The organism is Natronococcus sp. JC468, assembly GCF_012163165.1.
In the GTDB taxonomy this organism is placed as follows: Archaea; Halobacteriota; Halobacteria; order Halobacteriales; family Natrialbaceae; genus Natronococcus; species Natronococcus jeotgali.
The window spans coordinates 1-54,758 of the sequence record NZ_JAAVUO010000008.1 but is presented as its reverse complement, the minus strand read 5'-3'; the positions used below and the strand labels follow the sequence as shown (position 1 = coordinate 54,758).

At 68.3% G+C, this 54,758-nt stretch carries 53 protein-coding genes and 2 tRNA genes (1 of these 55 running past the window's edge); 37 read left to right on the top strand and 18 right to left on the bottom strand.

Annotated elements, in window-relative coordinates:
- Positions 1–997, bottom strand: partial view of a 50S ribosomal protein L3 gene (locus tag GWG54_RS06930; protein ID WP_167937088.1) — the 5' portion only. The gene continues 23 nt to the left of window position 1, outside the view; only the first 997 of its 1,020 coding nucleotides appear in the window; its start codon is at positions 995–997; its stop codon lies off the left edge, out of view.
- Positions 998–1,001: 4 nt separating this feature from the next.
- Positions 1,002–1,874, bottom strand: a complete 873-nt coding sequence (locus tag GWG54_RS06925; protein ID WP_167937087.1) for a putative RNA uridine N3 methyltransferase — start codon at positions 1,872–1,874, stop codon at positions 1,002–1,004.
- 290 nt (positions 1,875–2,164) lie between these two features.
- Between GWG54_RS06925 and GWG54_RS06920 the strand changes: the two genes are divergently transcribed.
- Positions 2,165–2,235, top strand: a tRNA-Gly gene (locus tag GWG54_RS06920).
- A gap of 324 nt (positions 2,236–2,559) precedes the next feature.
- Here GWG54_RS06920 and GWG54_RS06915 read toward each other — a convergent pair.
- Entirely contained in the window at positions 2,560–3,738 is a 1,179-nt protein-coding gene (locus tag GWG54_RS06915) for a M14 family zinc carboxypeptidase (protein WP_312854259.1), read from the bottom strand.
- Between the two features lie 303 nt (positions 3,739–4,041).
- Here GWG54_RS06915 and GWG54_RS06910 point away from each other — a divergent pair.
- The 7 genes from GWG54_RS06910 (at position 4,042) to GWG54_RS06880 (ending at position 7,922) form a co-directional block, all read left to right on the top strand.
- Positions 4,042–4,112, top strand: a tRNA-Gly gene (locus GWG54_RS06910).
- A 578-nt stretch (positions 4,113–4,690) separates the two neighbouring features.
- The gene (locus GWG54_RS06905; RefSeq protein ID WP_167937086.1) at positions 4,691–5,017 is read left to right on the top strand and encodes a hypothetical protein; all 327 of its coding nucleotides are present in this window, start codon (positions 4,691–4,693) and stop codon (positions 5,015–5,017) included.
- A gap of 148 nt (positions 5,018–5,165) precedes the next feature.
- Positions 5,166–5,519 carry a HalOD1 output domain-containing protein gene (locus GWG54_RS06900; protein WP_167937085.1) on the top strand — a complete coding sequence of 118 codons (354 nt, stop codon included), beginning with the start codon at positions 5,166–5,168 and terminating at the stop codon, positions 5,517–5,519.
- Positions 5,520–5,624: 105 nt separating this feature from the next.
- On the top strand, positions 5,625–5,939 hold the full coding sequence (locus tag GWG54_RS06895) for an MTH1187 family thiamine-binding protein (RefSeq protein WP_167937149.1): 315 nt from the start codon (positions 5,625–5,627) through the stop codon (positions 5,937–5,939).
- A 93-nt stretch (positions 5,940–6,032) separates the two neighbouring features.
- Positions 6,033–6,239, top strand: a complete 207-nt coding sequence (locus tag GWG54_RS06890) for a heavy-metal-associated domain-containing protein (RefSeq protein WP_167937084.1) — start codon at positions 6,033–6,035, stop codon at positions 6,237–6,239.
- 69 nt (positions 6,240–6,308) lie between these two features.
- Complete coding sequence (gene mch, locus GWG54_RS06885; RefSeq protein WP_167937083.1) at positions 6,309–7,241, top strand: methenyltetrahydromethanopterin cyclohydrolase; 933 nt, start codon at positions 6,309–6,311, stop codon at positions 7,239–7,241.
- Entirely contained in the window at positions 7,242–7,922 is a 681-nt protein-coding gene (locus tag GWG54_RS06880) for an HAD family hydrolase (RefSeq protein WP_167937082.1), read from the top strand. It abuts the gene before it with no gap.
- A gap of 58 nt (positions 7,923–7,980) precedes the next feature.
- Here GWG54_RS06880 and GWG54_RS06875 read toward each other — a convergent pair whose 3' ends face one another.
- Positions 7,981–9,600: a GTPBP1 family GTP-binding protein gene (locus GWG54_RS06875; protein WP_167937081.1), complete on the bottom strand. Its 1,620-nt coding sequence runs from the start codon at positions 9,598–9,600 to the stop codon at positions 7,981–7,983.
- Positions 9,601–9,862: 262 nt separating this feature from the next.
- On the opposite strand from GWG54_RS06875, the gene GWG54_RS06870 reads away from it, so the two are divergent.
- Positions 9,863–10,012 (top strand): hypothetical protein, encoded by a 150-nt coding sequence (locus GWG54_RS06870; RefSeq protein WP_167937080.1) that lies wholly within the window; start codon positions 9,863–9,865, stop codon positions 10,010–10,012.
- Between the two features lie 7 nt (positions 10,013–10,019).
- Here the strand turns inward: GWG54_RS06870 and GWG54_RS06865 are convergent, their stop codons facing one another.
- Together GWG54_RS06865 and GWG54_RS06860 are read right to left on the bottom strand one after the other, a co-directional pair.
- Positions 10,020–12,089: a hypothetical protein gene (locus GWG54_RS06865; RefSeq protein WP_167937079.1), complete on the bottom strand. Its 2,070-nt coding sequence runs from the start codon at positions 12,087–12,089 to the stop codon at positions 10,020–10,022.
- Entirely contained in the window at positions 12,086–13,303 is a 1,218-nt protein-coding gene (locus GWG54_RS06860) for a HalOD1 output domain-containing protein (RefSeq protein ID WP_209438310.1), read from the bottom strand. Before GWG54_RS06860 ends, GWG54_RS06865 begins: the two co-directional genes overlap by 4 nt.
- Before the next feature lie 187 nt (positions 13,304–13,490).
- Between GWG54_RS06860 and GWG54_RS06855 the strand changes: the two genes are divergently transcribed.
- Both GWG54_RS06855 and GWG54_RS06850 read left to right on the top strand, forming a co-directional pair.
- Entirely contained in the window at positions 13,491–13,904 is a 414-nt protein-coding gene (locus GWG54_RS06855; protein ID WP_167937078.1) for a hypothetical protein, read from the top strand.
- A gap of 82 nt (positions 13,905–13,986) precedes the next feature.
- Positions 13,987–14,166 carry a hypothetical protein gene (locus tag GWG54_RS06850; RefSeq protein ID WP_008419943.1) on the top strand — a complete coding sequence of 60 codons (180 nt, stop codon included), beginning with the start codon at positions 13,987–13,989 and terminating at the stop codon, positions 14,164–14,166.
- Positions 14,167–14,193: 27 nt separating this feature from the next.
- Here GWG54_RS06850 and pyrF read toward each other — a convergent pair whose 3' ends face one another.
- Entirely contained in the window at positions 14,194–14,997 is an 804-nt protein-coding gene (gene pyrF / locus GWG54_RS06845) for an orotidine-5'-phosphate decarboxylase (RefSeq protein ID WP_167937077.1), read from the bottom strand.
- Between the two features lie 256 nt (positions 14,998–15,253).
- Between pyrF and GWG54_RS06840 the strand changes: the two genes are divergently transcribed.
- Complete coding sequence (locus tag GWG54_RS06840) at positions 15,254–15,808, top strand: DoxX family protein (RefSeq protein WP_167937076.1); 555 nt, start codon at positions 15,254–15,256, stop codon at positions 15,806–15,808.
- An 11-nt stretch (positions 15,809–15,819) separates the two neighbouring features.
- Here GWG54_RS06840 and GWG54_RS06835 read toward each other — a convergent pair whose 3' ends face one another.
- Entirely contained in the window at positions 15,820–16,239 is a 420-nt protein-coding gene (locus GWG54_RS06835; protein ID WP_167937075.1) for a VOC family protein, read from the bottom strand.
- A gap of 86 nt (positions 16,240–16,325) precedes the next feature.
- On the opposite strand from GWG54_RS06835, the gene GWG54_RS06830 reads away from it, so the two are divergent.
- From GWG54_RS06830 to GWG54_RS06815, 4 genes are all read left to right on the top strand, one after another.
- Complete coding sequence (locus GWG54_RS06830) at positions 16,326–16,694, top strand: methylglyoxal synthase (RefSeq protein WP_167937074.1); 369 nt, start codon at positions 16,326–16,328, stop codon at positions 16,692–16,694.
- 87 nt (positions 16,695–16,781) lie between these two features.
- Complete coding sequence (locus GWG54_RS06825; RefSeq protein ID WP_167937073.1) at positions 16,782–17,273, top strand: cation:proton antiporter regulatory subunit; 492 nt, start codon at positions 16,782–16,784, stop codon at positions 17,271–17,273.
- Between the two features lie 36 nt (positions 17,274–17,309).
- A complete protein-coding gene (locus GWG54_RS06820) occupies positions 17,310–18,587 on the top strand; it encodes a cation:proton antiporter (RefSeq protein WP_167937072.1) in 1,278 nt (425 codons plus the stop codon).
- 75 nt (positions 18,588–18,662) lie between these two features.
- Entirely contained in the window at positions 18,663–19,337 is a 675-nt protein-coding gene (locus tag GWG54_RS06815) for an HAD family hydrolase (protein WP_167937071.1), read from the top strand.
- Between the two features lie 17 nt (positions 19,338–19,354).
- Here the strand turns inward: GWG54_RS06815 and GWG54_RS06810 are convergent, their stop codons facing one another.
- From GWG54_RS06810 to GWG54_RS06800, 3 genes are all read right to left on the bottom strand, one after another.
- The gene (locus GWG54_RS06810; protein WP_167937070.1) at positions 19,355–19,729 is read right to left on the bottom strand and encodes a hypothetical protein; all 375 of its coding nucleotides are present in this window, start codon (positions 19,727–19,729) and stop codon (positions 19,355–19,357) included.
- A gap of 23 nt (positions 19,730–19,752) precedes the next feature.
- Positions 19,753–20,205, bottom strand: coding sequence for a DUF2240 family protein (locus tag GWG54_RS06805; RefSeq protein ID WP_167937069.1), 453 nt, complete (start codon positions 20,203–20,205; stop codon positions 19,753–19,755).
- Positions 20,206–20,330: 125 nt separating this feature from the next.
- Positions 20,331–20,969, bottom strand: coding sequence for a hypothetical protein (locus GWG54_RS06800; protein ID WP_008419926.1), 639 nt, complete (start codon positions 20,967–20,969; stop codon positions 20,331–20,333).
- Positions 20,970–21,165: 196 nt separating this feature from the next.
- Between GWG54_RS06800 and GWG54_RS06795 the strand changes: the two genes are divergently transcribed.
- The 7 genes from GWG54_RS06795 (at position 21,166) to GWG54_RS06765 (ending at position 29,187) form a co-directional block, all read left to right on the top strand.
- Positions 21,166–22,734 (top strand): ABC transporter substrate-binding protein, encoded by a 1,569-nt coding sequence (locus GWG54_RS06795; protein ID WP_167937068.1) that lies wholly within the window; start codon positions 21,166–21,168, stop codon positions 22,732–22,734.
- 110 nt (positions 22,735–22,844) lie between these two features.
- On the top strand, positions 22,845–23,834 hold the full coding sequence (locus GWG54_RS06790) for an ABC transporter permease (protein WP_167937067.1): 990 nt from the start codon (positions 22,845–22,847) through the stop codon (positions 23,832–23,834).
- Positions 23,831–24,832 (top strand): ABC transporter permease, encoded by a 1,002-nt coding sequence (locus tag GWG54_RS06785; RefSeq protein ID WP_167937066.1) that lies wholly within the window; start codon positions 23,831–23,833, stop codon positions 24,830–24,832. Before GWG54_RS06790 ends, GWG54_RS06785 begins: the two co-directional genes overlap by 4 nt.
- Position 24,833: 1 nt before the next feature.
- Entirely contained in the window at positions 24,834–26,159 is a 1,326-nt protein-coding gene (locus tag GWG54_RS06780) for an ABC transporter ATP-binding protein (RefSeq protein WP_167937065.1), read from the top strand.
- Entirely contained in the window at positions 26,156–27,757 is a 1,602-nt protein-coding gene (locus GWG54_RS06775; RefSeq protein WP_167937064.1) for an ABC transporter ATP-binding protein, read from the top strand. Before GWG54_RS06780 ends, GWG54_RS06775 begins: the two co-directional genes overlap by 4 nt.
- 105 nt (positions 27,758–27,862) lie before the next feature.
- Positions 27,863–28,222 carry a hypothetical protein gene (locus GWG54_RS06770; protein ID WP_167937063.1) on the top strand — a complete coding sequence of 120 codons (360 nt, stop codon included), beginning with the start codon at positions 27,863–27,865 and terminating at the stop codon, positions 28,220–28,222.
- Positions 28,223–28,260: 38 nt separating this feature from the next.
- Positions 28,261–29,187: a DMT family transporter gene (locus GWG54_RS06765; protein WP_167937062.1), complete on the top strand. Its 927-nt coding sequence runs from the start codon at positions 28,261–28,263 to the stop codon at positions 29,185–29,187.
- 12 nt (positions 29,188–29,199) lie between these two features.
- Here the strand turns inward: GWG54_RS06765 and GWG54_RS06760 are convergent, their stop codons facing one another.
- Both GWG54_RS06760 and GWG54_RS06755 read right to left on the bottom strand, forming a co-directional pair.
- A complete protein-coding gene (locus GWG54_RS06760; protein WP_167937061.1) occupies positions 29,200–29,469 on the bottom strand; it encodes a hypothetical protein in 270 nt (89 codons plus the stop codon).
- Positions 29,470–29,790: 321 nt separating this feature from the next.
- Positions 29,791–32,019 (bottom strand): CDC48 family AAA ATPase, encoded by a 2,229-nt coding sequence (locus tag GWG54_RS06755; RefSeq protein WP_167937060.1) that lies wholly within the window; start codon positions 32,017–32,019, stop codon positions 29,791–29,793.
- 192 nt (positions 32,020–32,211) lie between these two features.
- On the opposite strand from GWG54_RS06755, the gene larC reads away from it, so the two are divergent.
- Positions 32,212–33,564, top strand: a complete 1,353-nt coding sequence (gene larC / locus GWG54_RS06750) for a nickel pincer cofactor biosynthesis protein LarC (RefSeq protein ID WP_167937059.1) — start codon at positions 32,212–32,214, stop codon at positions 33,562–33,564.
- Between the two features lie 248 nt (positions 33,565–33,812).
- Here larC and GWG54_RS06745 read toward each other — a convergent pair whose 3' ends face one another.
- Together GWG54_RS06745 and GWG54_RS06740 are read right to left on the bottom strand one after the other, a co-directional pair.
- Positions 33,813–34,457 carry a toxin transporter gene (locus tag GWG54_RS06745; protein WP_167937058.1) on the bottom strand — a complete coding sequence of 215 codons (645 nt, stop codon included), beginning with the start codon at positions 34,455–34,457 and terminating at the stop codon, positions 33,813–33,815.
- A gap of 473 nt (positions 34,458–34,930) precedes the next feature.
- The gene (locus GWG54_RS06740; protein ID WP_167937057.1) at positions 34,931–35,320 is read right to left on the bottom strand and encodes a toxin transporter; all 390 of its coding nucleotides are present in this window, start codon (positions 35,318–35,320) and stop codon (positions 34,931–34,933) included.
- Between the two features lie 1,067 nt (positions 35,321–36,387).
- Between GWG54_RS06740 and GWG54_RS06735 the strand changes: the two genes are divergently transcribed.
- From GWG54_RS06735 to GWG54_RS06705, 7 genes are all read left to right on the top strand, one after another.
- Positions 36,388–37,374: a Gfo/Idh/MocA family protein gene (locus GWG54_RS06735; RefSeq protein ID WP_167937056.1), complete on the top strand. Its 987-nt coding sequence runs from the start codon at positions 36,388–36,390 to the stop codon at positions 37,372–37,374.
- A gap of 42 nt (positions 37,375–37,416) precedes the next feature.
- Positions 37,417–38,430 (top strand): glycosyltransferase family 2 protein, encoded by a 1,014-nt coding sequence (locus GWG54_RS06730; protein WP_167937055.1) that lies wholly within the window; start codon positions 37,417–37,419, stop codon positions 38,428–38,430.
- Entirely contained in the window at positions 38,423–39,502 is a 1,080-nt protein-coding gene (locus GWG54_RS06725; protein WP_167937054.1) for a DUF354 domain-containing protein, read from the top strand. Before GWG54_RS06730 ends, GWG54_RS06725 begins: the two co-directional genes overlap by 8 nt.
- A complete protein-coding gene (locus tag GWG54_RS06720) occupies positions 39,499–40,383 on the top strand; it encodes a polysaccharide deacetylase family protein (RefSeq protein ID WP_167937053.1) in 885 nt (294 codons plus the stop codon). The genes GWG54_RS06725 and GWG54_RS06720 overlap by 4 nt, the downstream gene beginning before the upstream one ends.
- Positions 40,384–40,543: 160 nt before the next feature.
- Complete coding sequence (locus tag GWG54_RS06715) at positions 40,544–40,915, top strand: SHOCT domain-containing protein (protein ID WP_167937052.1); 372 nt, start codon at positions 40,544–40,546, stop codon at positions 40,913–40,915.
- Positions 40,916–40,923: 8 nt separating this feature from the next.
- Positions 40,924–42,312: a permease gene (locus GWG54_RS06710; RefSeq protein ID WP_167937051.1), complete on the top strand. Its 1,389-nt coding sequence runs from the start codon at positions 40,924–40,926 to the stop codon at positions 42,310–42,312.
- Between the two features lie 144 nt (positions 42,313–42,456).
- Positions 42,457–43,212, top strand: a complete 756-nt coding sequence (locus GWG54_RS06705; protein WP_167937050.1) for a sulfite exporter TauE/SafE family protein — start codon at positions 42,457–42,459, stop codon at positions 43,210–43,212.
- A gap of 3 nt (positions 43,213–43,215) precedes the next feature.
- On the opposite strand, the gene GWG54_RS06700 is transcribed toward GWG54_RS06705, so the two are convergent.
- Positions 43,216–44,130 (bottom strand): hypothetical protein, encoded by a 915-nt coding sequence (locus GWG54_RS06700; protein WP_167937049.1) that lies wholly within the window; start codon positions 44,128–44,130, stop codon positions 43,216–43,218.
- A 300-nt stretch (positions 44,131–44,430) separates the two neighbouring features.
- Between GWG54_RS06700 and GWG54_RS06695 the strand changes: the two genes are divergently transcribed.
- Positions 44,431–45,648: an ATP-dependent carboxylate-amine ligase gene (locus GWG54_RS06695; RefSeq protein WP_167937048.1), complete on the top strand. Its 1,218-nt coding sequence runs from the start codon at positions 44,431–44,433 to the stop codon at positions 45,646–45,648.
- Here the strand turns inward: GWG54_RS06695 and GWG54_RS06690 are convergent.
- A complete protein-coding gene (locus tag GWG54_RS06690; protein WP_167937047.1) occupies positions 45,635–46,948 on the bottom strand; it encodes a twin-arginine translocation signal domain-containing protein in 1,314 nt (437 codons plus the stop codon). The two genes, GWG54_RS06695 and GWG54_RS06690, sit on opposite strands and share 14 nt — an antisense overlap.
- A gap of 297 nt (positions 46,949–47,245) precedes the next feature.
- Here GWG54_RS06690 and GWG54_RS06685 point away from each other — a divergent pair, with 297 nt between their 5' ends.
- The 4 genes from GWG54_RS06685 (at position 47,246) to GWG54_RS06670 (ending at position 52,325) form a co-directional block, all read left to right on the top strand.
- Entirely contained in the window at positions 47,246–49,126 is a 1,881-nt protein-coding gene (locus GWG54_RS06685; protein WP_167937046.1) for a hypothetical protein, read from the top strand.
- A gap of 241 nt (positions 49,127–49,367) precedes the next feature.
- Positions 49,368–49,670, top strand: coding sequence for a hypothetical protein (locus GWG54_RS06680; protein ID WP_209438308.1), 303 nt, complete (start codon positions 49,368–49,370; stop codon positions 49,668–49,670).
- Entirely contained in the window at positions 49,671–50,696 is a 1,026-nt protein-coding gene (locus GWG54_RS06675) for a GNAT family N-acetyltransferase (RefSeq protein ID WP_167937044.1), read from the top strand.
- Positions 50,697–50,798: 102 nt separating this feature from the next.
- Positions 50,799–52,325 (top strand): lipopolysaccharide biosynthesis protein, encoded by a 1,527-nt coding sequence (locus GWG54_RS06670; protein WP_167937043.1) that lies wholly within the window; start codon positions 50,799–50,801, stop codon positions 52,323–52,325.
- Positions 52,326–52,431: 106 nt separating this feature from the next.
- On the opposite strand, the gene GWG54_RS06665 is transcribed toward GWG54_RS06670, so the two are convergent.
- Complete coding sequence (locus GWG54_RS06665) at positions 52,432–53,307, bottom strand: hypothetical protein (protein ID WP_167937042.1); 876 nt, start codon at positions 53,305–53,307, stop codon at positions 52,432–52,434.
- A 350-nt stretch (positions 53,308–53,657) separates the two neighbouring features.
- Here GWG54_RS06665 and GWG54_RS06660 point away from each other — a divergent pair, with 350 nt between their 5' ends.
- Positions 53,658–54,593, top strand: coding sequence for a DUF1616 domain-containing protein (locus GWG54_RS06660; protein ID WP_167937041.1), 936 nt, complete (start codon positions 53,658–53,660; stop codon positions 54,591–54,593).
- Positions 54,594–54,758: the final 165 nt, after the last annotated feature.

Genomic DNA, 54,758 nt, shown 5'->3' with positions numbered 1-54,758 from the left:
AGACGAACCGGACCTCGGGATCGAGGCGCGGCTGGTCTCCGGGTCGGATCGCCGGGCGGAAGCGCAGCAGGCGCTTGTCCGGCCCGGGGAGCGAGCCCTTGATCAGCGCGTGCGGTCCGTCGACTTCGCCGTAGTTGACGAAGCCGCCGTCGACCGTCGCGTCTGCGCCGTCGCCGATGTCGACGAGGCGCTTGTTCAGTTCCGTCCGCTGGTGGTAGCCGGTCTGGCCCTGCTGGGGGACCGTCGAGCGGACGCGGGAGGGGTTCCAGGGGCCGAGGTTACCGATGCGGCGCCGCCAGCCCTGTCGGGCGTGTTTGCCCTTGCGTTTCTGGACGCCCCAGCGCTTGACGGGGCCCTGGGTCCCTTTCCCTTTCGTGACGCCGCTGGCGTCGACGTACTCGCCGGCGCGGAACACGTCGTTGAGGACGTGTTCGCCGCCGTCGGCGAGCACCTCGAGGGCGAAGTCGAGACGCTCCTCGACGGAGCCGCCGCCGACGCGCGTCTCCATCACGTCCGGTTTCTTCTTCGGGATCGAAGGGATCTCCGAAGGGACCGTGTGCGTGATGACGCGAACGTCGGCGATGCGGCCGTCCTCGAGGTAGCCTCGAAGTTCGTCTTCGGCCGCGTCGGCGTCGTAGTCGTCGCCGGGAAGGTCCAGAACGCGATCAAGTTCGGGAACGAACTCGTCGGTCCAGACCTCGGTGAGCGGTTTCTTTCCATACGGCGTGTCTTCGTACGCACGCAGGGCGACCGCGCGCATCGGCGGCGTCTCCACGATCGTGACGGGGACGGTCTCCTCCATCCCCTCGGTCGGCGAGTTCGCTTCGTCGTCGACCATCACGACGTGGGTCATGCCGGCCTTGTAGCCCGCGAAACCCTGGAGCGTTGGCTGTCCGTCGTCGTCCGGCCACGAGTTAAAGCGCGGAACCTCCGAGGAGGCGCGCTGTCGTGGGCCGAACCCGAGTGAGCCTTTGCGTGGTGAATTTGGTTGTGGCATTCTATCACTCTCTGAGAGAGAGGGGAGCGAGCGTGGCAAACAGAGCCTCTTCCGTTCGCACCACGTCGCTTCCCTGGTCCGGAACCGTATTCAGCCAGAGGTCGAACCCCGGATCGGTGGGTTCGACTCCGTCACCGTCGACGCCGTCCCGGCGGGACAGCGCGTCGACGGCCTCCTCGTCCATTCCGAGGATTGCCGGCAGCCCTCTCTCGGGTGCCCCGAAGGCGACGGTCATCCCGTCGCGCTCGCGGCGTCCGGCCAGCGTCCCCAGCCGCCCGACGGTGAGTTCGGCACCGAATCGGGAGGCCGCAATGCGGACGCCGGCGTCCTCACGGCCGAGCGCTGCCTCGAGGTCCGTCCGCTCGATCGAGAGCCCCGGAAGGGGCCCGTCGACGAGTTTCGCCCGGACCGGTCGTCGCGAAGAGACCCTGACGGTTACGCGCTCCCCCTCCTCGACCTCCATCGAGGGAGGCACGTTGAGGGAGATCGGGTGTTGCAAGCCGCAATTGACCCGCACGCGTTGATCAGGTCCGACCTCGGTCACGATTCCTTGTCTTGACGACCCCGAATCGTCCGATTCGGAGCCGGTCTGTGACACGGCGCGGAGCGGGGGCAGGATGCCCACGTACTCGAGTTCGTCGCGCATCCCCCAGGCCTCGTTTCGGAGGTAGGGGGGCGTCGTCGCGTACCGCAAGACGGTGGCGACGAACTCGCCGTCGAATCGCCCGCGTTCGCCCTCCCGATCGGGGAAGACGACAAGCCGATCCGCCCGGAACACGGTCGCCGCGCGGGCGACGTATCCGAGCTTGCGAGTTGCCTCGCGTTTGTCCTCGGCTTCGCGGGTGAGCGACGACGGCACGAGCACGCTGACGGTCATGTCCACGCTTCGGCGCCGCGCCACTAGACTGTAGCGATGTTTTGCGGACAAGGTCTTAAAAGGGTAGCGGATTCGATTCCGGCTGTGAACGGCTCACGGGTGAGAATTCGACGCATACGGGTACTCGAGACACACTGTCGCGACCGCTAACGTGTTCCCCTGCGAGACGTCCCTCGAGAGGGGGGCGAAATGGACCGAAGGCGCCGGGACGTGGTACGGCGAAACGGCTCACACGGCCCCCGATTCGCAATCCTTATACAGCTACCAGAGATAGGTGGAACTGCAACAGGGCGCTGGTAGTGTAGTGGTATCACGTGACCTTGCCATGGTCACAACCTGGGTTCAAATCCCAGCCAGCGCACTTCTACGGCGAACAACGTTGACGAGCACCGCGTAGCGTGTGCTCGTCACCCGTGAGCCGTGCAGTCGCCCTGGATTTGAACGAGAGAAGTCGCAGCGCCGAGCGAAGCGAGGCGACCGTCTTCGTGTAGTTCAAATCCCAGCCAGCGCATTTCTCCGACTACAACGCCGCGAGCACTGTGTAGCAACTCGAGCATTCGAACTCGGAAACCCCGCTCGGGGAACGAGAAGGCGCCGTTAGCAGAATGATGACGAAGCCGATCTACACGGCGGAAATACGGTATGATGGGCCGCGTCAGGAGGGTATCCGACGGTCGATCCCTCGTTACTCTCGATACGCCTCGTGTTCTGGCCCCCACTCGCTTCGTGGGAGTTCCTTCCAGAAGTAATCGCCACGGGGTGGAATGGAATCGGCATCGGCCGGGTCGACATCGTAGAGGTCTCCGGATGCGAGCCCCTCCAGAACCTCGGTCATGACGTTGTTGATGACGGTGACGAGCCGTCCGTTCGAGGCATTTCCGAGCTGGGACGCCTGCCCGCGGAACTCGAAGAGGACGCTCCCCCGACCTCGGACGCCGTGAGCGTTCCGTGCGATGTTCGCAGTGGTGCCGCCGGAATATCTGTCCCAGGTCGTGTGACCGTAACCCTCGGTTTGCTGGTAGGCGTATGCGCTGATCTGTCGGGAGAGGGCTACTGCCTCATCAGGGGCTGCCTCGTTGAGCGGCCACAGCGTCGACGCATTGATCATCTCGCAGTCCTCGTTGCGGTACGTGAACTGGTGGTGCCAGTCGGTCATGATGTCGGCGCCGACCTCGTCGGCCTTGTCGAGCAGCGCCTGGGTCTCCGGTGAGGGATTCTCGTCCGGAATCGCGTCGGGATCAATGCCGTCTACGTCGGCAAGGGTAGCCGGGTCGATACCGAAGTAGTGCTGTCGGTTCGGGTCAACCGGCCCACACTGATCCGATCCGAAGTACGGTCCGTCGTGACAGATGTCCTCCGGCCGCGCGTTCGCTCGCGTGGGCGTCTCGTCGTCGTCTGCTGGCGCCCAGCCGTCGGGGTTGAGTCGTGGGACGACGTGGAGTGTTAGTTCGTCAAGGATCTCGTCGGACCGGCGCCCGCCGGAGGCCAGCCCCTGGAGAAGACGCAAGGCGGCCTCGGTCACGTGCTGCTCGTCGCCGTGTTGTTGGGTGACGTAGAAGACGTCCGGATCACCGTCTCCGGCACGTACGTAGGGGATATCGCGGCCTTGCCACGTCTCGCCGATCGACTCGTACTCGAGACCGCTTCGGGAGTCGAGTCTCTCGAGCGTCTCGTACAGATCCTCGTTGCTCGTGAACGCGTTGTAGTTGATGGTCGCGGTCTCCGGAACGAACGGCCCGCCCGGTTCGATGAAGTCGTCCGGGCAATCCTGTGCGGCGACTCGTCCGGATACGGCGAGTCCCATGGCTGTCGCTCCACCGACGCTTTTCAGTATTTGTCTTCGCCTCATGGTCCGAGGTAACACACATCGTCATTGAATATTAATCTTTCCAGCAGATAATAGAATTGCGTTCATGTAGTTCAATAACAGTATTTGAGACCGTAATACACAGTTACATCCCCACCTCGTCGGATACGTAGCCAGTGCGGAGGACTGCCGATAGAGGAACTGTCTGAGCGACTATCAACGCCCCCTCCTCGTCTCGAGTCTCACATCGCTGATCGCGACCGCCGACGGCTCGCGGCCCCGGCTGCGTCGGACCCGCACTCGAGCCGACCGATTCGTAACCCTTATGAATTCACTCGAGAGACGTAAGACTGCAACGGGGCACTGGTAGTGTAGTGGTATCACGTGACCTTGCCATGGTCACAACCTGGGTTCAAATCCCAGCCAGTGCACTTCTACGGCGAACAACGTCGACGAGCACCGCGTAGCGTGTGCTCGTCGTCCGTGAGCCGTGAAGTTGCTCTGGATTTGAATCAGGGAGTGGAGCGAAGCGGAACGACCGTGGTTCAAATCCCAGCATCGAGTCTGGGTTTGAACGAGAGAAGTCGCAGCGCCGAGCGAAGCGAGGCGACCGTCTTCACGTGGTTCAAATCCCAGCCAGCGCATTGCTGTCACGAACAAACTCGCGAGCGGCAGCAATCGGGTCCGGACTTGAAGGAGAGAACCGCGAGCGAAATCGAGCGGTTCGCGCGGTTCGCATTTTGGTCGGCGGAACCGCCCTTCGACGGTCTCGAGCCGAATCGCAACCCGTACTCCGTGCACCCTCGGGCGACCTTCGGCTCGACGGCCGACCTCGAGTTGTCTCGTTCCGAATCGCCGAGAACCATTCGTCCTCGAGCGACGGTGTCCGGCGTCGAGTTACCAACTCCGGATTGGAGCGAGTAACTCGAGATGAACCGCCTTCGCGCTCGGAACCGGCGTGAAACCACCGACGGGCTTTAAGTCGGACCGTGACGGCTTGAGAGTCGGAATGACCGGACCAGACGACGAGCGAACGAGAGAGCTGGGCGTCGAGTTCGGACCGCTCGCTCGCGACCTCGAGGACCACCAGTATCCGACGACGAGCGACGAGCTGGTCGAGCAGTACGGCGACGCGGTGTTGGACCTCCCGAACGGCGAACAGCGACTCCGTGAGCTGTTCGAGCTGGTTCCCGAGGAGCGCCTCGACTCCGCGGCGGACGCCCGGGCCGCGATCTTCAACACCGTCGGCGACCCCGCGATCGGCCGCAAGGGGTACAGCGACCGGACCCCGCCGGCGCTTGGCGAGCGCGAGGAGTGGCCCCACGAGTCGTTCTGACCCGATCCGACGCCGCGGGCTCCGAACCGCGGGCTCGTCGCGGGTGTCGGCCGAGGTGACCGTCCGTCTCGAGCAGTAGTGCCGCCTGCGAGGAGCTTATATATCCCGGAGCGATACCCACCAGCGAACAGTCGATCGAACACGTCCCATGCAACCCCAGTCTACATCCCGAGACGAGACGGACGAATTCCAGTACGACCAGGCCAACGACAGATACGTCTTTCACCACGAGGACGACGACACCGCGACGCTGACCGCGAGGATCGTCCACGCGCTCGCGGAGATCGCCGACACGGACGTTTCGCAGGGCGAGTTCTCCCTGTACGACAGCATCGACCCCGACGCCCTCGATCGGATATTCCGGCCGAAGGCCGACGGCACCGAGCGAACCGGCGGCCACATCGCCTTCGCGGCCCTCGAGCACGAGGTGTACGTCTACGCCGACGGCGACATCGTCATCTACCCGCCCGACGCCGCCCCCCGTCCGCGTCCCGTCCGGTGACGACCACGACCATCCTCTGCCGTCGAGTTCCGACGATCGATCGCGACCCCGGAGAGTCGAGTGCAGGGTCCGGATTTAGGTGCGACGATCCCGACAGTGTCGCTCATGACAGTCGTCGCGCTACTGAGCGTCGCACCGGTGATCGAGGGAAGCATGGCCGAGGAGGTCGCGAAGGCCGTCGACGCCCTCGAGGAGTACGACGTCGCCTACGAGACGAACCCGATGGGGACGGTGATCGAGGCCGACTCGACCGACGAGCTGTTCGCGGCCGCCCAGGCGGCCCACGAGGCCGTCGACGGCGACCGCGTGAGCACCGTCTTGAAGATCGACGACAAACGGGACCGCGAGACGGCCGCCGCGGAGAAGGTCGAGGCCGTCGAGGAGGCGCTGGGTCGACCGCCCTCGAGCGACCGCGAGTAGCGGGTCGACCTGGCGGCGTGCTCGCCCGCGACTCGAGCCGGCCCGGCGTCTCGAGGCGCAAGACCGAACACCCTCGAGTCGGTACGGGCGAGCATGGAACGGACGACACTCGACGTGACCGGCATGTCCTGTAGCGGCTGCGAGGAAACCGTTACCGACGCGCTCGAGGCGCTCGAGGGCGTCTCGTCGGCGACGGCGAACCACGAGGCCGACGAGGTGCGCATCGAACACGGCGAGGAGACGACCGTCGAGGGAATCCGCAGCACGATCGAGGACGCGGGCTACGAGGCCGACGCCTGATCTAGAAGGGGCGACGGCGAGGCGGCGCCGACTGACAAACTGTTTTACGGCCGACGCTAGAGAAGGGATATGGAGAGTCTCAACCGGATGGCGATTGAGCTGGTCGACGAAGCCCTCGACTACGCCGAGGAGCTCAACGTCGGCGGGTTCGACCTCGAGAACGAGGCGACCGTCCTCGACTTCGGCGTCGAGTTCGACGGCGGCGTCGAGGCCGGACTGCTGTTGACCGAGATCCAGACCGCGGGAATGGCTACGCCGAGTCACCAGCTCGGCGAGATCGACGGGACGCCGATCCCGTACGTCGAGCTGACGTCGGACCAGCCGGCGCTGTCGCTGCTTTGCTCCCAGAAGGCGGGCTGGGAGCTGGCGACGGAGGACTTCGAGGGGCTCGGCAGCGGGCCCGCGCGAGCGCTCGTCGCGCGCGAGGAGGAGTTCAGGCAGGTCGGCTACACCGACGCGTTCGACCTGACCGCCCTCGCCGTCGAGAGCGACGAGCTGCCGACGGCGTCGGCCGCCGAGCAGGTCGCCGAGCTCGCGGAGGTCGAGCCCAGCAGCGTCTTCCTGCTGGCCTACCGGACGGCGAGTCTCGCGGGGAGCATCACGTCCGCGGCGCGGGCGGCCGAGCTCGCGACCTACCGGCTGACGGAGCTGGGGTACGATCCCAACGACATTGTCTCGGCGACGGGCCGGGCCCCGGTCGCGCCGGTCGCGGCCGACGAGGACGATGCGATCGCCCGGACGAACGACGCGATCGCCTACGGTGGCCGCGCCCACCTGACGGTCCGGGAGGACGCGGACGTCTTCGACTCGATCCCCTCGACGGCGGCCGAGGCCCACGGCCGTCCCTTCGCGGCGATCTTCGACGATCTAGACTGGCAGTTCGAGGAGGTTCCCGCGGACCTGTTCGCGCCCGCGGCGGTCACCGTCGACGTCCTCGGGGGACCGACCGAGAGCTACGGGGAGACCGACGAGGAGCTACTCGCGGAGTCGTTCGGCCTCTAGATGGCGACGCCGATCGACACCGTGCTCTTCGATCTCGACGACACGCTCTGTCGGTACCGCCGCAGCGCGGCCGACGTCCTCGAGATCGCGTTCGAGCGCGCCGGCGTCGGCCCCGTCTTCGAGCCGGAGAGCTACTACGATCGCTACCGGGAGTACCTCGAGCGAAGCGCGAGACCCGTGGACCTCCACGAGCAGTGTTTCGGCGATCTGGCGGTCGAGTCGGGGTACGATCGCGCCGACGGCCTCGCGGTCGCGGGCGCGTTCCGCGAGGAGCGCGACCAGCGAAACGTCGAGCCGCTGCCGGAAGCGACGGCGACCCTGGAGGCGCTGGCCGACGAGTACGCGCTCGGGCTGGTCACGAACGGGCTCTCCGCGATGCAGCGCCAGAAGCTCGAGTCGACGGGACTCGAGGACGCGTTCGAAGCGATCGTCTACGCGGGCGAGGACGCCGCGCCCAAGCCCGATCCGGAGCCGTTCGCGATCGCCCTCGACGAGGTCGGCTCGACGCCCGAGCGGGCGGTGTACGTCGGGAACTCCCTCTCTGCCGACGTCGCGGGCGCCCGGGCCGCGGGGCTCGATTCGGCGTGGCTCCCCGCGGAAACGGCTCCGAGGGAGCCGGACCCGAGCCCGGACTACGTCCTCGAGTCGCTGGCCGACCTGCGGTCTCCGCCCTGGCGCTGACGCCGGCGGTATTACAGAGGTTCGAGGAGAAAGCCCACGACTTCAGTCGTGGGAGAAGTCACTCGGCTGGACGGACGTCCGTGACGGTACCGACCCCCTTGCTCCGTCCCTCCCGGAAGACGAACTTCTGGCCCTCCTCGACGAGGTACGGACGGAACTTGAACCGGACGGTGGTTCGTCCCGTATCGCCCGGCAGCAGCCGCCCGTTCTCCGGGGAGAAGGCCGCGGCCTCGCCGATCGTCTCGAGGTGGACGACGGGCTCGTAGCCGTCCCCGATCCGGGTGGGGTGGTTGAGCACCATCACCTCGGCCTCGAACTCCCGGACCGGTTCGGGGTCGGCGTCGCGGGGGATCAGGGCCATCCCGCGCTCGATGGCGCTCTCGGTGACGCCCTTGAGCGCGATGCCGACGATCCGGCCGGCTCGAGCCTTATCGACCCGGTGGTAGTGCATCTCGATCGACCGGACCTCGACCTCCTGGAACCGCCCGTCGGGCATCGGCCCGAGCAGGAGTTCGTCGCCGGCCTCGACCTCGCCGGCCATGATCGTCCCCGAGGCGACGGCCCCGACGCCGGTAACCGAGTAGCTGCGGTCGACGTACATCCGGAACTCGCCGGTGTCCCGGGAGGTCTTCGGGAGCCGATCGAACAGTTCGTCCAGCGTGTCGAGTCCCTCCATCGTGAGCGCGCTGGTGGTCACGATGGGAACGACGCGGTCGCCGATCTCCTCGAGGGCGGCGTCGACGCCGTGGCGGGCGACCCGAAGCGGGGACTTCTCGACGTCCCGGAGCAGCCGCTCGACCTCGCGTTCGACCTCCTCGACCCGCTCGTCGGAGACGGCGTCGACCTTCGTGATCGCGACGATCGTCGGCAGCTCCGTCGCCAGCAACACGCCGAGGTGCTCGCGGGTGGTCCGGGTCGGGCCGTCGTCGGCAGCGACGACGAGCAGCCCGTAGTCGAGCTTCTGTCCGACCAGCCCGCGGATCGTCGTCCGGAGCCACGGCTCGTGGCCGACAGTGTCGACGAAGGAGACGAGTCGATCGGCCTCCTCGACGACCTCGGCGCGGTCGGCCTTGCGGTCCGGGTTCCGGACCCGGACGGGGCCGTCGTCGTCGAAGCCGTAGACCGCGTAGGAGAGGTCGGCGGAGAGGCCGCGCTCGACCTCGTGGGGCTGGACGTCGAGGTACGCTCGCGTCGCGCCGTCGCCGTCGTCGGCGGTGCCGGTAACGAGCGACCCGACGAGGGTGCTCTTCCCGTGGTCGACGTGGCCCGCCGTCCCGACGACGAGGTGTTCGTCGTCGGTCTCGAGCATCGAGCCGTCGCGGACCTGCGCGACCCCGACCAGCCCCTTGGAGGAGCCGCTCTCGTCCCCGACGCCCCAGGTCTGGACGTCGTCGATGTGAGCGTCGGCCTCCTCGGCCAGCAGGGAGAGGACGTCCATCGACTCGGAGAAGGCGTCGTGATCGATGCCGGCGAGCCCGCCGTCGTCGGTGACGCCGACGACGTAGGTCGCTTCCCCGTCGCCCGACAGCAGTCGGTGACGGAGCTGTGCGGCCAGACTCTCCCGGCGTCCGCCCTCGAGGTGAACGTCCCGAAGCAGCCGTTCCTTGAACTCGACGCTTCCGCCGTCCTGTTCGCCACGTTCCAGGGCCCGGTCGAGGAGGGCCCGGTCACGGCTCATGGCAGGCAGTAACTCGCGAGCCGATAAAAGCTTCCCGGCGGAGACGTCTGTTAGCACGACACAGGACGGATTCGGCCGTCGCGAGAACGCCGTCGCTCGTCGTCCGTAACTGTTCGTTACCGACGCCCCTGGTCCGGTAACCCTCACTTACGACCGAATTCGTCTCGAGAGATTCTCTGTCGAGATCTGTAACAACTAGTTACTCGCATCTAGAATTCTTTGCAAAACTGATATTACCGACGATCACATCTCTCCGAGTGCCATGTCATCGAACGACAAGACGGTGCAAGCGGTTCTCAGAGAGCATCCGCGACTGACGGGCGCCCTGTTCGCCGGCTGTCTCCTGCTGTCCCAGATCGGAACGGCCGCGGCCGACCTCGGTATCGCCGGCAACGGCGGCGGCACCTGGTAATCTGACGTTACAACTCCGCGAACCGGTCGTCGGTCGACCAGCACCAGTCGCCGTCGTAGCGGACGGGGATCTCCGCCAGCCGGAGAAAGCGGGCGAGCGAGTCGCCGGAGAGTTCGATCGGCGGGGGCTCGGTTCCCGCCAGGAAGTGGCGGTCGACGCCGTCGATATAGGGAACGTACTGCGCGCCGACCCCGCTATCGACGTGGTACAGGCGGAGGTGGAGTCGGTAGCGGTCGTCGCCGAGCGACTCGATTCGACAGCTGTTTGGAACGCCGCTGCCGGCCTGTCCGACGGTGGCGCTCCCGTCCCCGACGACGATGTACTGGTTGCCAGCGAGCCGGTAGCTCCGCGCCAGCGAGGTCGCGTCCCGGACCGAGAACCCGTTGTTCAACAGCCGTGCGACGAGCCGACCGACGGCGACCGCGTCGCGGTTGCCGACGTCGCTGAGCGTGACGATACCGCCGACCCCGCCCCGCTCGATCACGCGGGCGCCGACCCCGTACGATCGGCAGCCGTTGATCAGGAACGTGTCGACGCCGACCGTCGGCAGCTCCCGGGCCTCGAGGAGGCCGTCGGCGCAGACGAACGCGCCGTCCCGGACGTGGCCGACGTAGTGGAGGAAGTCGACGTCGGCCGCGAACAGCTCCCGGAGCCGCCCGCTCGTGACGTCCCCGTGGACGGCGACCTCGAACGGGAGCCGCTCGCGCTCGCCGTAGAGGGTTCCGTCGTCGGCGTCGAACTCCGCCGCCATCTCCGGGTCGTTGCAGACGATCGCCACCTCGACGGCGTCGCCGGAGGCGGAGCGCTCGAGACCGTTCTCAAAGGCGGCTCGGGTGAGCTTGTTCGCCCCGACGGGAACGCCGTCCCCGAGCCACGCCTGGCCGAAGACGTCGGCCTCCGGCGGAGAGACGTAGGCGGGGCGCTCTTCGGAACCGGGCGAGTCGCTCGAGCGCGTGAACTCGCCGATCGCGAGCGCGGTAAGCGGCGACGCGTCGCGCTCGGGTCGGCGTTCGGGTGCCGGGCGAACGATCGCCAGCTCGTCGACGAGGTAGGGGAGGACGGTCGCGTTCTCCGGGTCGGGCGTCGCGTGCGCGACGAGGTTCCACCGCGGAAGGAGGTCGGCGACCCGTTCGTGCGGGATCGAAAGCGCCGTTTCGATCCGTGCGGGGAGGTCGGCCTCGTAGAACTCGTCGAGGGCGAGGTCGATGCGGTCCTCGAGTCGGTCCCGTTCGTGAAGCTCGACGGGGTAGAGCCCCTCCGTCCGGGCCACGCAGTCGAGGAAGAACGCGCGCTCGAGGACCCGTTCGATGCCGTGTGCGATCGACGCGTCGGCGTCGAACCGGTGGACGAACCCCGCGTCGGTCTCGAGGCGGGGCTCCGGCCCGACCTCGACGGACGCCGCGAGGTAGTGTGCGAGCGGGCTGGCCGCGTAGATCGTCGCTCTGTCCGGGGGGACGACGATCCGAACGCCCGAGTCGGGCGGCTCGACCGCCTCGGGGATGTTCAGCTCGGAACCGAGCTCGAGGCGGGGCGGGTGACCGCGGAGCGACGGGAGCGACCGGTCGCAGTCGAGGGTCTTCAGCGCCGAGCCGAACGTCGAGACGGCGCGTGCCAGATCGGTCGGCTCGGGCGTCGTCGTGACCGTCGCCGCGGGGCGTTCGTGTCGCGACCTGGCTCCGAGTCCGATCCTCGTCGGCTCGCCGAACTCGAACGCCAGGCGGTCGTCGGTCGACGCGATCGTCACCTCGCCGTCGACGCGCACGTAGAGTTTGATCGGCGCCATCAGCTCGAGTACGTACTCCCCCGCCGGGAGCCGCTCGGCGGCGCGGTGGTCGGCCTCGAGCACCACCTCGCCGCTTGGGTCGCGGGCGTACACCGGGACGACGTACGGGAAGACCAGCTCCGCGGCCGTCAGCTCGACGGCGCCGTCGACGGGGAAGAAGAATCCGGCGGGGGCGATCGGGCGCGGCGAGACCGGGCGATCGGTTCGGAACGGACACCGCCTGTTCTCGATCGGATCGACGACGGCGAGCCCGTCGCCGCCGTCGAACGGGCGGAACCTGGGGACGGCGGTCATCGCCGGCCGGGTCGGCCGAGCCCGATCCAGTCGGTCGCGTACCCGCTCTCGTGGAGGTGCCAGCGCTGCTGGGGGCCACAGTCGCCGACGCGGAGCTCGACCGTCGCGTCGAACAGCGACTCGAGGGCGCGAACGGCGTCGTTCTCGCGGTCGACCGGAAGCACGTAGTGACCCAGCCCCGAGACGTCCCGAACCGCCTCGCAGATCGGTTCCAGGAACTCGGCGGCGCCGTCGGTCCCGCGCTCGTCGAGCACCGGCCGCAGCGAGTCGACGCAGAGCCGGAGGTCGCCGGGCGCCGAGAGGCATCCTCCGGTTCCGAACGCGCGGATCCGCGCGTCGATCGCCGCCTCGAGCTCGTCGAGGTCGGTCGGCTCGTCGACGACGCGCCCGCCGTCCGCGGACGCGCCCGTCGGGGCGATCGAGCGCGCGCTCATCGCGTAGTCGACGATCTGGGTGGAGCCGGCGCGTGCCGGACCGAGACGGGCGCTGACGACGCTGCGGTCGCGATCGAGCAGGGCGACGAGGTGGCGTCGATCCCGCCCGGGGTCCCCGAGGAGGTTGCCGCTGGCGACGTCGACGAGGTCGTCCGGGACCCCGCCGGCGATCAGCACGTTCCCCCCGGTGCGTTTCAGTCGGCCGAGCGTGGAGCCGACGCTGATCGTTCCGCCGGCGTCGACGACGACGTCACAGCCAAGCACCGAAAACAGGACCGTCGCGCCGGGTCGCGAAATTCCGTTCTCGCGGCGGCGACTGAGCCGGGCCAGCGCGTCCGGGTCGACGACCTCCGCGACCGCCGTCCGAACCCGTGATCGATCCCGTCCCGAGCGGTCGGCGAGGGCCGACACGAGTCGCACCCCGAGCGATCTGTCGTCGGGTTCCGCGGCGACCGAGACGTGGGTCCACTCGTCGACGACCGAGATTTCGTCCTCGTCCGGGCGCGAGATCGTGATCTCCCCGTCGACGGTCGCCCGGATGCGACGGTCGACGTACCGAAAGACGACGGTCGGCCACGGTCGGTCCGCGCCGCCCTCGAGGAGCCGATCGAGGGCGTCGACGTCGACCGTCTCGTTCAGGGGAGGCAACTCGAGCGGCGAGCGGTCCGTCTCGGCTGCGACCCGTTCGACGATCGAGATGCTCGGGGATGACCGAATCCCGGCAGTCGCCTCGTCGCTCTCGTTGACTCCGGAGCCGTCCCGGGATCGGTCGTTCGTCATCCGTTACGGGGTACGACCGACGCTTAGGAAAAGTTCGCGGATACCGTACGCGTCGAAAGAATAAAATCAACCCTCGAAGTGGCAAAGCTATTTACTTTTCCTGCATGATCTTTATATTGGTTTCGTATGTTCCGCTGCGGTAGCGCTCTAGCAAGTTTATTTACGTGGGTCGAGTCCCTACGGACACATGGTCGACTATCGCTCGGAAGACACGGAAGATCACGCGGCGGCGACTGAACCGGGGCTCGAGCTACCCACTGTCGGCGGGGACCGGTCGTCGATCGACGAGTACCTCTCCCTGCTCAGCGACCGGCGGCGTCGCGACGTTCTCTACTGTCTTTCCGAGGCCGAGGTCACGAGCGTCGAATCACTGGCGGCGACGATCGTTGCCCGCGAGGCGTCGGTTCCGCCCGAACGACTCTCCTCCGACGACCGCGAGCGCGTCCAGGTCGACCTCTATCACGTCCACCTGCCGAAGCTCTCGGACCGGGGGCTGATCGAGTACGACGCCCGGAGCGGAACCGTCAGGCGGTCGTCGCCCGCCGACGCCCTCGAGACGCTGCTGGAGTGCTGTTACGGGCTCGAAACCGGAAACGCGTGATCGACGGCCGGCCCGTCGGCGCGTCGCCCGAGCGGGCGTTGCCGGGGCCCCTTTCAAGCCGCTCGAGCCCGTACGGTCGTCCATGAGCATCAGCGGCCTCTGCCAGATCTGCGAGTCCAGATCCGCACAGGAGCGGTGCGCCAACTGCGGGGCCCTCGTGTGCGAACAGCACTACGAGCCGGGTCCGGGGCTGTGTGCCGACTGCGTCGCCCAGGGCCAGCCCGACCGCCAGTCCGACGACGTCGACATCAACCGGTTCTGAGGCGGGACGCCGTTCGGAGCGACCGCCTCAGGCGTCGCGGTACCGGTTCAGTCGCTTTTTGAGCCGCTTGGCCGCCTGCCCGCTGGCGCTCGCGAACTCCTCGCCGCGATCCTCGCCGGCGAAGATGATCCCCCGGGAGGAGTTGACAAGGCCGACGCCATCGGCGAGCCCGTACTCGACGGCCGCCTCGGCGTCCCCGCCCTGAGCGCCGATCCCCGGCACGAGGAAGGGGAGGTCCGGCACCTGCTCGCGCAGCGCCTCAAGCTCCGCGGGCTTGGTCGCGCCCACGACCAGCCCGACGTTGTCGTTCTCGTTCCACAGGTCCGCGAGTGCGGCCACCCGCTCGTAGACGGCCTCGCCGCTGGCCAGTTCGAGGTCCTGGAGGTCCGCGCCGCCGGGGTTCGAGGTCCGACAGAGGACGAACACGCCCGCCTCCTCGTCGGCGAGAAACGGCTGCAGGGAGTCCCGACCCATGTACGGGTTGACCGTGATGGCGTCCGCACGCTCGAGCAGTTCGGCGTACTGACGGGTCGTGTTGCCGATGTCGGCCCGCTTGGCGTCGAGCAGGACGGGAACGCCCTTCCCGCGGGCGTAAGCGATCGTCTCCTCTAAGGCGCGCCAGCCGTCGGGGTCCTCGTAGAAGGCGGCGTTCGGTTTGAAGACCGCGGCGTGTTCGTGGGTGGCGTCGATGATCCGGCGGTTGAACGCCCACCGCGGGAGCTCGCGGTCCTGCAGGTGTTCGGGGATCCGGGCGGGGTCGGGGTCGAGGCCGACCGAGACGACGCTGTCGACCGTCCGGATGCGGTCGTGCAGGCGGTCGAAGAAGTTCACGGACGGCAGTGGCGGCCGGACGGTCGAAAAGATTGCTATCCCGTCGGAAGCCGTCCGTTCACGTTCGATCGCGTCGTCCGTACGTCTCGACGCCCGTCGTCGGCGATCCGAGCGCGATCGGCTTGCGAACCGCCCTCACCGTACCGGGTTGGAAAAACCGATTCGAACGCCCGTTACGTTTCCCGGTCCGCAGGAACCGTCTCGAGGGTATAGGGGAATCGACGCGCAACGAACGAACGTGAAGAGGTGACCGAAAATGTCCACCACGACGCGAAACCGGCTCGAGAGCCGCTACGGGGGGATCGATCTCGTCGGCGAGCCCCACGCGCTCAGCGCGTGGTTCGTCGTCGCGCTGCGGGCCGTGATTGGCGGCATGATCCTGTTCGCCGGGCTCGGCAAGGTGACCGGAGAGCCGTTCGACGCCAGCGGCTATCTCCTGCACGTCGACCCGGCCAGTCCCGTCAGCGGCCTCTACGCCGCCATGGCCGAGAGCGCAGTCCTGATCGAGATCGTCAACGTGGTCGTTCCGGCCACGCAGCTGCTGATCGGCGCGGCGCTGATCGCGGGCGCGTTCGTCCGCCTGGCCGCCCTCGGCGGAGCGATCCAGATGGTCGCCTTCTACCTCGGCGGCTGGGAGGGCGAGCTCCTGGCGCTGTTCGATTCGACGCTGATCTACGGCGTCGTCTTCCTGACCGTCGCGGCCCTCGGTGCCGGGCGCATCCTGGGCCTGGACCGCTCCCTCGAGCGGCTCGAGGTCGGCGGACAGCCGCTGGTCGAGCGGTACCCGAAGCTCCGGTACGTCCTGGGCTGAGGGCTCTTTTCTTACGTCTCGAGCACCTCGACGAGGTTCCCCTCCGGATCCCGCAGGAAGCAGATCGCGGTTCCGCTCTCGGTCGTCCGCGGTTCGCTGATCGTCGGGACGTCCGCGGGTAAGTCGGCGTAGAACGCCTCGAGGTCCGCGACCGAGAGCCCGACGTGGGTCGCGCCGGGTTCGTTGAGCTGCGGTCTCGAGCGGGGGTCGGCTTCGGGGTCGTACTCGACGAGCTCGAGGCGGACGCCGTTCGCGTCGAGGTGGGCGAAGCTGGCCCCCGCGCCCTCGACGCCGACGGCGTCGGCGAAGGCCTTGCCGCCGACCTCGAAGCGATCGAGAACCTCGAGGCCGAGCCGATCGCGGTAGAACGGCAGGACGCCCTCGAGGTCGTCGACGGTGACGCCGACGTGGTGTGCGCTGAGTTTCGTCACGGTGTCGTTCGTGCGACGGGTCCCAAAAGCGCTTCCGTTCGCCGCGGTTCGGCCAGGGTTATGGTCCCCTGCGACGATATCGACCTATGACCCGCGTCGCGCTCATCGCCCACGACGAGAAGAAAGCCGACCTCATCGAGTTCGCGCAGACTCACGAGACCCAGCTCCGGGAGTACGAGCTGATCGCGACCGGAACGACCGGGAAACGGCTGATGGAGGAGACCGACCTCGAGATCGAACGCAAGGAGTCGGGCCCGCTCGGCGGGGACCTGATGATCGGCTCGGAGGTCGCCCAGGACAGACTCGACGGGATCGTCTTCCTCCGGGACCCGCTTCGGGCCCAGCCCCACGAGCCCGACATCTCCGCGCTGCTTCGGATCTGTGACGTTCACGACACGGCGATCGCGACGAACCTCTCGTCGGCGGATTTCCTCATCGAGGGGCTCGCAGAGTAGGGCCGATTCGGTCGATCGATTCCGTCAGGGGCGGTCCCGAGGTCGGACGTCAGGTCCTTTAATAGTTACCGGTGCCCACGTTCCCGTATGACCATCTACGAGAGCGACCTTCCAGGCGTCGGAAAGAAGTTCGAGGTCGAACTCGAGGGCGGCGAGCGCCTCGTCATCGTAACTCACAACACCGGCAAGCGGGAGGTCTACCACAAGGAACACGAGGGCGCCGATAGCGACAAGCTGTTCGAGCTCTCGGATCGGCTCGCTCGCAAGGTCGGGACGATCCTCGAGGGTGCGTACTTCCAGCCCGTCAGGACCGATCGGGTCGAGACGATGTTCACCGACGGGACCTTCCTCGAGTGGTACGGCGTCGCCCGGAACGCCGAGATCGCCGGCCAGAGTATCGGCGACTCCCGGATCCGGGAGCGAACTGGTGTCTCCGTCGTCGCGATCCAGCGCGACGACGAGGTGATCACGCCTCCGACCCCCGAGACGGTCATCGAGGCCGGCGACACGCTCGTCGTCGTCGGCGAGCGCGAGGACTGTGCCGAGTTCGAGACGCTGCTGGGCGACGACGGGGCCTGATTCGACCGATGTCGGAGTCGTCGGAGGTGATCCCGAGTGGCTGCTGAATCGACCGCGCTGATCGACGTCGGGGTGCTGTTCGCGGCCGTCGCGCTGGCGGGCGTGGTCGCGAACCGGATCGGGCAGTCGGTCATCCCCTTCTACATCCTCGTCGGGATGGCCATCGGCGAGTACGTGCTCGGACGGATCGACTTCCCGGCGCTTCTGGGTACCGACCTCGTCCCCCACGGCTCCGCGCTCGCGCTCGCCGAGACCGACTTCGTCTACGTCGGCGCCGAACTCGGGATCGTCTTCCTGCTGTTTTTCCTGGGGCTCGAGTTCAACCTGAACCGCTTAATCGAGGCCAGGAGCCGCATCGGACGGGCCGGAACCTGGGACCTCGCCATCAACTTCGGGATCGGGCTGGCGCTCGGGTACGCGATCTTTGGGGCCTTCCTGCCGGCCTTCCTGACCGCCGGGATCGTCTACATCTCCTCGAGCGCGATCATCACCAAATCGTTGATCGATCTGGGCTGGATCGCCAACGACGAGGCCGACCCGATACTCGGCACCCTCGTCTACGAGGACCTCTTTATCGCCGTCTACCTGGCGGTCGCCTCCGCGCTCGTGCTCGGCGGCGGCGACGTCGGCGAGGCGCTGGGCCAGATCGGCGTCGCGATCGGGTTCATCCTCGCCCTGCTGGTCGCCGTCTACCTGGGCACCGCCTGGTTCCAGCGCAGCCTCGAGACCGACTCCAACGAGTTCGTCGTGTTGCGCGCGATCGGGATCACCGTCCTCGTCGCGGGCGCGGCGCTTGCCCTCGGGGTCAGCGAGGCCGTCGCCGCGTTCTTCGTCGGGATGGCCTTCTCCTCGACCGACCACGTCCACGACCTCGAGAACCTGCTCGAGCCGATCCGGGACACGTTCGCCGCCGTGTTCTTCTTCTGGATCGGACTGATCACCGATCCGACGCTGTTTCCCGACGTGCTCGGCCTGATCGCGCTGGCGGTCGCGCTGACAGCCCCCTCGAAGCTGGTCAGCGGCTACCTCGGTGGTCGAGCGTACGATCTCGACGAGCGACACTCGGTGCGGGTCGGGCTCGGCATGACGACCCGCGGCGAGTTCTCGCTGATCATCGCGAGCATCGCCCTCGCCGGCGCGGGGACGGGTCTCGCCGAGGGGACTGCCGAGACGATCTACGCCTTCTCGGTCGGCTACGTCCTCCTGATGAGCATCCTGGGAACGACGCTCATGCAGTACTCCGATCGGATCGAGGCCGTCGTCGTCCCGCGGCTTACGGCCTCGGGACCGACCGCGGGCGCGACCGACGACTAGTCCGATCCCGCGCTCCGGCCGGCGTATCAGCTCCGAAACAATAGGTTCAAACGCGTTCGTTCCCTTCCTGCGCTCATGCCACAGGCGGTCGTCTTCGACCTCGATTACACGCTCGCGGTCCCCCGGCGGGACCGAACGACGATCCTCGAGGCAGCGACGGACGCCGCCGGGGCGCCCGACCTCTCGCGGGCCGACTACCTCGAGGCCCACCGCCGAAACCTCACTGGCGAGACCCGGGAGCCGATCTTCGCGGAACTGCTCGAGAACCGGGACACCGAGGCCGAGCCGGCCGAGCTCGCCGAAGCCTACCGCGACGAGATCGCGGCCGACCTCCGGGCGCTTCCGGGCGTCGAGTCGATGCTTACGGAACTTGGCGAGCGCTACCGGATCGGACTGTTGACGAACGGCCCCGTCCTCGCCCAGCGGGACAAACTCCGGACGCTGGGCTGGGAGGAGGCCTTCGACGCGGCGCTGGTCACCGGCGAGCTCGAGGCCGGCAAGCCCGACGTCCGCGCCTTCGAGGCGATCGCCGACGAGCTCGGCGTCGACCCCGAACGGGCGGTCTACGTCGGCGACGAGGTCGAGGCCGACGTCGAGGGCGCGACCGACGCCGGGATGACCGCGATCCAGATCCTCCTCGAGGACGGTCCCGACCCCGATCCGCGGGCCGCGGCCCACGTCCGCCAGGAGACCGTCGCGACGGCCATCCCCGCGGCGATCACCGAACTCGAGTCGGCGGGCGACTCGTAGCTCCCCGGGCAGAGGACTCAGTTCTCGACGACGGCGGCGACGGCGTCGCTCGCCCGCTTGACCGCGGCACCGCTCTCGACGAACACTAGCGTCTTCGGCGGCGCGGTCGCCGTCGGCCGTACCCGAAGTCCGCGGTCGCCGGCGGCCTCGGCCGCGAGTTCGCGTCCGCGCTCGAACTCGAGGCGAACCCGATCGGGGTGGACGAACGCGCGCGCGAGCGGCTCGTCGGCGGCGACGATGTCGTACGCGCGCTCGCCGTCAGTGGACGGCTCGACGCCGCGGTCGGCGTCGACGACGGCGACGGTCTCGAGGGGGCCGTCCTCCCGGCCGTCGAGCTCCGAGGCGAGCAGTTCGGCGATCCGCCGACCGTCGGTGATCCGGTCTTCGACCATACGCGGAATCGGTCGGCGGCGACCTAACGCTCTTCGATCAGCGCCGAGCGGGCGACCGGGACGAGGTCGTCGACGTCGATTCCCTCCCGGCGGGCGTAGACGACCGCCGCGGCCTCGATGGTCAGACCCAGTTCGCCCTGGAGCCCGTTGATCGCCCCGACGGCTTCCTGTTTCTCGACGCCTTCGGCGACGAGCGCGTCGAGGACCCGTTCGAACGCCGAGCGCTCCCGCAGGAGGTCCTCGTCGGGGACGAACTCCTCGGGAATCGTCACCGCGGTCGGATCGAAGGCAGCGACGAGGTCGCCGTCCTCGCGGGTCACCAGCCCCTCGCGGGTCGCGACGTCGATCAGCCGCTTGGCCTGGTCGGGCGAGAACCAGTCGCGGTCCAGCGAGAGCGCGACGACGACGGCGTTTTCCTGCAACCGGTCGGTTCCGTGCTGGACGAAGGGGGCCGCGACGGCGACGCGAAGGCTCATCGCACACGACTCTCTGGAGCGACGGAAAAACGGTGACGGTTCGACGTCTCGCACGGACCGCTGTCCGTCAGCGCCGGCACAGCCACGCTCCGGACTGCGGCGGAGCCGGGAAATCGCGTTCCGTATCAGTCCGAGGCTCGGCCGCCACCGTTGCGATCGGCTCGTGATGGCGGCGGGAACTCGGCGGGCGCGGTCGGCTCCGGGGGGTCCGGCAGGACGCAGCGGTCGGCCTCCCGGTTGACGTGTTGGTACCGAGCCGGCGCGTTCGCGAGCGGGTGGGCGGGGTTCTGGTCGCTGTCGATCCGGGCGGCTCGGATCTCCTCGAATCCGTTGAGTCGAGCCTGGATCCCCCGCCAGTGGTACCGCGTCGCCGACGGCACCGAGATCGGCCGGGGCGGCTTCCGGTCCGGATGGCCGGTGGCGAGGACGGCGTTGTTGACGTTGCTGGCGAGCGCGTCGTGATCGACGAGAACACCCACGCGGGCGTCCGGCGGCGCCCGCGCCGCGAGAACGTCGAGCCCGAGGTGCAATGCCCGATACTCGGCGACGTTGTTGTCCGGCGGGGCGTCCGCGGTCGCGATCCGGGCGACCCGGGTGCCGTCGCGCGTTTCGATGACGGCGCCCAGCCCGCCACCGGAATCTCGGAACGACCCGTCGGTGGCGACGTAGAAGTCCCGGTGGTGGGTACGCGGAGGGTGGGCGATGTGAGGGGTGGGCGACTCGTCGAACAGGTCCCGCAGGGCAGACCGGCCGTGAGCGGCCATATCCGGAGTAGGTGATCTAGCTCACTTAAACTTGTGGGCGATTGCACCCTGAGAGAGCGTTCGATCGCCGCCGAATCCGGCGAGGTTGTAAGAAGTTGTACTGTGTTGTATACTACTGTCGAGACCGAAACGGATCTTCCTCGAAATCCCACGCCGAATAATCATATTTATAATGGATACTCCTATTCCATAGGGTATGGAGGGTGCTGACAACCTGAATGCCGGTCGGCGATCCGTGCTGAAAGCCGCCGGGATCATCGGTACGACGACTGGACTGGGTGCTATCGCCGGCTGTCTCGACGATCCGAACGAGGGCGAGGGGACCGAGGAGATCGTGATCACACAGGGGGAAATCATCGAGAACCCGGACCCCAACGACCACATCACGGGGCCGTACTTCAATGTCCTCGACTCCGTCTACGAGCCGCTGTTCAACGTCACGCCGGAGTTCGAGTTCGAACCCCGCGTCGTCGAGGACTGGGAGGACACCGACGACGGTGCCGAACTCACGCTCCGGGACGACGTCGTCTTCCACAACGGCGACGAGATGACCGCCGAGGATGTCGCCTACACGTTCAACCGGATGATCGACCCCGAGGTCGGCATCGAGAGCGACCAGGCCGCCGGACTGGGGTCGATCGACAACGCCGAGGCCGTCGACGACACGACCGTGCTCTTAGAGCACGAGGTCGCGCCGTCGCTGGCGGAGTACGAGTACGCCAACTACGGCCGCGTGGTCAACCAGGCCTGGATCGAGGAGCGAGAGCAACCCGTCGCCGGCGACAGCGCGGACGCGTTCAACGGGACGGGACCCTACGAGGTCGTCGAGTACGAGCCGGACGTCCGGGTCGTCCTCGAGCCGTTCGACGACTACTGGGGCGAGGAGACGACACTCGAGCGGGTCGTCTTCAACGCGGACGGCGAGTCCAGCGGTCGGGCCAACGCGCTGGAAACCGGCGAGAGCGACATCGTCGACAACATCATCCCCGAGGACGTTCCGGAAATCGACGACGCGGACGGCGTCGAGATCCGCGAGGAGACCAGCCTCCGGAACGTCTTCCTCGTGATGAAATCGGGCGTCGAGCCGTTCGACAGCGCCGAGTTCCGGCAGGCGATGAACTACGCCGTCGACAACGAGGGGATCATCTCGAACGCGCTGGGTGGGTACGGCGCGCCGATGAGCCAGCCGATTCCCGAAGGGGTCTTCGGCTACAACCCGGACCTCGATCCCTACCAGCAGGACGTCGAGCAGGCCGAACAGTTGGTCGAGGAAAGCGGCTACGCGGGGACCGAGATCACGCTGTACTCCCCGGAGGGGCGGTACTTGAACGACGCCGACGTCGCCCAGATGGCCGCCGACCAGATCGACCAGCTCGAGAACGTCAGCTGCGAGTTCAACACCGCGCCGTTCCCGGATATCTCCGACGCGAACAGCGCCGGCTACGACGACGAGGAGATGCCGTTTTTCCTCATCGGCTGGGGCGTCATCACCGGCGACTCCGACTACGGCCTGGCGCCGTTTTTCACCGAGGAGGCCTCCCTGGAGACGCTGCGCAACCAGGAAATCTCCGAGATGATCCTCGAGAGCCAGACGATCGAGGACGAAAACGAGCGCGAACAGCAACTCCAGGAGATCAACGCCCAACTCCGGGAGGAAGCGCCGTGGGTGTTCCTCCACTCCCAGGACAGCGTCTACGGGGTCCGTGAGGATCTCGAGTGGGAGCCCCGAACCGACGAGAGCATCTACCTCTGGGAGATCAACTGACCGCTCGGCCGCGGCGGAATCGATTTCGAATCATCGATCCGGAAGAATCACGTACTTCCGGCAAAAAATTCGGCTACCGATACGTCTGACAGCGTTCGATCGACACACCAATGGCTTTCGGAAAATTCTTGCTCAAGCGGTCGTTGCAGGGTATCCTTGTCGTCTGGGGGGTCGTGACGGTCCTGTTCGGGCTCCGGGCGATCACGCCCGGCGACCCGGTCAACCTGATCGTCGACCCGGCCGTCGACCTCGAGACCCGTGAACGGATCCGACAGGAGCTCGGACTCGACGAACCGATCTACGTACAGTACGGCGACTACCTCGGCGATCTCATCGTCGGGGACCTCGGCTACTCCTACCAGTCGAGTCGCCCGGTCGCGACGATGGTGATCGAACGGGTTCCCGCGACGCTGGAGCTGGCGATCGCGGCGACGATCGTCGCTCTCGTGATCGCGATCCCGCTGGGGGTCATCAGCGGTACCCGTCGCAACGAGCCCGCCGACTACGGCGCGACGTCGTTCTCGCTGGTGGGGATCAGCACGCCGAACTTCTGGCTGGGAATCATGCTGATCCTGCTGTTGGCCGTCGAGTTCGACCTCTTTCCAACAGGGCGACGCCCCATCGCGTTCCACGACGCGCTGTGGACGTTCCTGACGACGTTTTACGTCGGGGATCTGCTCACCTGGCTCCACCACATCGCCCTCCCGGCGGTTACCCTGGGAACGTACTTCACGGCGCTGATCACCCGGCTGACCAGAAGCGGGATGCTCGACGAGTACGGGAAGCCGTACGTGACCGCGACCGAAGCGAAGGGAATCCCGGAGACGTTGATCCGGTACAAACACGTCCTTCGGAACACGATAATTCCGATCATCACCGTGCTGGGGCTACAGCTCGGGACCCTGATCGGCGGGGCCGTCGTCACGGAGACGGTCTTCTCCTGGCCGGGCCTTGGACTGCGGTTGATCACCGCGATCAACAACCTCGACTGGCCGCTCATCCAGGGCATCATCGTCTTCGTCGGCATCAGCTACGTGATCATCAACATCGGCGTCGACGCAATCTACGCGACGCTCAATCCGCGGGTGCTAGACGAATGATCTCGGATCGAGTCGCGTCCAACCTGAAAGCGGAGTTCCGGCGGAACCTGCTGCCGAAGGTCGGGCTCGTCGTCCTCACGGCCATCCTGCTGATGGCGCTGTTCGCGCCCGTCCTCGCGACCCACAACCCCAACACGACGGGCTACTTCGACGACGGTACCTCCTACCCGCCGATGGGAACGATCGCTGAATCCTACGAGGTCGTCGACGGCGAGCGACAGTCGATCGAGGTCGAGCCCTCGAGAGAGCACCTCCTCGGGACGAACAACGTCGGGCAGGACGTCTTCTCGCGGCTCCTGTACGGCGCACGAACCTCGCTGCTGGTCGGGATGCTCGGAACCGGGATCGCAGTGGTCATGGGCGTCCCCTTCGGGCTGATCTCGGGGTACTTCGGCGGTCGAATCGACGACGCCATGATGCGGGTCGCCGACGTCATGCTCGCGTTTCCGTCGCTCGTACTGGCGCTCGCGCTGGTCGGCGTCTTCGGCTCGATGACGGTGTCGATCCCCGACCCGTTCGTCGCGGCCGGCCTCGCCGAGGGGATGCCGTCCTCGACGCCGCTTCCGGGGACGGTAACCCTCGTCGTCGGGCTCGTCACCTGGGTCTGGTTCGCCCGGGTCGCCCGCGGCGAGGCGATGGCGATCCGCAACGAGGAGTACGTCACGGCCGCGCGCAGCCTCGGCGCGAGCGACGCGACGATCCTGTTCAAACACGTGTTGCCGAACAGCCTGACCCCGGTGATCGTCCTCGCGACGATCCAGGTCGCCTCGGTCATCCTCCTCGAGAGCTCGCTGTCGTTTCTGGGCTTCTCGGGGACGACCCTCTCGTGGGGCTACGAGATCCAGCAGGGTCAAGAGTACCTCCGGCAGAACTGGTGGATTTCGACGATTCCCGGCGTCGGCATCGTGCTCGCGGTGATCAGTATCAACCTCCTCGGTGACTGGCTCCGGGACTCGCTGGACCCGAACATCGAGGGCGAAGGCGGAGGTGGTGCCTGATATGACAACGGACATCCTACGCGTCGACGGGCTATCGACTCGATTCTTCACGGAACAGGGACAGGTGAACGCGGTCTCGGATCTCGACTTGCGGATCGAACGGGGCGAGGTCTTCGGGATCGTCGGCGAGAGCGGCTCGGGCAAGAGCGTCACGGCGCGGTCGGTCATCGACCTGATCGAGTCGCCCGGGCGGATCACCGACGGCGAGATCTGGTTCAACGACGACGGCCTCGCCGAGGCCGTCGCCGACGACCACCCAGAGGCCGTCGACGGCTCGTTCGTCAACCTGCTCGAGGTCCCCGAGCGGGTCCGGCGGTCGCTGCGGGGGACCTCCTTCAGCATGATCTTTCAGGACCCCGAGAGCAGCTTCAACCCGAGTCTCACGGTCGGCGAGCAGATCGCCGAGGCCGTCGAGGTCCAGCGGCGAGCCAGCGCGAACCCGCGGTCGACGCGGGCGAAGACCCGGGAGTACTCGCTGGGATCGCTCGTGCTCTCGACGGTACTCCCCTCGAGGAAGTACGTCAGCGAGGCCAGCCGCGAGCGCGCGATCGAGCTGCTCGAGCTGGTCGGCATCCCTGATCCCGTCGAGCGGGCCGACGAGTACCCCCACGAGTACTCCGGCGGAATGCTCCAGCGGGCGATGATCGCCCAGGCGCTTGCGGGCGAACCCGACGTGCTGGTCGCCGACGAGCCGACGACCGCCCTGGACGTGACGATCCAGGCCCAGGTGCTCGACCTGCTCGACGACCTCCAGGAGGAAACGGGGATGACGATCCTGCTGATCACGCACAACCTCGGGGTCGTCGCCCGGATGTGCGACCGCGTCGGCGTGATGTACGCCGGCGAGATCGTCGAGCGGGGCACCCTCGAGGACGTCTTCGACGACCACGTCCACCCCTACACCGAGGGGTTGCTGGGATCGATCCCCGACCTCGAGGGTGGCACGGCGCGACGCGCCGCGGACGATCGAGCGGAGAAACCGCGAGGCGGTGGCGGTCGCCTCGATCCGATCCCGGGTAACGTCCCGAGCCTGCTCGACCACGAGATGGGCGATCGGTGTTACTTCGCGGATCGCTGTCCGAAGGCGATGGAGGACTGTCTCTCCCATCCCCCGGAGTACGACGGGGCCGGAAGCGAGGAACACGAGGTGCGCTGCGTGCTCGCGACCCGGGAGTATACGGAGGCGCGCGCGCTGCCGACCGACTACTTCGGGAAGGCCGACCGTGCGGCGGCCGACAAACACGCTGATCCCGACGGGACCGAAACGGACGTCCAGCCCGAACGGGCGGAGTCGACCGTCGAGAGAACCGGAGGTGAGCGCCGATGAGCGCCGACGACCCGCTGGTTCGTGTCGAGGACCTCCGGAAGTACTTCTGGGAGAACGACTCGCTACTCGATCGGCTGCTCGGAGGCGAACCCGTTCCCGTCCGGGCTGTCGACGGCGTGAGCTTCGACATCGACCCCGGCGCGACCCTCGGACTGGTCGGGGAGTCGGGCTGTGGGAAATCGACAACCAGCGAGACCCTCCTCCGGCTTCAAGAGCCGACCGACGGCGACGTCGTCTTCGACGGCGAGAGCGTCTACGACCTCGAGGGCGACGCGCTGACTGACTTCCGCAAGGAGGCCCAGGTCGTCTTTCAGGACCCGTTCTCGAGTCTCGACCCCCGGATGACGATCGGCGGGATCGTCACCCAGCCTCTCGAGATCCACGACTGGCCCTGGACCGATCCCGGGGTCGAGAGCCGCGCCGAGTTGCGGACCGACGGCATCTCCGCCGACATCGTCTCGGTGACCGTCGCCGACGACGTCGACAAGCTCGTCGCGCCTGTCGACGGCGTCGCGACGGTCCACGTCACCGTCCGCTCGAGCGACGTCGCCGGCGCCCCCGCCCCCCCGGGGCGGGGCGCCGCCGGGGCCGCCGGCGCCGTCGCCGAGGTCGCCGAGGACCCCTCGATCGACGTTGAGCGCGGCGACGGGACCGACGTGCACGTTTCGGTCGACCGTTCGACGAAACGGCTCCGGCTCGACCGCACGCGGAGCCTCCTCGAGCGGGTCGGGCTCTCGATCGACCAGCTGGATCGCTACCCCCACGAGTTCTCCGGCGGCCAGCGCCAGCGCATCGGGATCGCTCGCGCGCTCGCGCTCGAGCCCGAGTTCGTCGTCCTCGACGAACCGACCTCGGCGCTGGACGTCTCGGTTCAGGCGCAGGTGCTGAACCTGCTGGCCGACCTGCAGGCGGAGTTCGACCTCACCTACCTGCTGATCAGTCACGACCTCTCGGTGATCCGCCACGTCTGCGACCGCGTCGCCGTGATGTACCTCGGCGAGATCGTCGAGATCGGCCCCGTCGACGAACTGTTCGAGGATCCGAAACACCCCTACACGCAGGCGTTGCTCGACAGCGTCCCGCGGGCCTCGACCGACGAGCGCGAACGCGAGCGAGAGACCCTCTCGGGGGACGTCCCCTCGCCGCGGAACCCGCCCAGCGGCTGCCGGTTCCGAACCCGGTGTCCGAAGGTGATCCCGCCCGCGGACCTCGAGATCGACCAGGAGACCTACCGCGAGCTGATGACGCTTCGCGAGCGCGTCGAGAGCCGCGACGTCTCCCTGGAGACCGTCGGCGACGACGAGCGCTTCGCCCTCGAGAACGGGACCGTTCCCGAGGCCGACGTCGACGCGTTCGTGGCGGCGCTGAAAGAGCGGCTGCTCGGAACCGAACTGCCGGCCCGACACGACGCGGTCGTCACCGAGGCGCTGGCGTCGGTCGCCGCCGGCGACTGGGACGCGGCGGCCGAGCGGCTCCGCGAGGAGTATGAAAGCGTCTGCGAGCGGCGGAATCCTGCCCTCGAGGCTGACGAGCACCCCGTCGCCTGTCACCTCTACGACGCGGCCGAGCGACGAGATGCGCCCGCGCCGGAGCACTGACCCGGTTGCGGAAATTTTAACGTATTATAATCTAATATAAACTCCGATAGTAGCCCAAATCGTTTTGGCAGCAGGCGTAATTACAAACGGCGGCTTCTCTCGGGTATGACGCAGACCCGGTCTCGTATGGAAGCCGCTTGTTCGCTGTTAGCCGAATCCGAGCGCCGTTACCTCCTCTACCAGCTGGCCGAGACGCGACGCGGCAACCTCGAGGACGTCGTCGCGGAGATCGCCGCCTGGGAGCGCGGCGAGAGAGGGGCCGTCGACTCGGAGTACCGCCAGCGCGTCTACGTCTCGCTGGTCCACAACCACCTGCCGCGGCTCGCGGACTACGACATCATCGACTACGACCTGCGCAGCGGCGACATCGTCCTCGAGGAGGGGTTCGACGAGATCCGTCCGCTGCTCGAGCAGTTCAAGCAGACCGAGTCGGAGCCGGAGCTCCGCGAGACGCCCTTGCCCTGATCCGAAACGCATAGCACGTCGCCCGAGAAACGGCGACCGTGACCCGCTATCGAAACCTCGCGCTCTTTCTGTTGCTGGCGGCCGCCTGGGGTAGCTCGTTCGTCGCGATCAGCGCGGGACTCGAGTACCTTCCGCCCGTGCTGTTCGCGGCGCTTCGGTACGATATCGCGGGCGCGCTCATGCTCGCGTACACGGTCTACGCCGTCGATCGCTGGCGACCCGTCAGTCGCGGAGAGTGGGCGACGGTCGCCGTCGGTGCGGCGCTGCTAATCGGCGCCTACCACGTCTTCCTCTTCATTGGCCAACTGCACACGACCGCCGCGGCCGCGGCCGTGGTGGTGAGCCTCTCGCCGGTGTTGACCACCGGATTCGCGCGGGCGCTCGTCCCCTCGGACGCGCTGTCGGCCGTCGGCGTCGGCGGCGTCTGCCTCGGCCTCGTCGGTGTCGGCGTGATCGTCCAGCCCGACCCGTCGAACCTGTTCGCGACCGACGCCGTCGCGAAGCTGCTGGTCTTCTGTGCGGCTACGGCGTTCGCCCTCGGCGGCGTCCTCACCAGACGGATTGACGCCGATCTGCCGATCGAGACGATGGAAGCCTGGTCGATGCTCGGCGGCGCCGCGCTGATGCACGTCGTGAGCCTCGGGCTCGGCGAGCCGATCGAGCCCGCCGCCTGGATCCACCCCGAGGCGCTGGGCGCGCTCGCCTACCTCTCGCTGGTCGCGAGCGCGCTTGGATTCTTGCTGTACTTCGACCTGCTCGAGCGACTGGGCGCCGTCGAGATCAACATGGTCTCCTACGTCGCTCCGGTGTTTACGGCGCTGGTCGGCTGGCTGTATCTGGGCGAAGTGATCGATGCGGCGACCGCGGCCGGCTTCGGGCTGATCGCCTGCGGATTCGTCCTCGTCAAGCGGCGAGCGATCGGCCGGGAGGTCGCCGCGATCGGTCGGTGGCGCTCGAGTCGGTAGCCGCCGAGGTCGTCACTGCCGATAGGTGTGGCCGACGTAGAGTGCGACGAGGTTGGTCCCGAGCAGGGCGAGAAACGTGAGGGTCTCGGCCGCCGTCGACAGGCCGGTCGCCAGCAGGGGCACGTACAGAAAGGGAAGTACGATAGCCGTCCAGAATCCGGTTTTCCGGACGGCGTCGATCAGGTGCGGGACGAGTCGCTCGAGGGGGCGCCGGTCGTTCTGGCTCTCGGTGCTCTCGGTCGACGCCGCGGTGCGGGAATCGCGGGTTGTTGGACTGGACATCGAAACACCCGATCACGTGTCGGTCCCCCACTCGGGCCCACATATACCGGCGCGACCGTTTCGATCGGTTCGGTACGGTTCATCCGAATACGGACCGAACTGAACCGAACCGATCGGAACGGCGACCGCTCTCGCGGCCGTTCCCGACGGGATCGGTGTGCGTACAGTTCACACGATATCGTGCTCGGGACGACGCCGCGTAGGCGACGGTTGTCGCCGTTTGCTCGATCGAACGAACGGTTCGGCGCCGCGTTTCGATCGACCGACGGCGCGGTAGGGGAAGCGTAACTACGCCCTACCGACGAAAAACGAGAGACGGCGCTACTGGAAGCCGATCCGGCTGCCGCGACGACCGGTCGGGTCGGGTCCGCTCGAGCCGCCCTGGAACTCTTCCTCGATGCGCTCGTAGTAGTCGAGGATGTCGTCGGTGATCGTCGGCCGGACGTTCTCCATCGCCTGCCGGAAGTGACGCATCTCGACGGTGTTGGCCTCGTGGTCCTCACGTAGCGCCTCGATGGCGGCCTCGCGGGCGATCGACTCGAGATCGCTGCCGACGTAGCCGTCGGTGATCTCGGCGATCTCCTGGAGGTTGACGTCCGCGGCCAGGGGCGTCCCCTGGGTGTGGATGTCGAGGATCCGTTCGCGACCCTCCACGTCGGGTTCACCGATCATGACCAGGCGGTCGAACCGCCCCGAGCGCAACAGGGCGGGGTCGATCATGTCCGGACGGTTGGTCGCACCGATGACCATCACGTTCTCCATCTCCTCTAAGCCGTCCAGCTCGGTCAGCAGCTGGTTGACGACGCGCTCGGAGACGTTCGAGCCGGTCTCGCCGCCCCGGCCGGGTGCCAGCGCGTCGAGTTCGTCGAAGAAGATCACCGTCGGCGAGACCTGCCGGGCCTTGCGGAAGGTCTGCCGGATCGCCTTCTCGGACTCGCCGACCCACTTGCTGAGCAGCTGCGGGCCGCGCACCGAGATGAAGTTCGCGTTGGTCTCGTTGGCGACGGCTTTCGCCATCAGCGTCTTCCCGGTTCCAGGCGGCCCGTACAGCAGGACGCCCGCCGGCGGATCGATCCCCAGCCGCTCGAACCGTTCGGGGTTGTTCAGCGGCCACTCGACGGACTCCTGGACCTGTTCCTGGGCGTCTTGAAGGCCGCCGACGTCGTCCCAGGAGATCTTCGGCAGCTCGACGAGCACCTCCCGCATTGCCGAGGGTTCGACCTCGTTCAGGGCGCCCCGGAAGTCCTCCCGTTTGACGATCATCCGGTCGATCAGGCTCGGCGGGATGTCCTCCTCGTCTAAGTCGATCTCGGGGAGGTACCGGCGCAGCGCCTTCATCGCGGCCTCCTTCGTCAGGCTCTCGATGTCGGCGCCGACGAAGCCGTGGGTCTCGTCGGCCATGTGGGCCAGGTCGACGTCGTCGGACAGCGGCATCCCGCGGGTGTGGATCTGGAGGATCTCCTCGCGGCCGACCTCGTCGGGGACGCCGATCTCGATCTCGCGGTCGAACCGGCCCGGACGGCGAAGCGCGGGGTCGACGCTGTCGACCCGGTTGGTCGCGGCGATGACGATGACCTGGCCCCGGGCCTCGAGGCCGTCCATCATCGTCAGCAGCTGGGCGACGACCCGGCGCTCGACTTCACCGGTGACATCCTCGCGTTTGGGCGCGATGGAGTCGAGTTCGTCGATGAAGATGATCGCGGGCGACTCCTCGCTGGCGTCCTCGAAGATCTCCCGAAGCTGCTGTTCGGACTCCCCGTAGTACTTCGAGATGATCTCCGGTCCGGCAATGGAGAAGAAACTCGCCGAGGTCTCGTTTGCTACCGCCTTGGCGAGCAGGGTCTTCCCGGTACCGGGCGGGCCGTGCAACAGCACGCCCTGTGGCGGCTCGATCCCCAGCTTCTTGAAGATCTGGGGGTGTTTCATCGGCAACTCGACCATCTCGCGGACCCGCTGGATCTCGTCTTGCAGGCCGCCGATGTCCTCGTAGGTGATTCCGCCGCCGGTCTTCTCGAAGCCGCTGATTGGCTCCTCGCGGAGTTCGACGTCGGTATCCTCCGTGATCAGCACGACGCCCTCGGGCTCGGTCTCGACGGCGATCAACGGGATCGCCTGCCCCGGCGAGCGCATGAACGGGTGGTTCGTCGAGCTCATCACGGGAACGATGTCGTGGCCGACGACCGGTCGCTTGAGGATCTGGCGTTTGACCATCCCCGCAGCGTCGGAGCCGAACTGTACCGACGCCTCCTCGGGCGGTGCGAGGACGAGCTCGTCGGCCTTGGTTGCCTCGGCCTTCCGGATCGTCACTCGTTCGCCGATACCGACGTCGGCGTTCTGTCTGGTGAAGCCGTCGATCCGGACGGTGTCCGTGTTCCAATCCTGTCGGTCCGCCCGCCACACCTTCGCGGCGGTCGTATCCGCGCCTTCGATCTCGATGATGTCGCCCGGACTTAACTTCAGATGTAACAGCGTGTCCGGGTCGAGTCGGGCGATACCGCGACCCGAGTCGTTCGGGTACGCTTTCGCAACCTCCAGTTGGACTTCGTTCATGATTCGGGATGGACGGCGATGTCAGTGATTCCGATTCGGGACCGGATAGGCTTTTTGCTACCGTGAACCCACACCGTGCTAGTTAGCACCATATCTAACTGAGGTGCCAAGACACATAGAGGTACCGGCTTCGGAGGGTTTTGGCGGCGTCGAGAAGGTGGCTTTTTGGCTTCGCCGGCCGCCAGTCGACGTATGCGAACGCTCGCGTTCGACGGCCGAATGGGTGCAAGCGGCGATATGATCCTCGCCGCGTTGCTCGACGCCGGCGCCGACCGGGACGTCCTCGAGCCCGTCGAGACGGCGCTCGACCTCGAGTACCGGATCGACGAGACCGTCAAGTGCGGCATCGCGTCGGCGACCGTCGACGTGGTTCTGACCGACGGCGAGGACGCGACCCGGACGGAGGGGAGTCACGGACACGCCCACGATCACGGCGATCCGGACCAGCACGACCACGGCCACGTCCACGACCACGATCACGGGGACAATGATCACGATCACGGCCACGTCCACGACCACAGCCACGGGGACGACGCGGGCGTTCCCGCGGAGGGCCACGGCCCCCACCGCAGCTACCTCGAGGTCCGCGAGATCGTCGCGGAGATGGCCCTCGACGACGCGGTCGAACGCGACGCGCTCGCGATCTTCGAGCTGCTCGGCGAGGCCGAGGCGAGCGTCCACGGCGAGGAGCTCGAGGACATCCACTTCCACGAGGTCGGCGCCGACGACGCGATCGCGGACGTCGTGGGCGCCGTCGCGCTCGCTCGCGATCTCGACCCCGATCGGATCGTCACCACCCCGCTCTCGACCGGCGGCGGCACCGTCGGGATGAGCCACGGCGAGTACCCCGTCCCGTCGCCGGCGGTCGTCGAGATCGCCGAGCGGGCGGACTGGTCGCTGCGGGGCGGTCCCGTCGACGCCGAGCTGTTGACGCCGACGGGGGCGGCGATTCTGGGCCACCTCGCGGACGGCGTCGACGCGCTGCCGTCGCTCGAGCTCGCGGCCTCGGGCTACGGCGCCGGTGGCTACGACCTCGATCCGCACCCGAACGTGCTCCGGGCGCTCGTCGGTGACGGCGGCCGCGAGCTCGTCAGAGACGACATCGCCGTCCTCGAGACGAACCTCGACGACGCGACGCCGGAAGTCCTGGGTGGACTACAAGATTCACTCGCGAGCGTAGGCGCGCGCGACGTTACGATAGTGCCGGCGACGATGAAGAAGTCCCGCCCCGGACACCTCGTGAAGGTGATCTGCAAACCCGAAGACCGCGAGCGCGTCGCCCGGGCGCTCGCCGAGGAGACGGGCACCCTCGGGATCCGGGAGGCGGGCGCGACCCACCGCTGGATCGCCGACCGCGAGTTCGAGACCGTCGCGCTCGAGATCGACGGCGAGTCCTACGACGTCTCGGTCAAGGTCGCGAGCGACGCCGACGGCGAGGTCTACGACGTCAGCGCGGAGTACGACGACGCCGCGCGGGTGGCCCGCGAGAGCGCGCTTCCGGTTCGCGAGGTGTTGCGACGCGCCGAGGCGGCCGTCGATCGGTAACGCTCGTCCTCGAGTCCCCGTGGGGAGAGCGACGTCGCGTCCGACTCGAGCGAACGGTAACGCGGTCGCACTCGAGCGGAGGCGATAGTAGTCGCCGAAACGATCTACTCACCGCTCACACAGTGGCCAGCACGACCGATGCTGACCGCTGATTCGCGAGTGAGAACGTACTGACTTGCAACGACTACTACGGCGACCGTATGGATGCGGCGTCGCAAAAAAGCGAATCGGTCGTGAGTGTCAGGCCGTTACTTCTGGGCGGCGAAGGCGAAGTTGCCCGAGATGCTGGCGCCGGCCTGGGCGTTGGTGTTGTTCTGTTCGGCGAAGTTAGCGGCGGCAGCGTCACCCTTGTAGGACGCAGCAACGTTGTCGCCCTGCTTCAGGTTGTTCTCCTGATCGACGTTCTGGTACTGGTTGGTCTCGGCGTCGGAGATCTGGCCGATCGCGACGACGTCGTCGGCGTACGAGTCGCCGTCGTCACCGTGCTTGTGGTCGCGGTCGCGGTCGTCCTTCTTGTCGTCGCCGTGCTTGTGGTCGCGGTCGCGGTCGTCCTTCTTGTCGTCGCCGTGCTTGTGGTCGCGGTCGCGGTCGTCCTTCTTGTCGTCGCCGTGCTTGCGGTCGTCCTTCTTGTCGTCGCCGTGCTTGCGGTCGTCCTTCTTGTCGTCGCCGTGCTTGTGGTCGCGGTCGTCCTTCTTGTCGTCGCCGTGCTTGCGGTCGTCCTTCTTATCGTCGCCGTGCTTGCGGTCGTCCTTCTTATCGTCGCCGTGTTTGTGGTCGTCGTAGTCGTCGTGTTTATCGTCGTAACTTCCCGCTGCTGCAGTCCCTGCGAAACCGACGAACAGGAGGCTGCCGAGCAGCGCGATCGTCATCGTGATTGCGAGTGCGCGTTTCATTGTTGTGCGAGTGTGCGTTATCGGCTCAACGAGCAGGCGCGACCGAACGCGACCGTGATCGACACAGCCGCAGCTCTTCGAGACCCTACCGTTTCGTCGCCGCCTGACGCGTTGCCCGACTGGGACTCATCACGGGGTTGTATATGAACTGAGGGTACAGTTTCGTGATGTATCCGCGTCCTAGCGCCGTCAAGTCCCGCTCACAGCTAACGCTCGTGAACGTTACCGCGAGCCGAACCTCGTTTTGGTATCGCTACAGGTTCCCGACTCGAGCCGACGGAAACGGGTCGCGTCCGGATTCGTCGCCCCCCGTCGTCACCAGCGGATCGGTCCCGGAAAACGCCCATGTGCTGTCGCGGGAGCGCGGCGCTACTCCTGATTGGATTCCTGGGAGGAGAGCCGTCCGCCGTAGCCGTCGGTATCGATCGCGAGCCGAACCGAAAAAAGTCGCACGCGGTAGCGATCGAACGCGGTTACTTCTGGCTGATGCCGGCGAAGTTAGCGGAGGAGCTGATGCCGACCTGGGCGTTGGAGTTGCTCTGACTGGCGAAGTTAGCGGCAGCAGCGTCGCCCTTGTAGGACGCGGCAACGTTGTCGCCCTGCTTCAGGTTGTTCTCCTGGTCGACGTTCTGGTACTGGTTGGTTTCCGCGTGTGAGGACTGACCGATGAGAGCGGACCGATCTCCGTCGTCGTAGCGGTCGTTATCGTGGTGGTCGTTGTCGTGACCGTCATAGCGGTCGTGCTTGTCGTCGTCGTGCTTGTCGTCGTGATAGTCGTGTGCCGCTGCGGTGCCGGCAAAGCCCATGAACAGGAGGCTGCCGAGCAGTGCGACCGTCATCGTGATCGTGAGTGCGCGTTTCATTGGGTATCACGGGCACGCATCACGGTCGCTGCCCCCTCCTTCGCGAAACGCCGGCTCGAGACGAGCCGCCGGTTCTTTCGGGGTTCGTGACGCGGTGCCCGACAGGGAGTCAGGACGGAAGCCTACTTGAACCCGAACAACGATTACGTCCCGAATTATCGGACTGAGAGCCGCTAAAACGTCGCTATCGGTCGCGGTTCGTGAACGACCGACCGTTCGTCCGATTCCCGTCGGGAAACACCGCGTTGGCGCGTTCTGAATCGGAGTCCCCGCTTTCGCCACCGCACCCGCAACGTTCGCCTCGGAACCGTTCGATCCGCGTTTCGAACCGGTTACGCAGCGATTTCGCCCCGTTCCGTTCCCTCGTCGCTCGTCTCGCTCGAGAACGGTCCGCGTCGCTAGCTACCGAATGTCAACTCGTAATCAGGACCTACTCGCGCCGTCCTCGGCTCGAGCGCCGCGACGGGACTGGCCCCGGATCGTCACACTGCCGTCGTCGGGCTGCGGATCCGGGGTCGTCCGCGAGACCGGTGACGTCGAGGACCGTCGGGTGGAGGCGTCCGACGCGGTGACGCCCTCCGCGCTCCGCGACGGGTCACCGTTTCGGTCCGCGCTCTCGCGGTGCACCGGTGAGGCCGACTCCCGCCAGTCGGCTCCGAAACCGAATCGAGAACCGGACCGCGGACGTAACCAATCGTTAGTGGATCGCACCCGCGCGGTTTGGGGGGACGACCGCCCGCGCGCGATCGACGGGTTCGAATCGATCGGAAAAGTAGGTTTGCGGTGTTCTGACGGGTGTTAACGCTCGTAACGATCGGCCCGCCTTTTGCGAATCCTCCCCCCACGGAGAGGGGACATGAGCGAGGTACTCTCGGGCGATCCCCGGCGGACGGGCGAGTGCGGCGAGCGGTGCCGAACCGGCCGGTTCCCGCTCGAGCGCGGACGATCGGGGGCACGCGCTCGCCGCGGCCGACGAACCGCTTCCAAAACCCCGGAGCGGCGGAACCGTCCACCGACGATCCGGGCGGACGACGAACTCGGAGGTCCCCCGGGGGTGTTCGACGGCGATGGCGGATGAACGCCGGCTCGCGGTCGGCGTGATCGGCGTCGGGGCGATGGGGCGACACCACGCCAGGGTGTACGAGGAGCTCGAGGGAGCCGCCCTCGAGGGTGTTTTCGACGTCGACGCGGAACGGGCGAACGCCGTCGCCGCCCGTCACGGGACCGCGGCGGTGGGCCTCGAGGCGCTGCTCGATCGGGTCGATGCCGTCTCGGTCGCCGTGCCGACGGCCCACCACCTCGAGGTCGTCGGCGCCTGTCTGGAGGCCGGCGTCCCGACGCTCGTCGAGAAACCGGTTGTCGGCGACCTCGCGGACGGGCGGGCGCTGCGGCGGGCGGCCGAGACGGCGGGCATCCCCGTACAGGTCGGTCACGTCGAGCGGTTCAACCCCGCGGTCGAGGCGCTCGAGGGAGTCCTCGAAGGGCTGTCGATCGTCGACGTCACCGCACGCCGGCTCGGTCCGCCCCCCGGACGACCGATCGCGGACGGCGCCGTCGTCGACCTGATGATCCACGACATCGACGTCGTGCTCGCCCTGCTCGAGGACGACCCCGTCGACGTGACCGGTCACGGAGTCGCCGGGGACCGTCACGCCAGCGCCCTGCTCGAGTTCCCCGACGCGGTGGCGTCGTTGACCGCGAGCCGGCTGACCCAGCGCAAGGTTCGATCCCTCGAGGTCACCGCCGAGGAGTGTCTCGTCGCGGTCGACTACCTCGAGCAGTCGGTCGAGATTCACCGGCGCTCGGTCCCCGAGTACGTCGAACGCGACGAGGGCGTTCGGTTCAGACACGAGAGCCTGATCGAACGGGTCAGCGTTCCGGACGACGAACCCCTGCGACGGGAGCTCGCGTCGTTTCTCGAGACCGTTCGAACCGACTCGACCCCCGAGGTCACGGTCGAGGACGGGCTCGCCGCCCTCGAGGTCGCCCGGCGTATCGAGGGCGCGGGGCGAAACGATCGGCCGACGGCGGATCTGGAGGCCTCGCGTGAGTGATCCGCGTCGACCCGCCGGCTCGAGGCCGCGAGGTGCGGGCTGATGTACCGGGGGCGAACGGTCGGCGTCGTCGTCCCGGCCTACGACGAGGCGGGGTTCGTCGGCGGGGTCCTCGAGTCGGTGCCCGACTACGTCGATCGGGTCTACGCCGTCGACGATCGCTCGCGGGACCGAACCTGGGCGGAGATCGCCGAGCGAGCGAGCCGGCTCAACCGCGCGGCCGCGACCGATCGGGGACGGGAGACGGTCGCCGCGGGCGCGGGGTTCGACCGTCGGATCGTCCCGATCCGCCACGACCGCAACCGCGGGGTCGGCGCCGCCATCGCGACGGGGTACCGCAGGGCCCTCGCCGACGGGATCGACGTGACGACCGTGATGGCCGGCGACGGCCAGATGGACCCCGCCCGCCTGCCCGCGCTGCTCGACCCGATCGTCGAGGGCGACGCCGACTACGCGAAGGGAAACCGGCTGGCCGACGGCGCCCGCGACGAGATGCCCCGGTTCCGGCTAGTCGGGAACGCGGCGCTGACCGTCCTGACCAGGGTCGCCTCGGGGTACTGGCGAACCGGCGACCCTCAGAACGGTTACACGGCGATCTCGCGGCGGGGTCTCGAGCGACTCGACCTCGAGGCGGTCTACGACCGCTACGGCTACCCGAACGACCTGCTGGTTCGGTGCAACGCCGCCGGGCTGCGCGTCGCCGACGTCCCGATGCCCGCCCGGTACGGCGACGAGGAGTCCTCGATCGCGTACGCGACCTACGTGCCGACGGTGTCGGCGCTGCTCCTCAGAGCGTTCGTCCGGCGGCTCGCGAGGCGGTACCCGCTCCGGGAGCTCCACCCGGTCCCGCTGGGGTACGCCGCCGGCGCGCTCGCGCTCGCCGGCAGCGCCCTCGAGGGCGCTCGGGCCCTGTTCGGACGGCGTTCGAGCGACGGAGCGACGATCGGGATCGGACGGGCCGCCCTCCTCGCGGTCGCGGGCGCGGCCTCGGCCGGCGTCGCCGCGGGCCTCGAGCGCCGGCTGCACGCCCCCCTCGAGGTGAGGCGGGATGGGTGAGCGCGTCGTCGTCACGATCCAACACCCCGCGCACGTCCACTTCTTCAGGAACGCGATCGCCGAACTCGAGGGTCGCGGGTACGACGTCAGGGTGTTCGTCCGCGAGAAGGACGTCGCCTGCGAGTTGCTCGAGCACTACGGCATCGCGTACCGACGGCTGGCCGGCCCCGCGGGATCGACGCGGGGACTGCTCTCGGTCCAGCCCCGCTACGAGTACGAGATCGTCCGCCGAGTGCGCCGCCTCGAGCCCGCGGTGATCCTCGGTATCGGCGAGCCCGCGGTGGCCCACGCCGGCGCGGTCGCCGACGCCGAGAGCGTCCTCTTTACCGACACCGAACACGCGGCGGTGCAAAACGCCGTCTCGCTCCCGCTCGCCGATCGGGTCTACACGCCGACGGCGTTCTGGGACGAGTACGGCCCCCACCACCGCCGGTACCCCGGCTACCACGAGCTGGCGTACCTCCACCCCGACCGGTTCGAACCCGACCCCACGGTGCCGGCGGCGGTCGGCTCCGACGACGGGCCGCTGGTCGTGCTCCGGCTCGTCTCCTGGACGGCGGCCCACGACGTCGGCCGCGGCGGCGTGGGCGACCTCGAGCGGGTGATCGCCGGCCTCGAGCGCTTCGGTGCGACGGTTCGGATCTCCGCCGAGGGCCGGCTCCCGCCGGCGCTCGCGGCGCGGCGCTTCGAGCTCCCGACCCACCGGATCCACGACCTGCTCGCCCGCGCGGACCTGTTCCTCGGCGAGAGCGCGACGATGGCCGCCGAGAGCGCGCTGCTCGGGACCCCCGCGCTGTACGTCTCCGGGCTGCGGGCCGGCGTCCTCGAGGAGCTCGAGCGTCGCTACCGCCTGCTCCGGTGCCCCCGGGAGGGGTGCGGCCCCGACGAGTCCCTTCCCCCCGCGCGCGAGCTCCCCGAGATCCGGGAGCCGACCCTGGCGAGTCGACGCCGTCGGCCCCTCGCCGAGCGCGTCGACGCGACCGACCTCGTCGTCGCGGTCGTCGAGGACGCCGCCGGCGCCGCGGGTACGACGCCCCCGGAGCCGTCCGTCCCGGAGGTCGTCCGGCGGTGACCGACGCCCTCGAGGACCGCGAGTTCGCCCTCTGTCTCACCCACGACGTCGACCGCGTCTTCAAGACCTACCAGGCGCCGTACTACGCCGTCCGCGAGCGCGATCCCTCCCACCTCCGGTCGCTGGTCGCCGACGAGCGCCCCTACTGGCAGTTCGAGGAGGTGATGGCCCTCGAGGACGACCTCGGCGTTCGCTCGTCGTGGTACGTGCTCAACGAGCGGTCGCTGCTGGAGCGCCCGCCCCGCGAGTGGCTCCGCCCCGAGAGCTGGACGCTGTACGCGGGGCGGTACGACCCCACGGATCCGGAGCTGGTCGACGCGATTCGCGCCCTCGAGCGGGGCGGCTGGGAGGTCGGCCTCCACGGTTCCTACGACTCCGCCGACGACCGGGCGCGGCTCCGGTACGAGAAGCGCGTCCTCGAGGGCGTCCTCGGCGACCCGATCGTCGGCGGCCGCCAGCACTACCTGAACCTCGTCGGGCGACGCACCTGGGAGCACCACCGCGCGATCGGGCTGCGCTACGACGCCAGCTACGGCTCGAGCACGAACTACGGGTTCGACGGCCGCTACGACGTGCTCCGGCCGTTCGACGACGCCTTCGTCGTCTTCCCGCTGACGCTGATGGAGCGCGCGCTGGTCCCCTCGTCGCCCTCGCTCGAGTGGGCCTGGCGGGAGTGTCGGCGGCTGCTCGAGGAGGCCCACGAACACGACGCGGTGATGACCGTGCTCTGGCACCCCCGGTACTTCAACGAGGAGGAGTTCCCGGGCTACCGCACGCTCTACGAGCGCCTGATCCGCGAGGCGAAGGCGATGGGCGCCTGGATCGGCCCCTGCGGGGAGTACTACGACCTGCTCGAGCGACGGCGGGAGGCGACGTCGTGACGGTAGAGCAATGTTCGAAATCACTCATGCAATGCCAAAGTAGATTGCATTTCAATGGTCGAGGTGGAATTAGCTTTGTTATCATAAGGGTAACGGCATTGAACGATGCTCCCGTAGCTATACCTGGGATCGCGTTTCGACGCAACTCGTAGGCAAAATCATGACTACCGATACAACCGATCGGCAACTCGTCTGGGTTGTCCTCGCAATCGCTGCTGCCCTCGTGGCCTTTCCTATGTTCGCTATGGGGTTCGGCATGATGGGGGCTGGACCGATGATGGGCGGGACGTGGGGCACTGGCATGTGGGGTGTGGCTGGAGCGCCCGAATGGATGCTCATCGTCGGCGTTGGGATGCAGCTCCTCTTCCTCGCCGTCATCGTCGGGGCCGTCTACCTCGGCTATCGAGCGGTGACCGCGCAGGATGAAGCGTCTGACCCTGCACTCGAGGAGCTTCGGGCTGCCTATGCACGCGGCGACCTGAGCGACGAGGAATACGAACGACGGCGGGATCGACTCGAAACTGAACCGTAGTACCGATCATGTTGGCGACACCGGGAACAGAGGTGTTCGAGGCCCTCCGGATTGGGATCGGCTTTCTCTGGACGGCGGCGTGGGCGACCATCACGGGGCTGGTGATCACCAGTCTCGTCCAGATCTACGTCTCAAAAGAGCGAATGGCCGCCGTGCTCGGTGACGGCGACGTAGCCGGTATCACGAAGGCCACGCTGTTCGGCGCTGCCAGCAGCGGCTGTAGCTTCGGGGCCGTCGCCATCGGGAAAGGGCTGTTCAAGAAAGGTGCCCACGTCGTGAACTTCCTGGCGTTCATGTTTGCCTCGACGAACCTCATCGTCGAGCTCGGTTTGATGATCCTGATCCTGCTCGGCTGGGAGTTCCTCGTCGCCGAGTTACTCGGTGGCCTCGTCCTTATCGCCGTAATGGCGGTCATCGTCCATCTGACGCTTCCGGAGCCCCTCTTCGAGCAGGTTCGCGGCGAATTGAATCAGCGAGATCACGACCACGGCGTGACCGAGGATCCGACGTGCGGGATGGAAGGGAAAGACGAGTATTCGCTCGTCACAGACGGCGGAGAAGCGGTGAAGTTCTGTTCGAAGGGGTGTATGGAGACCTATCGTCAGGAGGCGGCCAGTAGCGGTGGCTGGCGGGACGAACTACTGTCGTGGGGCGGCTGGTACAAGGTCGGCAACCAGTACCGCAAGGAGTGGTCGATGCTCTACAAGGATGTGATTGCGGGCTTCCTGATCTCAGGGTTCGTCATCGTGTTCGTCCCACAGTGGGTGTGGAACGCGCTCTTTCTCCAGGGTGACGGTTTGCTGGTCAGCGCCGAGAACGCGATCATGGGCGTTGCCATCGCCATCATCAGTTTCGTCGGTAGCATGGGGAATGTCCCGTTCGCCGTCGCGCTCTGGGGTGGCGGTGTGAGTTTCGCTGGTGTCATCGCCTTCGTCTACGCCGACCTCATCACGATCCCGGTGCTCAACGTGTACCGGAAGTACTACGGCTGGAAGGTGATGCTGTACATTCTCGGCGTGTTCTTCGTGACGATGGCGTTCACGGGATTTCTCATGGAACAGCTGTTCGACGTATTGGGGATCGTTCCCGATCTCGCCGGTGGCATGACTGCGAGCGAGCAGACCTATTTCGAACTGAACTACACGTTCTACCTCAACCTGATCGCGTTCTCGCTCTCGGGATTCCTCCTCTACGTGTACCGAAGCGGTCTGGGAGCTCCCGGCGAGTACCGGGATCCGGTCTGTGGGATGCGGACCGACGAGGGTGACCCAAGTGTCACTTACGATGACGATACGTACCACTTCTGTTCAGAGACCTGCAAGAGAACGTTCGAGAAAACGCCCGACGAGTTCGCTAGGATCGATCCGAACACCTCCGGTGCTCACAACAATCACTGACAGGTCGATGGCGCGAATCGTTTCGGAACCCGCCACCGCAGTGTTATCGAGTCGATCTGCAGACGCACTCGAGCAGATCGATCGACCGTTGACAGGCAAGGCCAACCCCTACCCGTCCCTGCAGAGTACGCCCGCTCGAGACACGTGGTCGTCGCTACCGAAGTGCTAGTCGCGCTGGTCGTCCTGGCTTTCCTCGGCGGGATCGTCGTCGCCACGATCGGCCCCGGGGGCATCCTCATCGTCACCGGGCTCTACCTGCTGACCTCGCTGTCGGGCGCCGAGGTCGCGGGCACCTCGAGCGCCGTCTTCACGGTCGGCGCAGTACTGGGAAGCCTCGTCTACGCGCGCTCTGGCGAGATTGACTGGTGGATCGCGGGCGTGGTCAGCGCCGCCGCCGCGGCGGGCACCTGGATCGGCGTCCAGGCCAACGCCTACCTCTCGCGGGCGCTGTACGGGCTCGTGCTGGCGGCGCTGCTGGCCGTCGTCGGCGTCACGATCGTCTACCGCGAGCACCGCGACCTCGAGCCCCGCGTCGAGCTCGGCCGCGGCGGGTGGGACACCGCGGGGTTCGTCGCGGTCGGGCTCGTGATCGGCGTCGCGGGCGGCCTGCTGGGGATCGGCGGCGCGGCGCTGTCGGCCCCGGCGCTGGTGCTGGTCGGCGTGCCGATGCTCGCGACGATCGCGGTCACGCAGGTCGTCGTCGTGGCCACGGCGCTGTTTACGGCCGTCAACTACCTGCTGCTGGACGCGATCGTGACCTCGCTGTTCGTCCCGATCACGCTCGCCTACCTGGCCGGCGTCGGAATCGGCTGGTGGCTCGCCCACCGGGCCGAGCCGGGTCGGCTCAAGCTCGCGCTCGGCGTCGCGCTGATCGGACTGGCGGGCTCGCTGGTCGTCTGAGTCCTACTCGAGCGCGCGCCGGGCTCGCTCGCGGCCCATCCCGAGGCCGATCTGGTGGTCGCCGTAGTAGAGCGCGCCGCCGCCGCTGCCGATCATGTAGCCGAGCGGACCGACGGCCTCGATGCGGTTGTCGTCGCTGGTGGTAAACCGCATCGACGTATCCTCGAAGGCGAGTTCGCCGTTGACCCAGTAGCGCATCTCGCCGTCGGCCGCGGCCGTGCCGCCGTCGTAGGAGTTGGTCCGGACGTGGCACTCGATCTCGTTCCACTCGTCCATCCGAACGACGGCGTCGGTCATCTGGAAGTCGCTCGAGCCGTCCATGTGGTAGGCGTACGAGAAGAACTTGTACCCCTCCGGCGCGGGCGAGTCGTTCCGGTTGGCGAACCCGATGGCGTTCGACCAGCCGTTCTCGCCGGTGGCCGTGCCCCCGCCGGAGGAGCCCCCGCCGTTGGTCAGCGGCGCCCAGAACATCCGAACCGTGTCGTCGGCGCCCAGATCGAACCCCTCGGGGTAGACGGTAAACCTGGTGTAGATCTCGTCCTGTTGCTCGCCGACGTGCTCGGGGAAGCGGTACTCGCAGTTGGCGATCTTCGAGTCGCCCGTGAACTCCGTCCGCAGCGATTGGTCGTGGCGCGTCGTCCGCTCGGGGACGAATTCGGGGACGTACGACCCCCGAACGTCGTTGACGTCGTAGACCGCGCTCGGCTCGGCGTACTCGTCGTAGTCGACCCCGATCACCGACGAATCGGTCTCGGCCGCCGCGGTCGCGCTCGTTCCCGCGCCGACGCCCAGGGCGGCCAGCGCTCCCCCGGCCAGCCCCAGGTACGATCGACGGCCGAGCGCGCGGTCGCTCCCCCCGCGAGCGCTCTCGGTGCGCGTCTCCTCTGATCGTCCTCGAGCCGGGTGCTGTCGTTCCATGCGCTCGGGAAACGGGCGACTACGTCTATAAATTTTCTCTTTCGATAGAATGTAAGAAAATCCGAAACTGATTCTGCCTGGCCGGATCCTGTGTAACGTTTGACCGGTGTGTCGGCCCAAATAGCTCGAGCGGAAACCTCGGATTACGGTGGACCGGCGCGGCGTTCACCGCTCCAATCCGTCGTTACGAGCGCCGAGGGCTCGAGGACGAGTCCGAGCGCGGCGGACAATGCGCCGTTTCACTCGGACGAGCGGCGAGAGGATCGCGACCGCTTTCCGCGGGGCCGTCGCCCTCGCGGTATGCGCTCGGAGCCGCGGGTACTGGTGCTCGACGGCGACTACCCCACCTCGCTGGCGATCGCCCGGGAGCTCTCGGCGGACCTCGACGCGACGATCGTCGGCGCGGGGACCTCCCCCCACAGCCGACTCGCTCGCTCGCGGTACTGTGACGTCCCCGCCGCGATCCCGTCGCCGGACGATCCCCGCTACCTCGAGGGCGTCCGCGCCGTCCTCGAGGTCCACCGTCCCGACTTCGTGCTCCCCGTCGGCTACGGGTCCGCCGCCGCGATCGAGGCGGCCCGCGGGGACCTCCCGGCGTTCGTCTCGACCTGCCTCCCCGATCCGGACGCCTTCGAGACCGCGGCCGACAAGCGGGCGACGGCGGAGCTGGCGACGGCGCTCGGGATCGACGTTCCCCGCGACCACTCGGCGCTCGTCGCGACCCTCGATTCGGAGGGCCGGGAACCGGGCGCGCTCGAGGCCCTCGCGTTCCCGGTCTTCTGCAAGGCCCGCCGGGAGGCCGGCGGCGGGGGCGAGACGACCGCGCGGGTCGCGGACCCGGACCGGTTCTGGACGGTCTACGACCGCCTCGCGGCCGCCTCGCCGACGGGGGAGGTGCTCGTTCAGGAGTCGATCGACGGCTCGGCCTCGACGTACGGCTGCGGGCTGTTCCGTCTGGACGGCGCGGTCGAGCTCCGGATGGCCCACGAGGAGCTGCGGTCGGTCCCCCGCCGGGGCGGCAGCGGCACGCACCTCCGGCTGCGTCGGGATCTCCCCCTCGAGTCGGCGGCGACCGCGCTGCTCGGGGAACTCGAGTGGCGTGGGGTCGCCCTCGTCGAGTGCAAGCGCCGCGAGGACGGCGAGCTCGTCCTGATGGAGATCAACCCGAAGTTCTGGGCCTCCTACGCGCTGGCCAGCGCCCACGGCTACCGGTTCGCCTCACGGCTGGTCGCGCGGACGCTCGGGTTCGAGGACTGCCTCCCCGACCGACCGCCCGAGACGACGGGGGAGATGACGTTCCCGCTGCGGGAGCTGTACCACTACGCGCGACACCGTGAGGAGGAGCGACTGCTCGAGTGTCTGCGCGCGGTCGCGAGGCCGGGCGTCCCCTGGAACGTCGACCGATCGGATCTGGGGGCGTGGCTGACGCCGCCGGCCGCCGTCCTCGAGGGGCTGCCGGGCGCGACCGCCGAGCCGAGCGACGCCGACCGCGAGGCGGTCGCGTTCACCCGTCGGTAGGCGACTCCGGGTAGTCGTCGGGGTCGACCTCGTCGCCGCCGACCCACAGCTCGTCGGGGGCGGGGTCGGCCTCGAGGGCGACGACCGTGCCGTCGAAGAGGTAGCCGTCGACGCTCTTCGGCGACGCGGTCGCCTCGGCGATCGCGTACCCGCTCTCGGACTCGTCGGCCGGGACGATCTCGACGGTGTCGTTGTACGTCGCCTGGTGGTCGTCGGCGTTGCTCCAGTCGGTGTGGACGACCGCGCCGTCGACGAAGAGGCGGTAGGTCGCGGGCTCCTCGCCGTTGACGTAGGTCACCCGCCCGTCGTAGTCGTCCATGTTCGCCGGGTCCTCGAAGTGGGGGTGGCGCTCGTAGGGCGGGATCTCCGGGACCTCCTCCGCGAGCAGCTCGTGCTCGTCGTAGTAGATCGCCAGGTCCGCCGGCGCGGTCTCGCTCCCGCCGTAGCGCACGAGCGCCCCGGCGTACTCGACGGCCTGTTCCTCGACCGTCGTCCACCGGAAGTCCGTTCGCTCGTAGGCTAACTCGCCGTCGATCCAGCACCGGGCCTCGCCGTCGGGCACCGCCTCGCCGCCCTCGATCGAGTTCATCGCGACCGCGGTCTCGAGGGCGAACCACTCGTCGGCGGGCACCCGCGTCTCGGTCAGCTCGAACTCCCCGCTCGTGGACGGCTGATCGAGGTGGTAGGTGTAGGCCGCGAGCGCGTACCCGTCGGCCGACGGCTCCCCCCGGTTCGCGACCGCCAGCATGCTCGACCAGCCGTCGGTGCCCGAGGGCCGTCCGCGACCGCCCGAGCCCTGCACGCCGGCCTCCGTGTTCAGCCCGAGCGTCCAGAACCGGCAGACGTCGTCCGGCCGCATCTCCCAGTCATCGCCGAGTCGAACCACCGCCCGCTGGCGGACCGCACCGGGCTGGCCGTACCCGTTCTCGGGGAACCAGTAGGCGGCGTTGCTCCCGTTGTTCTCGCCGCGGGGGATCTCGCAGCGCAGCGCCTGTCCCCCGTCGAACGTGTGGTTGTCGACGAACGAGAATGACGCGGGGTCGCCCGTCCAGACGCGGTAGGCGTCACTCGGCGTCTCGAGCCCGTCGTACTCGACATCGACGAACGCGACGTCCTCGGCGTCCTCGTCGGCCCGATCCGCGAGCGAGTCGTCGAACCCGGTCGATCCGTCGTCCGCAGGCGGTTCCGACTCGTCGTCTCCCGGCTCCTCGGGATCCTCGGAGTCGCCCCTCGGACACCCCGCGAGCGCGATCGCCGCGGCGACGGCGCCGCCGGATTTCAGGACGGTTCGACGATCCACCCTCGAAGGCAGGGGACGACGGTGCATAGCGTTCGCCACCGTCGCCGCGGGAAGTCGGAGATTGTCGTCGGTCGAGCGCGACGACGACGCGATAACACCGGGTTACCGCCGTCCCGATCCGAGAGCCGGACTCCGCGGACGGCGCCGTCCGTCGCGACGCAGCGACCGATTACCCGAGTCGGCGCCGTCGAACGTGCTGTACCATTTTTCGTCCCGGTTCGCGTAGCGGCGCCCCGGTATGCGTCACCGTTCGGCGGCGTCGGCCGCGACGGCCCGCGGTCGGCCCCGGAGGGAACCGTGATCCGCCTCCCGCTCGAGCCGGTGCGCTCGCTCTCGATCGCGCTCGCGGGAACGGCCGCGCTGGGGGTCGGGCTCCCCCTCCTCTTCGGGCTCCCGAACCTGTCGATCCTCGGGCTGTACGTCGCCGTTCCGATGATCGCCGCGCCCCTCGCGGTCCGTCGGTTCGGCGCCGATCGGCGGAATCCCGGAGGGGCGACGCCGACTGTTCGGGTCGACTGGCGACTCTGGTCGACGGCGTTTCACCTCCTGGCGGGCGCGCTCGTGGTCGTGCTGGTCGCGACCGACGTCCGCCCCTACGGGTTCTACGCGGGCGTCGCCGCCCTCTACGGGCTCTGTTTCCTGCTGATCGTAACCGGGGACGGGCGGTCGCGCCGCGCGGTCGCACTCTATCACCTGGTCGCCGTCCTCCTGCTGGTCGTCTACAGCGTCACGCTGAACTATGACTTCTTCGTCGGTCACACCGACCTCTCGGCCCACACCGCCATCGCGCGCTCGATCCTCGAGACCGGGCGGACGGCGACGGTGGTGCCGATCTACGAGTCGTTCCAGCTCTGGCACGTCTACACCGCGTTCGGCTCGCTCCTGCTTGGCGACGCCGTCGCCGCCCACACGACGGCGTACGCGCTCTCCGGCGGGCTGTTCGCGGCGGGTCTCGGGCTAATTGCCGGGCTCGCCCGCCGGCTCCACCCGGACGAGACGTTCGGGCTCCTCTCGGCGCTGGTCGCGGTCGCCTTTCCGCTGTACCTCTTCTACGGGATGTACTCGATCCCCCGCAGCGCGACGTCGATCTTCCTGCTGGCGCTGCTGGTCGCGCTCGCGAGCCACCCGACGGCGGGCGTGCGGCTGCTGACGGTCGGGCTCGTCGTTGCCATCGTGATCGCCCACCCCGCGACGATTCCGTTCGTGCTGGCGGTCTTCGCCCTCGTCGCGCTGGCCGAGCGCGCGACCGCCCGTCCCGAACCGCTGGTCGACGCCTACGTCCTCGCCGTCTCCGTCCTCGCGACGGGACTGTACTGGCTGTACGCCGCCGAGGGCGTCGTCACCCGGCTCGCGGGAACGATCGAGGCGACGCTGTCCGGGGCCTCGGAGTCGGCCGTCCCCGAGGGCGTGGTCGCCAGCCCCTGGGTCGAGGCCGCGAACTACGTCCCCTACGGCTTCGCGCTCTTTTTCCTCCTGGTCGGGGTCCTCTTCCTGCTCGAGCGCCGCGGCCGAGGGGCGGATGCGACCGAGGACGCCCCGGACGCGGCCGTCGCCGGCGACGGCGGTCGACTCCGGAGCCCGCACCTGCTGACCGTCGGGCTCGTCGCGGTCGCGCTCGCGCCGCTGGTCTTTCCCGGCCCGCTGCTGTTGCTGGACGCGCTGGCCGGGGTCAACGTCGACCGCTTCGGCCACTACGCGTTCGCGTTCGTCGCGCTGACGGGCGGGTACGGCCTGTACGAACTCGTCAGTCGGGGCGGCCTCGCCGCGTTGCTCGCCGCGCTCGCGGTGCTCTCGCTGTTCGGGTTCGCCGCGGTCTCGAACGACTTCACCGCCTCCGACAACCCCGTCGTCGAGCGCCCGTTCTACACCTTCTACCTCGAGGACGAGGAGCGCGACTCCTTCGAGGCGATCGACGACCGCTACCGCGGCGCCTTCGGCGCGGATCGGATCAGCTGTCGGTACCTGGGCGAGCTCCACGGCGCGCGGTGCTCGGTGATCGACGCCGCCGCGGGCGAGGCCATGTTCGAGTCCCACGACGCCGTCCTCGTCCGCGAGGGCGAACTCGAGGATCGCCCGCTGCAGTTCTCGGCCTACGTCGAGGAGGCCGATCTGCCCCGGGAGGAACTCGAGGAACGGGATCGGGTCTACGACTCGGGGACGGTGTCGTTCCACGCCTGATACGGATCCCTGTACCGGTGTCCCGGCGCAGCCGTCAGACGGTTCGCGGCTGCGCCGGAACTGACGTACCCGTCTGAGAGCGCCGTCGGGTCGCGGCCGCGAGGCCTACGCCTCGAGAGCGACAGTCCGGACGTCCCACCCGTTTCGCCTGCCGTCTCCGGGCGCACAACGCCGTATTACCGCATCCTCGAGCCCGAAATCGTCGGTCGGATTTACGTCCCCGGTCGTGGACGGCCAGGTGATGACGACCCCGCGCCGACGCCGATACCTCCGAGCGCAGCTGGCCTGGCTGCTCGCGGCCGCGCTCGGGCTCGCCGCCCTCGGGGCGTTCTCCCTCGGGGCGTACGTCCTGCTCGCGGTCCTCGGAAGCGTCGTCCTCGACGAGGTGTTGACCCCGGTGGCGGCCGAGCCGCGCTGGCGCCCCCGGTGGCTCCTCCCGGCCGGGCTCCTCGCGGCCGCGCTCGTCGTCGTCCTCCGCACCCTCGAGTTGCTGTCGCTCGGGCTCTCGCCGGGGGCGCTCGCCGCTCCGGGGGTGGTGCCGTAGATGTTCCTCGAAGTCGAACGCGTGGACGGGATCCGGGAGGCGAACCGGAACCAATGGAACCACGTCGTCGAGCACGCCGACCTGGGCTGTGTCTTCCATCGCTACGAGTGGCTCAGGGCGGTCGAGGACGGCATGGACCGCGAGCCCCGACACCTGCTGGTTTCGAAGAAGGGCAACCCGATCGCCGTCTTCCCGAACGTCGTCGACGACCTCGGTCCCGTCGGCAGGCTGAAGTCGATCCACCCCGGTTTCGGCGGCCCGATCGCGGCGACCGACGAGGAGCGCGCGATCGAACTCCTCCTCGACGCCGTCGCCGAGCGTTGCGACGGGCGGATCCTGTTCAACCAGATCCGTCCCTACGACCAGGGGTTCGTCCGCTACCACGACCTCCTCCGGGAGCGGGGCTACGGAGTCGCCGTCCGCTCGAGCCGGTTCGTCCTCGATCTCACCCGGGGGTGGGAGCCGATCCTCGAGGGGATGGACGGCAAGCGCCGCCGCGGTATCCGGCGGGGCCACGAGGCCGACGTCGAGGTCGTCGAGGAGCCCGCGAGCGCGTCGGTGCTCGCCGACTTCCACGACGACTACGCGCGGGTGATGGACCGCGTCGGCCTGTCCGCGTTCCCGCGCTCGTTTCTCGCCGAACTCGGGCGACTCGACGAGCGGATCGCGATTTTCTCGCTCCGGGTCGACGGCGAGCGACGGGGGATGTACCTGTACGTCGTCGACGAGGAGCAGTCGGGGCTCCAGCACCTCTACTCGGCGGTGACCGAGGAGCACTTCGAGCACCACGCGCCGGAGCTGCTCCACGAGCACGCGATCAACTGGGCGATCGATCGGGGGTACGACACCTACGAGCTCCGGGGCTCGGCGCCCGACTTCCGAAACGGCGTGTTCCGGTTCAAGGAGTACTTCGGCGCCCGGCCGATCCCGCTGTTGCTCTGGGAGCGCGGTCGGCCGGCGCCCGCGCTGTCGGCGCTGAACCTCGCCCGAACGCTCCACCGGCAGTTCGATCCGCCGTGGCCGTGAGCCGCCGCGGACAGGGGCGCACGCGGGACGGAGCGAGCGCTCGCGACGGATCGTTCGGGCGCGGCGAACGTGCGCAGTCGACGCAACGGTCGGCGGATCCGCGTGGCTGACTCGCTGTCGTCGGCGGTGCGGTCGGTCGTCGGCGCGAAGCTGTTCGTCGTCCTCGCGGGCGTGGTGTTCACGCCGGCGCTGGTCCGGCTGATCGGGCCGGCGGAGTACGGGCGGTACGCGCTCGTGCTCTCGATCTACGGGCTCGTCAACGTCGTCGTCATCGGCGGCGCCGGCGACGCGGTCCGCAAGTACATCTCCGAGCGGTCGGACCCGGCCTGGCGGGCCGCGGTCTACGGCTACGCGTTCCGCCCGGCGCTTACCCTCGGCGTCCTCGTCGGCGCTGCCTTCTGGCTGGCCGCGCGATCCGGCCTCGCGGCCCGCCTGTTCGGCGCACCCTTCCCGTCGCTGTTTTACCTCCTCGGGGCGTACGCCGTCGCCAGCCAGCTCGCCTCGCACAACCTGCGGACGCTGATGGGCCTCGAGCGGGAGTCGCGCTCGGAGCCGTTGAAGGTCCTCGAGAAGGCGCTGTTCGTTGTCACCGCCCTGGGGCTGGCCGTTCTGGGCTTCGGCGTCGAGGGGGTTCTGGTCGGCCACATCCTCGCCAGCGCGGCGGCGTTCGTCCTCGCGCTTCCGATCGTCGCGCGGTCGATCCCGCTGCGGGCGCTCGTCTCGCCCCCGGACGTCGACCTGCCGAAACGCGGGATCGTCCGCTACCTCGCGAGCACGGCCGTCTTTTTCCTGTTTCTGAACTCGCTGTACCACGTCGACGTCGTCCTCCTGCAGGCCTGGACGACCGACGAGACCGTCGGCTACTACCGCGGGGCGCTCTCGATCGCCGAGTTCCTCTGGCTGGTCCCGATCGCGGTCCAGCTCGTGCTCCTCCAGCGCACCTCGAACCTCTGGGCGACGAACGACCTCGCGGCGATCCAGCGTCGGGCCGAGCGGGCCACCCGGTACGTCCTCCTGCTGACCGTCCTGCTCGCGGTCGGCGTCGCCGCGCTGGCCGGGGTGTTCGTCCCGCTGTACCTCGGTCCGGCGTTCGAGCCGTCGGTCCGCCCGCTGTTGTTGTTGCTCCCCGGTGTCGTCGGGTTCGCGGTCGCGCGACCGACGCTGGCGATCAACCAGAGCCGGCGATCCCTGCGACCGCTGCTGGTCGCGACGGGCGCCTGCTCGCTGCTCAACCTCGCGCTGAATCTGGCGCTGATCCCGGCCTACGGGATGGCCGGCGCGGCGGTCGCGACCTCGATCGGTTACGGCAGCCTGGTCGGGTTCCAGGCGCTGGCCGCCCGCCGGCTGGGCTACCGCCCGTTCGCGGGGCTGCGGTGGCGGCCGATCCTCGTCTCGGCCGCGGGGGCCGCCCTCGTCGTCGTCCCGATCGCGCTCCTGTCGCCCCCGCTGCTCGCGCTCGCAGTCGTCCCGCCGCTGGGGGGGCTAACCTACGCGGCGCTGGCGGTCGTTACGGGCGCGTTGACCCGCGAGGAGGTCGGCGAGGTGCTCGAGGGGATTGGCGTCGTCCCACGAGGGCTCGAGCGCCGGCTGGTCGTCGCCGTCGATCGGCTGCCGAAGCTTCGGGAGTGAGAAACGGTGGGTCGCCCCGCGAGGGCCGTCCTCGTTCGGCCGACGGACACCCTCGAGGCTTCGGCGCCGGTTCCGCCGACGACGAACCGCCGGGCGACGGGCGAGATCAGCCGTCGACGTCGCCCGCGTCGGCGTCGTCGTGGCTCGTCCCGTCGGGCTCCCACCGGCAGGTGACCCGTCGTTCGCCGGTCCGTTCCGCCAGCACGATCGCATCGACCGGGCGCTCGAGCCCGACCGCGAGCCCGACTCCCAGGATCGAGGCGACGGGGTGGTCGAACCGGTCGACGGGACCGAAGACGCCAGCCGAAACCGCGACGTCGAGCCGCCCGTCCTCGGCGGAGACCGACGGGTCGGCCCGATCGACGATCTCGAAGCGGGCGGCGAGCGCGTCGGTCAGCTGCTCGGCCAGCCGTTCGGGGTCGCCCGTCAGCCCGTCCTCGAGCGAGCGCTCGAGCTCGGCGACGAACGGGGCGCCGATCGGTTCGAGCGACAGCGTCTCGGCCTCGGCCTCGCCCCCGTCCCCGACGGCGTCCGCCGATCGCGGGCGGTCGGCCGCGAGGGGGACGACCAGGCGAACGCCGCCGGGTCCGCCTCCGGCGACGGGCGCGTAGCGGCGGTCACCGGTGGCGCCAATCGTCTCAGCGAGCCGGGCGAGGTTCCGCGCGCTCGTCTCGTACACCCGCGTCGCGTCCCGTGCCTCGATCGCGCGTTCGGGCTCGAGTTCGAACGCCAGCACGGCGGCGAACCCGCCGATCCCGGCGAGCGCGAACAGGACCGCCCGGCCGTCGGGGAGGGCGAGCCCGGCGACGAACGCCAGCGCGCCGAGGGCGGCGAATCCCACCGACGGAGTCGGGACCCGCCCGTCGAAGCCGCGGGCGTCCCCGCGACCGCGCGAGAACCGCTCGGCGTCGCTCGCGTTCGGGCGGGAGTCGTCCGACGAGCGCCGACGGACCGCCCGGCCGTCGGCGGGATCGGCCGTCACGGCGACCGCCCCCCTCGAGCGGGCGCGGCGGCGCGGCTCGAGCCGAGGCGAGCGAACCGGGCGAGCGTTCGGGAACGTGACACGAGATCTACTCGGCGAACGTACGGCGAAGGGGCGTTTGAATCTGTGGGAGCGAAACGTCGTATTTCCTCGCGTTCGGCCCGATAACGCCGAGTTTACCGGCGCTCGAGGGCGGGCGATCGCTCCCGGGTTACCGGCCCGCGGTTCGGGTCCGGCGGGGCCGTTCCGGAGGATCGATGACGCGGCCCCAGTCCGTCGATCACCTCCGAGAGACCGTTCGGAGCGACGACTAACGGGTTTTATGCGACGACGGCTGAAGGTCCGGGCCGATGGGGTCGAACGGCGAATCCGGACCCGGCTGGCGACTCCCCGCCGACCTCGCCGCCGCGCTCGCGCTGACGGCGCTGGTAAACGTCGCTGCGTTCGCGCCCGCGGTTCGGGAGACGCCGGCTCGCGTCCCGCTCGGGCTCGCCTTCCTGCTTCTCGTCCCGGGCTACGTCGTCGTCGCCGCGCTGTTTCCGCGCCGAGGCGACGTCGACGGCGTCGATCGACTCTCGCTGTCGGTCGTCGCGAGCGCGATCGCGGTGCCCGCTGTCGGGCTGGCGCTGAACGCGACGCCGTGGGGGATCCGGCTCGAGCCGATGCTGGTCGGGACGTCGCTGTTCACCGTCGCGGGCTGCATCCTGGCGGCGCGACGACGGCTGGCCGTGCGGCCCGACGAACGCTTCCGGATCCCCTCCCGCGAGCGGGCGCGACGGGGGGTCGCGGCCGTTCGACCGAACGGGGCCGTCGACCTCGCGCTGACGCTGTCGCTCGCGGTCGCCGTCGCGGTCGCGGTCGGCGCGGTCGGGTTCGCCGTCGCCGACCACTACGGCTACGGGCCCGTCGGCGAGGACGACGGCGCCGCGGCGATCTCGCTGCTCGACGACGACGGCGACCTGCTGACGAACGACTCATCGCTCGAGCCCGGGTCGACGGTCGCGATCGGGGTCGACAACGGCGCCGACGAGGACCGAACGTTCGCGGTCGTCGCGATAGGGCGGACGCTCGAGGACGACGGATCCGTCGCCGAAGAGCGAGAACTCGAGCGGTTCGACGTCGCGGTCGGGGGCGGCGAGACCGAGATCGTCGAGCGCGACCTCGGGGCGACGGGGGAGACGGATCGGGTCGTCTGGCTGCTGTACTCCGGGACGGTCCCGCCGGATCCGTCGCCCGACTCCGCGGACGCGTACGTCTCGCTCTCGATGGAAGCGGACGGCACGTAGTCCGCCGCGGCCGATGCGTCGGCGACCCCGTCGTTTCGGACGATCGGGAAGCGGTCGCTCCGGCGCCGCGGACGGTTCGAGCGGTATATCCTCACTCAGCTTTGCACGTTGAAGTAGGAGCATGACGTAGGCGGTGGCAAGGACGAATGATGCCGATTACGGATT

Bases quoted from the DNA above. Each gene is read 5' to 3' on its own strand.
- GWG54_RS06925 (WP_167937087.1), bottom strand. From the start codon at position 1,874: ATGACCGTCAGCGTGCTCGTGCCGTCGTCGCTCACCCGCGAAGCCGAG.
- GWG54_RS06905 (WP_167937086.1), top strand. From the start codon at position 4,691: ATGACCGGACCAGACGACGAGCGAACGAGAGAGCTGGGCGTCGAGTTC.
- GWG54_RS06900 (WP_167937085.1), top strand. From the start codon at position 5,166: ATGCAACCCCAGTCTACATCCCGAGACGAGACGGACGAATTCCAGTAC.
- GWG54_RS06895 (WP_167937149.1), top strand. From the start codon at position 5,625: ATGACAGTCGTCGCGCTACTGAGCGTCGCACCGGTGATCGAGGGAAGC.
- GWG54_RS06890 (WP_167937084.1), top strand. From the start codon at position 6,033: ATGGAACGGACGACACTCGACGTGACCGGCATGTCCTGTAGCGGCTGC.
- mch (WP_167937083.1), top strand. From the start codon at position 6,309: ATGGAGAGTCTCAACCGGATGGCGATTGAGCTGGTCGACGAAGCCCTC.
- GWG54_RS06880 (WP_167937082.1), top strand. From the start codon at position 7,242: ATGGCGACGCCGATCGACACCGTGCTCTTCGATCTCGACGACACGCTC.
- GWG54_RS06875 (WP_167937081.1), bottom strand. From the start codon at position 9,600: ATGAGCCGTGACCGGGCCCTCCTCGACCGGGCCCTGGAACGTGGCGAA.
- GWG54_RS06870 (WP_167937080.1), top strand. From the start codon at position 9,863: ATGTCATCGAACGACAAGACGGTGCAAGCGGTTCTCAGAGAGCATCCG.
- GWG54_RS06865 (WP_167937079.1), bottom strand. From the start codon at position 12,089: ATGACCGCCGTCCCCAGGTTCCGCCCGTTCGACGGCGGCGACGGGCTC.
- GWG54_RS06860 (WP_209438310.1), bottom strand. From the start codon at position 13,303: ATGACGAACGACCGATCCCGGGACGGCTCCGGAGTCAACGAGAGCGAC.
- GWG54_RS06855 (WP_167937078.1), top strand. From the start codon at position 13,491: ATGGTCGACTATCGCTCGGAAGACACGGAAGATCACGCGGCGGCGACT.
- GWG54_RS06850 (WP_008419943.1), top strand. From the start codon at position 13,987: ATGAGCATCAGCGGCCTCTGCCAGATCTGCGAGTCCAGATCCGCACAG.
- GWG54_RS06840 (WP_167937076.1), top strand. From the start codon at position 15,254: ATGTCCACCACGACGCGAAACCGGCTCGAGAGCCGCTACGGGGGGATC.
- GWG54_RS06830 (WP_167937074.1), top strand. From the start codon at position 16,326: ATGACCCGCGTCGCGCTCATCGCCCACGACGAGAAGAAAGCCGACCTC.
- GWG54_RS06825 (WP_167937073.1), top strand. From the start codon at position 16,782: ATGACCATCTACGAGAGCGACCTTCCAGGCGTCGGAAAGAAGTTCGAG.
- GWG54_RS06815 (WP_167937071.1), top strand. From the start codon at position 18,663: ATGCCACAGGCGGTCGTCTTCGACCTCGATTACACGCTCGCGGTCCCC.
- GWG54_RS06810 (WP_167937070.1), bottom strand. From the start codon at position 19,729: ATGGTCGAAGACCGGATCACCGACGGTCGGCGGATCGCCGAACTGCTC.
- GWG54_RS06805 (WP_167937069.1), bottom strand. From the start codon at position 20,205: ATGAGCCTTCGCGTCGCCGTCGCGGCCCCCTTCGTCCAGCACGGAACC.
- GWG54_RS06800 (WP_008419926.1), bottom strand. From the start codon at position 20,969: ATGGCCGCTCACGGCCGGTCTGCCCTGCGGGACCTGTTCGACGAGTCG.
- GWG54_RS06795 (WP_167937068.1), top strand. From the start codon at position 21,166: ATGGAGGGTGCTGACAACCTGAATGCCGGTCGGCGATCCGTGCTGAAA.
- GWG54_RS06790 (WP_167937067.1), top strand. From the start codon at position 22,845: ATGGCTTTCGGAAAATTCTTGCTCAAGCGGTCGTTGCAGGGTATCCTT.
- GWG54_RS06785 (WP_167937066.1), top strand. From the start codon at position 23,831: ATGATCTCGGATCGAGTCGCGTCCAACCTGAAAGCGGAGTTCCGGCGG.
- GWG54_RS06780 (WP_167937065.1), top strand. From the start codon at position 24,834: ATGACAACGGACATCCTACGCGTCGACGGGCTATCGACTCGATTCTTC.
- GWG54_RS06775 (WP_167937064.1), top strand. From the start codon at position 26,156: ATGAGCGCCGACGACCCGCTGGTTCGTGTCGAGGACCTCCGGAAGTAC.
- GWG54_RS06770 (WP_167937063.1), top strand. From the start codon at position 27,863: ATGACGCAGACCCGGTCTCGTATGGAAGCCGCTTGTTCGCTGTTAGCC.
- GWG54_RS06760 (WP_167937061.1), bottom strand. From the start codon at position 29,469: ATGTCCAGTCCAACAACCCGCGATTCCCGCACCGCGGCGTCGACCGAG.
- GWG54_RS06755 (WP_167937060.1), bottom strand. From the start codon at position 32,019: ATGAACGAAGTCCAACTGGAGGTTGCGAAAGCGTACCCGAACGACTCG.
- larC (WP_167937059.1), top strand. From the start codon at position 32,212: ATGCGAACGCTCGCGTTCGACGGCCGAATGGGTGCAAGCGGCGATATG.
- GWG54_RS06745 (WP_167937058.1), bottom strand. From the start codon at position 34,457: ATGAAACGCGCACTCGCAATCACGATGACGATCGCGCTGCTCGGCAGC.
- GWG54_RS06740 (WP_167937057.1), bottom strand. From the start codon at position 35,320: ATGAAACGCGCACTCACGATCACGATGACGGTCGCACTGCTCGGCAGC.
- GWG54_RS06735 (WP_167937056.1), top strand. From the start codon at position 36,388: ATGGCGGATGAACGCCGGCTCGCGGTCGGCGTGATCGGCGTCGGGGCG.
- GWG54_RS06730 (WP_167937055.1), top strand. From the start codon at position 37,417: ATGTACCGGGGGCGAACGGTCGGCGTCGTCGTCCCGGCCTACGACGAG.
- GWG54_RS06725 (WP_167937054.1), top strand. From the start codon at position 38,423: ATGGGTGAGCGCGTCGTCGTCACGATCCAACACCCCGCGCACGTCCAC.
- GWG54_RS06715 (WP_167937052.1), top strand. From the start codon at position 40,544: ATGACTACCGATACAACCGATCGGCAACTCGTCTGGGTTGTCCTCGCA.
- GWG54_RS06710 (WP_167937051.1), top strand. From the start codon at position 40,924: ATGTTGGCGACACCGGGAACAGAGGTGTTCGAGGCCCTCCGGATTGGG.
- GWG54_RS06700 (WP_167937049.1), bottom strand. From the start codon at position 44,130: ATGGAACGACAGCACCCGGCTCGAGGACGATCAGAGGAGACGCGCACC.
- GWG54_RS06695 (WP_167937048.1), top strand. From the start codon at position 44,431: ATGCGCTCGGAGCCGCGGGTACTGGTGCTCGACGGCGACTACCCCACC.
- GWG54_RS06680 (WP_209438308.1), top strand. From the start codon at position 49,368: ATGACGACCCCGCGCCGACGCCGATACCTCCGAGCGCAGCTGGCCTGG.
- GWG54_RS06675 (WP_167937044.1), top strand. From the start codon at position 49,671: ATGTTCCTCGAAGTCGAACGCGTGGACGGGATCCGGGAGGCGAACCGG.
- GWG54_RS06660 (WP_167937041.1), top strand. From the start codon at position 53,658: ATGGGGTCGAACGGCGAATCCGGACCCGGCTGGCGACTCCCCGCCGAC.